This is a genomic window from Streptomyces sp. NPDC038280 (assembly GCF_055600045.1).
The window spans coordinates 111029-166525 of the sequence record NZ_JBVJYZ010000010.1 but is presented as its reverse complement, the minus strand read 5'-3'; the positions used below and the strand labels follow the sequence as shown (position 1 = coordinate 166525).

General features: G+C 71.9%; 52 protein-coding genes (2 of these 52 only partly in view). 30 read left to right on the top strand and 22 right to left on the bottom strand.

From position 1 onward, the window contains the following. Positions 1–763, bottom strand: partial view of a winged helix-turn-helix transcriptional regulator gene (locus tag ACZ7J0_RS21370; RefSeq protein ID WP_470889584.1) — the 5' portion only. It extends 116 nt beyond the left edge of the window; 763 of the gene's 879 nt are visible here — the first part of the coding sequence; the start codon lies at positions 761–763; its stop codon lies off the left edge, out of view. A gap of 111 nt (positions 764–874) precedes the next feature. On the opposite strand from ACZ7J0_RS21370, the gene ACZ7J0_RS21365 reads away from it, so the two are divergent. From ACZ7J0_RS21365 to ACZ7J0_RS21340, 6 genes are all read left to right on the top strand, one after another. Next, on the top strand, positions 875–1678 hold the full coding sequence (locus ACZ7J0_RS21365) for an ABC transporter permease (protein ID WP_470889582.1): 804 nt from the start codon (positions 875–877) through the stop codon (positions 1676–1678). Positions 1679–1680: 2 nt separating this feature from the next. Further along, positions 1681–2661: an ABC transporter ATP-binding protein gene (locus ACZ7J0_RS21360; RefSeq protein ID WP_470889580.1), complete on the top strand. Its 981-nt coding sequence runs from the start codon at positions 1681–1683 to the stop codon at positions 2659–2661. Further along, positions 2658–3479 carry an ABC transporter permease gene (locus ACZ7J0_RS21355; protein ID WP_470889578.1) on the top strand — a complete coding sequence of 274 codons (822 nt, stop codon included), beginning with the start codon at positions 2658–2660 and terminating at the stop codon, positions 3477–3479. Before ACZ7J0_RS21360 ends, ACZ7J0_RS21355 begins: the two co-directional genes overlap by 4 nt. A gap of 61 nt (positions 3480–3540) precedes the next feature. After that, entirely contained in the window at positions 3541–3825 is a 285-nt protein-coding gene (locus tag ACZ7J0_RS21350) for a type II toxin-antitoxin system Phd/YefM family antitoxin (protein ID WP_470889576.1), read from the top strand. Then, positions 3818–4222, top strand: a complete 405-nt coding sequence (locus ACZ7J0_RS21345) for a PIN domain-containing protein (RefSeq protein ID WP_470889574.1) — start codon at positions 3818–3820, stop codon at positions 4220–4222. Before ACZ7J0_RS21350 ends, ACZ7J0_RS21345 begins: the two co-directional genes overlap by 8 nt. 407 nt (positions 4223–4629) lie before the next feature. After that, positions 4630–6006 (top strand): PAS domain-containing protein, encoded by a 1377-nt coding sequence (locus tag ACZ7J0_RS21340; protein WP_470889572.1) that lies wholly within the window; start codon positions 4630–4632, stop codon positions 6004–6006. 67 nt (positions 6007–6073) lie between these two features. On the opposite strand, the gene ACZ7J0_RS21335 is transcribed toward ACZ7J0_RS21340, so the two are convergent. The 4 genes from ACZ7J0_RS21335 to ACZ7J0_RS21320 are packed head-to-tail and all read right to left on the bottom strand — an operon-like array spanning position 6074 to position 9643. After that, on the bottom strand, positions 6074–7297 hold the full coding sequence (locus tag ACZ7J0_RS21335) for an ABC transporter permease (protein WP_470889570.1): 1224 nt from the start codon (positions 7295–7297) through the stop codon (positions 6074–6076). Continuing rightward, positions 7297–8097, bottom strand: coding sequence for an ABC transporter ATP-binding protein (locus ACZ7J0_RS21330; RefSeq protein ID WP_470889568.1), 801 nt, complete (start codon positions 8095–8097; stop codon positions 7297–7299). The genes ACZ7J0_RS21335 and ACZ7J0_RS21330 overlap by 1 nt, the downstream gene beginning before the upstream one ends. Then, on the bottom strand, positions 8094–9152 hold the full coding sequence (locus ACZ7J0_RS21325; RefSeq protein ID WP_470889566.1) for a peptidoglycan-binding protein: 1059 nt from the start codon (positions 9150–9152) through the stop codon (positions 8094–8096). The genes ACZ7J0_RS21330 and ACZ7J0_RS21325 overlap by 4 nt, the downstream gene beginning before the upstream one ends. After that, complete coding sequence (locus tag ACZ7J0_RS21320) at positions 9149–9643, bottom strand: hypothetical protein (RefSeq protein ID WP_470889564.1); 495 nt, start codon at positions 9641–9643, stop codon at positions 9149–9151. Before ACZ7J0_RS21320 ends, ACZ7J0_RS21325 begins: the two co-directional genes overlap by 4 nt. An 89-nt stretch (positions 9644–9732) precedes the next feature. On the opposite strand from ACZ7J0_RS21320, the gene ACZ7J0_RS21315 reads away from it, so the two are divergent. Continuing rightward, entirely contained in the window at positions 9733–10392 is a 660-nt protein-coding gene (locus ACZ7J0_RS21315; RefSeq protein WP_469121631.1) for a response regulator transcription factor, read from the top strand. 55 nt (positions 10393–10447) lie between these two features. After that, the gene (locus tag ACZ7J0_RS21310) at positions 10448–11647 is read left to right on the top strand and encodes an ATP-binding protein (RefSeq protein WP_470889562.1); all 1200 of its coding nucleotides are present in this window, start codon (positions 10448–10450) and stop codon (positions 11645–11647) included. 88 nt (positions 11648–11735) lie between these two features. On the opposite strand, the gene ACZ7J0_RS21305 is transcribed toward ACZ7J0_RS21310, so the two are convergent. After that, complete coding sequence (locus tag ACZ7J0_RS21305) at positions 11736–12491, bottom strand: SIS domain-containing protein (RefSeq protein WP_470889560.1); 756 nt, start codon at positions 12489–12491, stop codon at positions 11736–11738. 230 nt (positions 12492–12721) lie between these two features. On the opposite strand from ACZ7J0_RS21305, the gene ACZ7J0_RS21300 reads away from it, so the two are divergent. From ACZ7J0_RS21300 to ACZ7J0_RS21290, 3 genes are all read left to right on the top strand, one after another. Further along, a complete protein-coding gene (locus ACZ7J0_RS21300) occupies positions 12722–13414 on the top strand; it encodes a metal-dependent transcriptional regulator (protein WP_470889558.1) in 693 nt (230 codons plus the stop codon). 494 nt (positions 13415–13908) lie between these two features. Continuing rightward, positions 13909–14772 carry an alpha/beta fold hydrolase gene (locus tag ACZ7J0_RS21295; protein WP_470889556.1) on the top strand — a complete coding sequence of 288 codons (864 nt, stop codon included), beginning with the start codon at positions 13909–13911 and terminating at the stop codon, positions 14770–14772. A gap of 85 nt (positions 14773–14857) precedes the next feature. Further along, the gene (locus tag ACZ7J0_RS21290; RefSeq protein ID WP_470889554.1) at positions 14858–15835 is read left to right on the top strand and encodes a hypothetical protein; all 978 of its coding nucleotides are present in this window, start codon (positions 14858–14860) and stop codon (positions 15833–15835) included. 25 nt (positions 15836–15860) lie between these two features. On the opposite strand, the gene ACZ7J0_RS21285 is transcribed toward ACZ7J0_RS21290, so the two are convergent. From ACZ7J0_RS21285 to ACZ7J0_RS21270, 4 genes are all read right to left on the bottom strand, one after another. Beyond that, complete coding sequence (locus ACZ7J0_RS21285) at positions 15861–16316, bottom strand: subtilase-type protease inhibitor (protein ID WP_470889552.1); 456 nt, start codon at positions 16314–16316, stop codon at positions 15861–15863. A 304-nt stretch (positions 16317–16620) separates the two neighbouring features. Further along, the gene (locus ACZ7J0_RS21280; RefSeq protein ID WP_470889550.1) at positions 16621–18258 is read right to left on the bottom strand and encodes a transporter; all 1638 of its coding nucleotides are present in this window, start codon (positions 18256–18258) and stop codon (positions 16621–16623) included. Beyond that, positions 18255–19094, bottom strand: coding sequence for an ABC transporter ATP-binding protein (locus ACZ7J0_RS21275; RefSeq protein ID WP_470889548.1), 840 nt, complete (start codon positions 19092–19094; stop codon positions 18255–18257). The genes ACZ7J0_RS21280 and ACZ7J0_RS21275 overlap by 4 nt, the downstream gene beginning before the upstream one ends. A gap of 42 nt (positions 19095–19136) precedes the next feature. After that, positions 19137–19823: a bifunctional DNA primase/polymerase gene (locus ACZ7J0_RS21270; protein WP_470889546.1), complete on the bottom strand. Its 687-nt coding sequence runs from the start codon at positions 19821–19823 to the stop codon at positions 19137–19139. Positions 19824–20173: 350 nt separating this feature from the next. Here ACZ7J0_RS21270 and ACZ7J0_RS21265 point away from each other — a divergent pair, with 350 nt between their 5' ends. From ACZ7J0_RS21265 to ACZ7J0_RS21240, 6 genes are all read left to right on the top strand, one after another. Next, positions 20174–21565 (top strand): transcriptional regulator, encoded by a 1392-nt coding sequence (locus ACZ7J0_RS21265; RefSeq protein WP_470889544.1) that lies wholly within the window; start codon positions 20174–20176, stop codon positions 21563–21565. Positions 21566–21712: 147 nt separating this feature from the next. Next, entirely contained in the window at positions 21713–22690 is a 978-nt protein-coding gene (locus tag ACZ7J0_RS21260) for an amidohydrolase family protein (RefSeq protein WP_470889542.1), read from the top strand. Beyond that, positions 22687–24273, top strand: coding sequence for a class I adenylate-forming enzyme family protein (locus ACZ7J0_RS21255; RefSeq protein WP_470889540.1), 1587 nt, complete (start codon positions 22687–22689; stop codon positions 24271–24273). The genes ACZ7J0_RS21260 and ACZ7J0_RS21255 overlap by 4 nt, the downstream gene beginning before the upstream one ends. 85 nt (positions 24274–24358) lie before the next feature. Continuing rightward, the gene (locus ACZ7J0_RS21250) at positions 24359–25570 is read left to right on the top strand and encodes an MFS transporter (RefSeq protein WP_470889538.1); all 1212 of its coding nucleotides are present in this window, start codon (positions 24359–24361) and stop codon (positions 25568–25570) included. Between the two features lie 138 nt (positions 25571–25708). Continuing rightward, positions 25709–26911 carry a 3-hydroxybenzoate 6-monooxygenase gene (locus ACZ7J0_RS21245; RefSeq protein WP_470889536.1) on the top strand — a complete coding sequence of 401 codons (1203 nt, stop codon included), beginning with the start codon at positions 25709–25711 and terminating at the stop codon, positions 26909–26911. 113 nt (positions 26912–27024) lie between these two features. Next, positions 27025–28491: a hypothetical protein gene (locus ACZ7J0_RS21240; protein WP_470889534.1), complete on the top strand. Its 1467-nt coding sequence runs from the start codon at positions 27025–27027 to the stop codon at positions 28489–28491. Between the two features lie 50 nt (positions 28492–28541). On the opposite strand, the gene ACZ7J0_RS21235 is transcribed toward ACZ7J0_RS21240, so the two are convergent. Continuing rightward, positions 28542–29822 (bottom strand): ABC transporter substrate-binding protein, encoded by a 1281-nt coding sequence (locus tag ACZ7J0_RS21235; RefSeq protein ID WP_470889532.1) that lies wholly within the window; start codon positions 29820–29822, stop codon positions 28542–28544. A 169-nt stretch (positions 29823–29991) separates the two neighbouring features. Here ACZ7J0_RS21235 and ACZ7J0_RS21230 point away from each other — a divergent pair, with 169 nt between their 5' ends. Together ACZ7J0_RS21230 and purU are read left to right on the top strand one after the other, a co-directional pair. Beyond that, the gene (locus ACZ7J0_RS21230; protein WP_470889753.1) at positions 29992–30438 is read left to right on the top strand and encodes an SCO4402 family protein; all 447 of its coding nucleotides are present in this window, start codon (positions 29992–29994) and stop codon (positions 30436–30438) included. A 46-nt stretch (positions 30439–30484) separates the two neighbouring features. Further along, a complete protein-coding gene (purU, locus tag ACZ7J0_RS21225; RefSeq protein ID WP_470889530.1) occupies positions 30485–31336 on the top strand; it encodes a formyltetrahydrofolate deformylase in 852 nt (283 codons plus the stop codon). Positions 31337–31432: 96 nt separating this feature from the next. On the opposite strand, the gene ACZ7J0_RS21220 is transcribed toward purU, so the two are convergent. Together ACZ7J0_RS21220 and ACZ7J0_RS21215 are read right to left on the bottom strand one after the other, a co-directional pair. Next, entirely contained in the window at positions 31433–32761 is a 1329-nt protein-coding gene (locus ACZ7J0_RS21220; protein ID WP_470889528.1) for an anti-sigma factor family protein, read from the bottom strand. Then, a complete protein-coding gene (locus ACZ7J0_RS21215) occupies positions 32758–33339 on the bottom strand; it encodes a sigma-70 family RNA polymerase sigma factor (RefSeq protein ID WP_470889526.1) in 582 nt (193 codons plus the stop codon). The genes ACZ7J0_RS21220 and ACZ7J0_RS21215 overlap by 4 nt, the downstream gene beginning before the upstream one ends. Positions 33340–33537: 198 nt before the next feature. Between ACZ7J0_RS21215 and ACZ7J0_RS21210 the strand changes: the two genes are divergently transcribed. Then, on the top strand, positions 33538–33921 hold the full coding sequence (locus tag ACZ7J0_RS21210) for an STAS domain-containing protein (protein ID WP_468712052.1): 384 nt from the start codon (positions 33538–33540) through the stop codon (positions 33919–33921). Positions 33922–33960: 39 nt separating this feature from the next. Next, a complete protein-coding gene (locus ACZ7J0_RS21205) occupies positions 33961–34479 on the top strand; it encodes an EF-hand domain-containing protein (protein ID WP_470889524.1) in 519 nt (172 codons plus the stop codon). Positions 34480–34500: 21 nt separating this feature from the next. Here ACZ7J0_RS21205 and ACZ7J0_RS21200 read toward each other — a convergent pair whose 3' ends face one another. Then, positions 34501–36000, bottom strand: a complete 1500-nt coding sequence (locus ACZ7J0_RS21200) for a class I adenylate-forming enzyme family protein (RefSeq protein ID WP_470889522.1) — start codon at positions 35998–36000, stop codon at positions 34501–34503. A 135-nt stretch (positions 36001–36135) separates the two neighbouring features. Between ACZ7J0_RS21200 and ACZ7J0_RS21195 the strand changes: the two genes are divergently transcribed. The 4 genes from ACZ7J0_RS21195 to ACZ7J0_RS21180 all read left to right on the top strand — a co-directional run bounded on the left by ACZ7J0_RS21195 (position 36136) and on the right by ACZ7J0_RS21180 (position 40225). After that, positions 36136–37326 carry an amidohydrolase family protein gene (locus ACZ7J0_RS21195; protein WP_470889520.1) on the top strand — a complete coding sequence of 397 codons (1191 nt, stop codon included), beginning with the start codon at positions 36136–36138 and terminating at the stop codon, positions 37324–37326. Beyond that, a complete protein-coding gene (locus tag ACZ7J0_RS21190) occupies positions 37326–38459 on the top strand; it encodes an acyl-CoA dehydrogenase family protein (protein ID WP_470889518.1) in 1134 nt (377 codons plus the stop codon). The genes ACZ7J0_RS21195 and ACZ7J0_RS21190 overlap by 1 nt, the downstream gene beginning before the upstream one ends. Before the next feature lie 7 nt (positions 38460–38466). Then, positions 38467–39342, top strand: coding sequence for an acyl-CoA dehydrogenase family protein (locus tag ACZ7J0_RS21185; protein WP_470889516.1), 876 nt, complete (start codon positions 38467–38469; stop codon positions 39340–39342). A 385-nt stretch (positions 39343–39727) separates the two neighbouring features. After that, positions 39728–40225, top strand: a complete 498-nt coding sequence (locus ACZ7J0_RS21180) for an ATP-binding protein (RefSeq protein WP_470889514.1) — start codon at positions 39728–39730, stop codon at positions 40223–40225. Positions 40226–40445: 220 nt separating this feature from the next. Here ACZ7J0_RS21180 and ACZ7J0_RS21175 read toward each other — a convergent pair whose 3' ends face one another. Further along, positions 40446–41372 (bottom strand): cyclase family protein, encoded by a 927-nt coding sequence (locus ACZ7J0_RS21175; RefSeq protein ID WP_470889512.1) that lies wholly within the window; start codon positions 41370–41372, stop codon positions 40446–40448. An 84-nt stretch (positions 41373–41456) separates the two neighbouring features. On the opposite strand from ACZ7J0_RS21175, the gene ACZ7J0_RS21170 reads away from it, so the two are divergent. From ACZ7J0_RS21170 to ACZ7J0_RS21155, 4 genes are all read left to right on the top strand, one after another. Further along, complete coding sequence (locus ACZ7J0_RS21170; protein WP_470889511.1) at positions 41457–42371, top strand: SDR family oxidoreductase; 915 nt, start codon at positions 41457–41459, stop codon at positions 42369–42371. Between the two features lie 88 nt (positions 42372–42459). Next, positions 42460–43596: an acyl-CoA dehydrogenase family protein gene (locus tag ACZ7J0_RS21165; protein ID WP_470889509.1), complete on the top strand. Its 1137-nt coding sequence runs from the start codon at positions 42460–42462 to the stop codon at positions 43594–43596. Further along, a complete protein-coding gene (locus ACZ7J0_RS21160; protein ID WP_470889507.1) occupies positions 43593–44642 on the top strand; it encodes a Zn-dependent alcohol dehydrogenase in 1050 nt (349 codons plus the stop codon). The genes ACZ7J0_RS21165 and ACZ7J0_RS21160 overlap by 4 nt, the downstream gene beginning before the upstream one ends. An 83-nt stretch (positions 44643–44725) precedes the next feature. After that, positions 44726–46000, top strand: coding sequence for an MFS transporter (locus ACZ7J0_RS21155; protein WP_470889505.1), 1275 nt, complete (start codon positions 44726–44728; stop codon positions 45998–46000). Here the strand turns inward: ACZ7J0_RS21155 and ACZ7J0_RS21150 are convergent. Beyond that, positions 45881–46915 (bottom strand): GlxA family transcriptional regulator, encoded by a 1035-nt coding sequence (locus ACZ7J0_RS21150; protein WP_470889503.1) that lies wholly within the window; start codon positions 46913–46915, stop codon positions 45881–45883. The two genes, ACZ7J0_RS21155 and ACZ7J0_RS21150, sit on opposite strands and share 120 nt — an antisense overlap. A gap of 72 nt (positions 46916–46987) precedes the next feature. On the opposite strand from ACZ7J0_RS21150, the gene ACZ7J0_RS21145 reads away from it, so the two are divergent. Further along, positions 46988–48289: an MFS transporter gene (locus ACZ7J0_RS21145; RefSeq protein ID WP_470889501.1), complete on the top strand. Its 1302-nt coding sequence runs from the start codon at positions 46988–46990 to the stop codon at positions 48287–48289. 103 nt (positions 48290–48392) lie between these two features. Here the strand turns inward: ACZ7J0_RS21145 and ACZ7J0_RS21140 are convergent, their stop codons facing one another. The 6 genes from ACZ7J0_RS21140 to ACZ7J0_RS21115 all read right to left on the bottom strand — a co-directional run. Next, entirely contained in the window at positions 48393–48977 is a 585-nt protein-coding gene (locus tag ACZ7J0_RS21140) for a flavin reductase family protein (protein WP_470889751.1), read from the bottom strand. A 78-nt stretch (positions 48978–49055) separates the two neighbouring features. Continuing rightward, positions 49056–49886, bottom strand: coding sequence for an enoyl-CoA hydratase/isomerase family protein (locus ACZ7J0_RS21135; RefSeq protein ID WP_470889499.1), 831 nt, complete (start codon positions 49884–49886; stop codon positions 49056–49058). A gap of 97 nt (positions 49887–49983) precedes the next feature. Further along, complete coding sequence (locus ACZ7J0_RS21130) at positions 49984–52206, bottom strand: acetate--CoA ligase family protein (RefSeq protein ID WP_470889497.1); 2223 nt, start codon at positions 52204–52206, stop codon at positions 49984–49986. Between the two features lie 251 nt (positions 52207–52457). After that, positions 52458–52826 carry a hypothetical protein gene (locus ACZ7J0_RS21125; RefSeq protein WP_470889495.1) on the bottom strand — a complete coding sequence of 123 codons (369 nt, stop codon included), beginning with the start codon at positions 52824–52826 and terminating at the stop codon, positions 52458–52460. A 28-nt stretch (positions 52827–52854) separates the two neighbouring features. Then, positions 52855–54390 carry a restriction endonuclease fold toxin-2 domain-containing protein gene (locus tag ACZ7J0_RS21120; RefSeq protein ID WP_470889493.1) on the bottom strand — a complete coding sequence of 512 codons (1536 nt, stop codon included), beginning with the start codon at positions 54388–54390 and terminating at the stop codon, positions 52855–52857. A gap of 239 nt (positions 54391–54629) precedes the next feature. Beyond that, positions 54630–55497 carry the 3' portion of a flavin-containing monooxygenase gene (locus ACZ7J0_RS21115; protein ID WP_470889491.1) on the bottom strand. Its footprint extends 266 nt past the window's final position, so only the last 868 of its 1134 coding nucleotides appear in the window; the start codon falls outside the window, past its right edge; it ends in the stop codon at positions 54630–54632.

Sequence of the window (55497 nt, the reverse complement as noted above, 5' to 3'; positions counted from 1 at the left end):
GCTTCAGCCGCAGCGCCTGACCGGCCCGGAACGTCGGCAGCCGCAGTGCCGCCGACAGCCTGCTGTCCATGTCGGAGAGCAGCGGGAAGGGGATGTCCTCCGCCTTCGCGAACGCGCGCTGCTCGTCCGGGCGCTGGGTGCTGAGGCCGCGCACGGCGATCCCGGCCGCGGTGAAGGTGGCGTACGCGTCGCGGAAGAGCCGGTTCTCCAGGGTGCAGCCGACCGTGCCGGGGATGTCGGACCAGTTCTCCGGCAGGGGGCTCGGCCGCCCGGTGGCCGGGTAGCAGAAGAGGACCGTGGCGGCCGCCTCCGGGTCCACGGGATCGAGGTCGGCGCCGGTGTGCGCGGGCAGCGTGAGCCGCGGCAGCCGGGTGCCGGGCAGGTCGTGGAGGCGGTGCGCCTCGGCGCTCTCCTCCCCGGCTGTGCCGGTGAGGGTGCCGTCCCCGAGCAGCCAGCGGTCGGCCCAGTCCTGCATGGACACGAGGACGGGCAGCAGGGCGCGGCCGATGTCGCTGAGCCGGTACTCGTACCGGACGGGCCCCCGTTGGTACGGGACCTTGTCCAGGACCCCGCTGTCGACCAGGTGGTTCAGCCGTTCGGTGAGCACCTTGCGGGAGATGTCGAGCTCGCGCTGGAGCTCGTCGAAGCGGTGCCGGCCGCGGGCGGTCTCGCGTACCAGCAGCAGGCTCCACCAGTCGCCGATGACGGCTGCGGCCTGGGCGATGGCACAGGCGGCGTCGCGCTCGGGTACTGCTCGGCCCATCGGCGTTCCTTTCCCTCGGTGCGGTCGGTCCATCTTGCGCCACGGGGTGAGTTCCCGATAGAAACTCAGTGTAAGTTCCTAAAGGAAACTCACTGACTCCGGGGGAGATCCGTGCCCACAGCCCGGGCAACCGCCTGGCGCACCTGGCAGATGACCCGCCGCGCCTACCCATGGACCTACGCCGTCGGCACCGTTCTGCCCGCCGCGCTCGCCATCGCCCTCGCCGGCCTCGCCCACCGCGCCATCGGCGGCGGCAGGGTCGGCGACGACTTCGCCGCGAGCAGCGGCACCAGCGCCTATCTCGCCTACATCGCCGTGGGCGCGACCGCCTTCCAGTTCACCGTCCGCCTCATCCTCTGGTCGGCCAAGGCACTCATCACCGAACAGCGCCAGGGCACCCTCGGCGCGCTGCTCATCGCCCCCGCCGGCCGCTTCCCCTACCTCCTCGGCTTCACGGCCTTCGCCGTCGTCAGCAGCCTCGTCGAATTCCTCGGCCTGGGCGTGGTGATCGCGCTGCTGGGCATCTCCGTCCCCGTCTCCTCGCCCCTCGGCGCGCTGGCCGGAGCCACCGCCCTCATCTGCGCCGTCTTCGCGCTCTCCGTCGGCCTCGGGGCCCTCATGATCGCGGCGGGCGAGGCCCACATCTCCCAGAACACCGTCTTCATGCTCCTCGGGCTGCTCTGCGGCTTCACCTTCCCCCGCGCCTATCTGCCCGAGCCCGCCCAGTGGCTCGCCGAGCTCTTCCCGGTGACCTCCGCCGTCGACGTACTGCACGGATCGCTCACCGGCGGCCAGAGCCTGCCGCAGCTGCTGCCGAGGCTCGGTGTCTGCGCCGCCCTGACCGCCGTATACCTGCTGGCCGGCCTGAAGCTGCTGCCCCGCGCCGAGGCCCGCGCCGTCGAAAGGACGTACTGACCATGAGCACACCCGGCATCGCCGTCCGCGCGCTGCGCAAGGAGTTCCCCGTACGCGACAAGGGAATCCTCGGACCCCGCACGCTCAAGCGGGCCGTCGACGGCCTTGATCTCGACATCCCGCCCGGCCGCGTCACCGGACTCCTCGGCCTCAACGGCGCCGGCAAGACCACCACCATCAAGATGCTGGCCACCCTCCTGCGCCCCACCTCCGGGACGATCCGCGTCGACGGCCTCGACACCGTCGCCGACGCCCGCGCCGTACGCCGCCGCATCAACCTCATCGCCGGCGGCGAGCGCATGGTCTACACCCGGATGACCGGACGCGAGAACCTCTGGTACTTCGGCCAGCTCTACGACGTCCCCAAGCCCGAGCTGCGCGCCCGCACCGAGGAACTCCTCGCGCTGGTGGGCCTGTCCGACGCCGCCGACACCATGGTCGAGCGGTACTCGCGCGGCATGACCCAGCGCCTCGCCATCGCCCGCGGCCTCATCAACCGGCCCGCCTATCTCCTCCTCGACGAGCCCACCCTCGGCCTCGACGCCCCCATCGCCCGTGATCTGCGCCGCGTCGTCGCCGACCTCGCGGCCGCCGGCACCGGCGTCCTGCTCACCTCCCACTACCTGGCGGAAGTCGAGGAACTCTGCGGTCATGTCTACGTGATCTCCGGGGGCCGGCACCTCGCGGAGGGCAGCCCCGCGGAGCTGAAGGCCGCCACGGGAAGCCACCGGACCGTACGCATCACGGTGACGAACCCCAGCGCGGCCGTCACCGGCACCGTCGCCCGCTTCGGCGCGACCACCCACCCCCTCGCCGACGGCGGCGAGTTGATCACCCTGCGCCACCCGGACAACATCGCGGGCCCGCTGGCCGCGGCGATCATCGAGGCGGGCGGCCAGATCGGCGGCCTGGAGATCGCCGAAGCCAGCCTCGAGGACGCGATCCTCACCCTCACGGACACCCCCGAGGCGGTGTCCGTATGAGCCACGCCCTGCGCGTCTTCAGGGCCGAGGCCCTCAAACAGCACCGCCGCCTCTTCGGCCAGCCGCTCGTCGTCTTCTCGATGCTGGTCTGGCCCGTTCTCCAACTGGCCACCACCTACTACACGTTGCGTCCGGTCGCCACCGCGTCCCCGGCCGCCGCGAACTGGCCGCCGGCCGCCGACCCCGAGCGCCTCCTGGCCTTCCTCGCCACCGGCACCCTCGCGTACGCCTTCTTCTTCTCCCTCGTCCAGTCCGCCTGGCACTTCTCCTTCGAACGGGCCACCGGCACCCTGGAGCTGCTCTTCCTCTCCCCGGCCGGCCGGCTCACCCTGATGATCGCCAACGGCGCGGGCGCACTCCTCCAGAACGCCTGGCTCCTGACCTGCTTCACCGCCGCCGCGCTCACCGGCTTCGGCTCCCTGTCCGTCGCCTCCTGGTGGATGCTCGCCGTCGTCTTCCTCGCCCTGCTGGTCCCGGCGGTCGCCTGGGGCGCGTTCCTCAACAGCGTGCTGGTCTTCTCCCGCGACTCGGCGTTCCTCTACACGATCCTCGACGAGCCCCTCTGGTTCGTCTCGGGCGTCCGCCTCCCCACCTTCGCGCTTCCCACGGCCGTCCAGATCGTCGGAGCGGCCTTCCCCCTCACCGGCAGCCTGCTGGCGGTGAGGGGCGCCCTCCTGGAGGGCCGCACCCTCGCCGACATGGCCCTGCCGCTCACCGGCCTGGGCGCGCTGAGTGCCCTGCTGCTCGCGGCGTCCGCCGTGATCCTTCGGCTGGGCGAGGCGCGGGTCCAGCGGACGGGCAGGCTGGGCTTCGCGTGAAGGGCGCCGGGGCGCCCTGTTCCGCGTAGCGCGGTGTGGTACGGCGTATTACGCTCACGCTATGAAGACCATCACTCAACGGGAGCTCGCCGCCCGCTCCAAAGCGGTCCTCGACGAGGTGGAGGCGGGCGAGACGTTCCACGTCACCCGCAATGGAATAGAGATCGCCGAGGTCCGCCCCCTCAGCACGCGACGGCGCTTCATTCCGGCCGAAGAACTGCAGCGCAAGTGGCGCGCCGCGCCACGCGTCGACCATGCCGCCATGCGCGAGGAAGCGGACGACTTCTTCGGCGACGACGACCGCGTCGGCCCCGAGGCGGATCCGTGGGAGCGCAACCGTGGCTGAGAGGCGTGACCGCGGCCTGCTCGACACGTGCGCCGTCATCGACCTGCCGGACATCGATCCCGCACGGCTGCCGAGGGAGATCGCGATCCCGTCGGTCGTCCTCGCCGAGCTGGCGCAGGGGGTGGCGATGGCGAAGGACCCCGTGGACTCCCTGGCGCGGGCCCAGCGGCTCGCCGACGCCGAGGCGGACTTCGACGCCATTCCGTTCACCCGCGAGGCCGCGCGGCGATACGGCGTGCTGGTCGCCCTCACGCTCCGGGCGCGCCGGGACCCGCGACCGCGCCGCATCGACCTCATGATCGCGGCCACTGCGGCGGCGGAGGGCCTGCCGCTCTACACGCGCAATCCGGACGACTTCAAGGGCCTTGAGCAGGGCGTCGAAATCGTCGCGGTCTGACCCGCCCGCGCCGGCGCCGGGCCCGGACACGCAGACGACCCGTGGGCCTTTGGTTCCTGCCGTACGAGACGGCGGGAAGCCGGCCGGACTTACCGGCGGCCCACGGGTCGGGTGACTGCGTGGATGTTCGGCAGATTGGCCTGCCGGGGTGCACAGAGTGCGACGGCAGGCGTCAGCCCGCAGTCACCTCACGAGTCCGAAAAACCATCATTTTTCCGGATCACCTCCCTTCGCGTGTACCCACAGACTAGGAAGGCCCGGCGCCAGGCTCAAGTGATTTAAAGAACCGAACCCTGTTTCCGTGGTGCAAAGATTTCGGCGAACCAGATGTGTCCTGGGTCACGTTCCAGTTGAATGACCCCGCGTGCAGTAGCACGCGTGACACACGTCCTGCAGGGGGTGCCGGGATGAGTGCTTCGTGGCGTGGAACGGCCCATGCCGTCGGGCCGGGCGAGCCGGACGGGGAGGGCTCCGAGCGGGAGGGGCCCGAGCGGGAGGCGCCGGGGTCCGATCTGCTGGCCGCGCTGCTCGACGGGATGGACGCGGCGCTCTGCGCGTTCGACGCCGACGGGACCGTCACCCACTGGAACCGCGAGGCCGAGCGGATCCTCGGCTGGAGCGCCGCGGAGGCCGTCGGGCGGAGCGGATTCGCCGGGTGGGCCGTGCGCAGCGCGGACGCCGAGGACGTGCAGGGACGGCTGATGGGGGCGATGCACGCGCCCGGACGGCAGGTGCACGAGTTCGCGCTGCTGCGCAAGGACGGCGGGCGGGTGCTCGTACGGACGCAGTCGGCGGGGGTGCGGGCGGCGGACGGGAAGCCCGCCGGGGTGTACTGCGCGTTCAGCGAGGTGCACGCCCAGATCGACCTGGAGCGGTCCATCGCGCTGAGCGAGGCGCTGTTCGCGGACGCGTCCTGGGGGGTCGTCCTCGTCGACGTGGACCTGCGCCCCACCGTGGTGAACGGGCACGCCGCCCGCGCACTCGGCGCCGGCCGGACCTCGCTGCTCGGCCGGCCCCTCGGGGAGTTCCTCGTCCAGGGCGTGGAGGAGCTTGAGTGCGCCCTGCAGTACGTACTGGCCGAAGGCGCGCCGCGTGACCCGGCCGAGGTGTGGGTGACGCTGCGGACGGGCGACGGTGAGCGGCGCCGGTGCTGGCGCAGCGGGTTTCTGCGGCTGGCGTCGCCGCTGGCGGAGGAGCCCGTGCCGCTCGGTGTGGGCTGGATGTTCCAGGACGTGACCGAGGCGAAGCTGGCCCAGCAGGAGGCGGACCGGTTGCGGTTCCGCTCCAGCCAGCTGCACCGGGCGGGGGTCGCGGCGGCGGAGTGCGAGGATCCGATGGAGGCGGCGACGTCGTACCTGGACTTCGCCCTGGCGGGATTCGCGGACCATGTGCTGGTGGACCTGTGCGCGGGTGAGCGGCTGGTCCGTGCCGCGGCGACGCCGACGGGCGCGCCGGGGCCGGTGACGCTGGTGTCCGGTGGCGGGATCCCGGCCCGCTACCGGTCGGGCCACCCGGCCGTGCAGGCCGTGGACCGTGTCGGCCCGGTCCGCGCGAGCGCGGGCGCCTCGTCCGCCCAGGCGGCGGAGGACTGGGCGGCCGCCCGTCAATGGCCCCGCGACGCGGTCCACGCCCTCTGCGTGGTGCTCCGCAGCCGCGCCCGGACCCTGGGGGTGCTGACCTTCCTCCGCTCCGCCTCCCGCCCCCCTTTCGAACGCCCGGACGCGTCCTACGCGGAAACGGTGGCGGTCAGGGTGGCGGCGAGCCTGGACCTGGCGGGGAAGTAGGGAAGCGGGGACGCGACGAGGGGAGCGGGGGCCGGCTCGCCGGCGGCCCCCGCCCCTTCTCCGGAGGTCATGCCGCCTGGAGCGCCAGCGTGGGGGACAGGCGGGACGCGCGGACCGCCGGGTAAAGGCCCGCCACCGTGCCGATCAGGAGTGTCGCCCCGAAGCCGCCGCCCACCGCCCACGGCGGGACCACCCACGGCAGCCCGCCCGTGGACGCGTACACGCCCGTCGCCGCGCCGCCGAGGGCCACGCCCGCCAGGCCACCGAGGCCCGACAGCATCAGGGATTCGGTGACGAACTGGATCCGGATCTGACCCCGTGTCGCCCCCAACGACCTGCGCAGCCCGATCTCATGGCGCCGCTCCAGGACCGAGATGATCATGGTGTTGGCCACGCCGACCCCGCCCACCAGCAGCGCGATCCCGCCCAGCCCCAGCAGCAGCGACGAGAACGCCCCCTCCGTCGCCGCCTTCGCCTTGAGCGCCGACGACGGGTCGCCGACCGCCACGTTCTGCGGGTTCTGCGGGTCGATCGTCGGGGCGAGGAGCTTCTGGACGGTGCGTACGGACGCGTCCGTGGACCGCTCGTACACCGTCGTGGGGTGCCCGTCGAAGCCCAGCAGTTTCTGCGCCCCCTCCCAGCCCACCAGCGCCGAGCGCTCGATGTCCGGTGCCAGTGGCAGCGGGGCCAGGATGCCGACAACGGTGAAGTACCGGCCGCCGATCCACACCTGCTGTCCCGGCCTGGTGATGCCGAGCCGCTCGGCCGCCACGTCACCGAGGACCACCGCCGGGTAGCGGCCGTTCGCGCCGTTCAGCCAGGTGCCCGCCGCCGCCTCGCCCCGCAGGACCTTCAACAGGTCCTCCGTGGCCGCCTTCACGGCGATCCCGCCGGTCTCCCCCTCGGGGATCTTCTCGGAGCGCCGTACGGAGTGCTTGAGGTCGCCGGTCGCGCCGACCTCCTCGACCCCCTTGATCCGGCCCACCATGCCGGGGGCGTCCTTGGGGAGCTTGACCTCCTGGCCGCTGAACATCCCCTCACCCGGCTTCGCCACCAGCATGTTCGTCCCGAGCGCGTCGAGCTGACGCAGCAACTGCGCCTGGCTGGAGGCCGAGATGCCCACGACCGCGATCATCGTGGCGATACCGATGGCGATCCCCAGCGCGGACAGGACGACCCGCACGGGCCGGCTGCGCAGCCCGGCCGAGCCGACATGGACGATGTCGCGCGGCCCGAGCCGGGCCGCCCTCAGGTGAGTGCGTCGGGTACGTCGCGTACGCGTACGAGCCATCAGACCGCGACCCCCGTAGTCCCTGGCCCGAGCCCCGCGACGTCCGTCCTGAGCCCCGCGGCCCCGGGCCCCGCCCCGGAGGCCCCCGCGCCCCCTTCCGAAGACCCGCCGCCCCCGCTCCGGAGGTCCGCCACCACCTGCCCGTCGCGGATCCTCACCTGCCGCGGCAGGCTCCCCGCGATCTCCGTGTCGTGCGTGATGACCGCGATCGTCGCGCCTTCCGCGTGGAGATCGTGCAGCAGCCCCATCACCGCCTCCCCGGACGCCGAGTCCAGCGCCCCGGTCGGCTCGTCCGCCAGCAGCAGGTCGGGGCTGCCGACCACCGCCCGGGCGATGGCGACGCGCTGTTTCTGCCCGCCGGACAGTTCGTGCGGGCGGTGCTTCATCCGGTCCGCGAGACCGACCCGGGCGAGTGCCTCCGCGGCCATCGCCCGCCGCCGCGCCCTCGGCAGACCCGAGTACAGCAGCCCCTCGGCGACGTTCTCCAACGCGCCGACGCCGGGCACCAGATGGAACGCCTGGAAGACGAAGCCGATGTGACGGGAGCGCAGCGCGGAGAGCCTGCGGTCCGTCAGAGAGGCCACGTCGTGGCCCGCGATCTCCACCGTCCCGGCGCTGGGCCGGTCGAGGGTGCCGACGATGTGCAGCAGAGTGGACTTGCCGGAGCCGGACGGACCCACGATGCCGAGCAACTCGCCTTCTCCGACGGTGAGATCGACGCCGTCGAGGGCGCGGACGCCGCCCGCGTACTCCTTGGTGACCCCGCGGAGCCGTACGACCGTAGTGCTGGGGGTACTCATGCGGACGGCACCCCGACCTTCATGCCCTCGCGCAGTCCGGAGCCGCTGATCTCGACCCGGCCCTGCCCGAACATGCCGAGCTCCACCTTCACGTCACGCGCCGTGCCGTTCTCCACGACCTGGACGCCGAAGCCGCCGCCGGGCAGGGCGAGCAGTGCGTTGACCGGCACGGACAGGACGTTCTTCCGGATCTCGCCGGTGAGGTTCACGGTGACGGGGGACTGGTCGAACCCCTCGACCTTGTCGGGATCGTCGAAGGCGACGGTGATGTCGATCTTGGGGGTCTTGTCCTGCGGGTCGCTGCCCGCCGACGCGGTCTTCCCCACCGAGGACACCTTCCCCGGCACGTCGGTGCCTTCCGGCAGCTGTACGGAGACACGGGTGCCGACTTTGGCCAACGCCCCGTCGGCGACAGGGATCTTGAAGCGCACGATCCGCTCCGAACCGGTGACGGTGAGCACCGGCCTGCCCGGTGCCACCGGATCACCCGTCGCGGCGCCCGCCTCCTTGATCCGTACGGCGCTGCCCGCGAAGGCGATCTGGTCGGGGCCGATCGTCCCGGTCTGCTTGAGGTCGTGGGACTTCTGCCAGCGCTTGACGGCGGCGGCCGTCTTCGCGCTGTACTCGTCGTCGACGGTGAAGCCGGTGAAGCCGAGGGCGGCCAGGTTCTCCTCGACCTGGCGGACGTCCTTGCCCTTGTCGCCGGTCTTGAGGGTCCGGTACATGGGCTCGGCGCCGTACATGAGCCGGACGGGCCTGCCGTCCACCTCGTACAGCCGCTCGTCCCGCTCGACGACCGACCCGCCGCCCGCGATCCAGTTGAGCGTCCCCGCGGGGCCCGCGTTGATCTTCCGCTCGCCGAGGTGGCCGAGGGTGCCGTCCTGCTGGGTGCTGTTGCTGAGGTCGCCGCGGGTCACGGGCGCGGTCGCGCGGGGGAGCCCCGAGTCCTCCTCGACCCGCTGTTCCCCGGGGGCGGTGAGCGCGGTGACGGCGGCCCCGCCGCCCGCGACCGCGACGATCGCCACCAGGGCGACCACGAGCCTGCGCCGGGTCATCGCGACACGCTCTCGCACGCCTTGTTGGCCTGGTCGAACTTCTGCTTCGCGGCCCCCTCGGGTATCGGCTGGGCCGCCGTCATGCCGCCGCCCTCGAACTTCGGGTCGGGCATGTTGAAGCCGTTCTTGCGCATGCACTGCGCGTACTTGATCATCTTGTCCTTGTCGGCCTGCGTCAGGCCCTTTCCGGCGCCCGGGCCGGCCTTGCTCTGGCAGGCCTTGAAGGCCTTCTCCATCTTCTCCTTGGACATGCCGTCACCGCCGATGGTGAGCCCGACGCCCTTCTCGCCGGGCTTGGGCTCGGGCACGTCGAGCCCCTGCTCCCGCAGGCACTTGCGGTGTTCGAAGGCCTGGTCGGCCTGCTTGCCCTCGTCGCTCAGGGTCTCCTTGCCTCCGGCGGTCTTCTCGCCGCCGCAGGCGGTGGTGAGGAGGGAGAGGGCCGCCACGGCGGTCGCGGCCACGATCCTGAGGTGTCGCTGTCGAGTCGTCATGAGCGGGAGCGTGCCGCCAGGGGGTGTTTCGCTTCTCTCAGCGGATTCGCTTACACCGGCGAAAGCCCCCCTTCGTATACACAGGGCCCATGCGCGTACTGGTGGTGGAGGACGAGGCGTTTCTCGCCGAGATGATCGCCGAGGGGCTGCGCCGCGACGCGCTCGCCGTGGATGTCGCGGCCGACGGCCTCGAGGCGTTGCGGAAGATGCAGTTCGGGGCGTACGACGTCCTCGTCCTGGACCGTGACCTGCCCGGGATGCACGGCGACGACGTGTGCCGCCGGGTGGTCGAGCAGCGGCTGATGACCCGGGTGCTGATGCTGACGGCGGCCGGGACGGTACGGGACCGGGTGGAGGGCCTCGGCCTCGGCGCCGACGACTATCTGGCCAAGCCGTTCGCGTACGACGAGCTGCTCGCCCGGGTCCTGGCCCTGGGCCGGCGCGCCCGGCCCGCGCTGCCGCCCGTGCTGGAGCGGGCCGGGATCGTGCTGGACACCGCCCGCCGCCAGGCCAGCCGCGACGGCCGGCACCTGCATCTTTCCCGCAAGGAGTTCGCCGTGCTGGAGGCGCTGCTGCGGGCCGAGGGGGCGGTGGTCAGCGGTGAGGACCTGATCGAGCAGGTGTGGGAGGAGCACACCAGCTACCGCACCAACGCGGTGCGGGTGGCGCTGAGCAAGCTGCGCGGCAAGCTCGGGGAGCCGCCGGTGGTGGAGACGGTGCCCGGCGAGGGTTACCGGATCGCGTCATGAGGCGAGCCGAGCCGGCAAATAGCGCGGCAGAGGTGGTGGCGCTGTGCGCCGGGTGATGACGAGCGAACGGGGGCGGCTGACGGCGCTGTACGGCGGGCTGCTGGTCCTGGCGGGCGGGCTGCTGATGGGGCTGGTGTATCTGCTGGTGAAGCAGGGGCTGTACTCGACGATCAGCCTGGCCGTGACCACGGCGGTGCCGGCCAAGCGACTGGAGGACCTGCCCTCCGCCACCCCCGGCTGGCAGTACGCCACTCCCGCGAGCCCCGGGCCGCTGCCGCCCGGGGTGGTCAGGCGCGACGCGCTCGCGGTGAGCAGGACGGTGAGCGACGCGGTGGAGAGCGCCGCGCTGGACCGGCTGCTGATGGTCTCGGTGATCGGCCTCGCCGTCTACGCGGTGGTGTCCGTCGCGCTCGCCTGGTGGATGGCGGGCCGGGTGCTCCGCCCCGTCGCCGTGATCACCGAGACGGCCCGCAGGCTCTCCGGCGAGAACCTCCACGAGAGGATCGCGCTCGACGGACCGCCCGGCGAGCTGAAGCGGCTCGCGGACACCTTCGACGGGATGCTGGGCCGGATGGAACAGCTGGTCTCCGCACAGCAGCGGTTCGCCGCCAACGCCGCCCACGAGCTGCGCACGCCGGTGGCCGTGCAGCGGGCGGCCGCCGAGATCGGCCTCGCGGGCACACCCGACCAGGAGCGGGTGGCCCGGATCCGGAACAAGCTGATCGACGTCGCCGACGACAGCGAACGGATCATCGACGGGCTGCTGCTGCTGGCCGCGTCCGATCAGGGGCTGCGGGAGAGGCGGCCGGTGGCGGTGCACGAGGTCGCGAGGGCGGCCGCCGAAGCCCTGGAGGGCGAGGCGGAGGAACGCGGCGTGAGCGTCTCGGTCCACGTGGGGCCCCTGACGGTCGCCGGGGACGCGGTCCTTCTGGACCGGCTCGTCCACAATCTCGTCGCGAACGCGATCCGACACAACGTCCCGGACGGCCGTGTCGAGATCCGTACGGGCCCGGGCGGCATCGAGGTCACGAACACCGGTCCGGTGATTCCGCCGGACACGGTTCCGCTGCTCTTCGAGCCGTTCCGGCGCCTGACGGCCCGCACGCACGGCCCCGGCGAGGGGGCCGGTCTGGGCCTGTCGATCGTCGACTCGATCGCCCGCGCGCACGACGCGACGACGACGGCGATGCCCAATGGGGACGGCGGCGGCCTGACGATCCGGGTGCGCTTCCCGTACGGCCCCGGAGCTCAGTGAGGGACGGGCCGGCAGGGGCCCGACGGGCGTTCGGCGAGGGACCGGCGCTCGCTGGCCGACGGAGGGGCGCTCGGTGAGGGGGGAGCGCTCAGTGGCGGAAGAAGATCCGGTCCCGGTACTCGGTCATCACGCGGCCGTTCCACTCGTGCCCGCCGTCCACGTTCCCCGACCTGAGCAGCGGCGGCTCGATCCCGCGCGCCACCATCTCCTCGGCCGCGGCCGCCATCGTCGCCTGCATCAGGGCGCTGGTGACCACGGTGGACGCCGGCGCGAACGGCGCCTCGATGCCCTCATGGGTGAGCTCCGCGTCGCCGATCGCGATCTTGGAGTCGAGCACGATGTCGCAGTGGTCCTTGAGGTACGTCCCCGAGACGTGCCGGGACCGGGTCTCCGTCGCGTACGCCACCGAGGTGACGCCGATGACGGTCAGACCCAGCGCCCGCGCGTTCATCGCCATCTCGACGGGCAGGGCGTTGCGCCCGGAGAGGGAGATGATGATCAGGACGTCGCCGGCGGTGGCCGGCGACGAGTCGAGGACCGCGCCCGCCAGGCCGTCGACCCGCTCCAGCGCGGAGCCGAGGGTCGCGGGCATGACGTCGACGCCGACCACCCCGGGCACGGCGAGCAGGTTCATCAGGGCGAGACCGCCCGCCCGGTAGACGACGTCCTGGGCGGCCAGCGAGGAGTGCCCGGCGCCGAAGGCGAAGAGACGGCCCCCCGAGGCGACGGCGTCGGCGATGGCGGCCCCCGCGGCGGCGATCCCGTCGGACTCCTCGTCCCGCACGCGCTGGAGCAGGCCGATCGCGGCGTCGAAGAACTGATCGGCCAGCTTGCTCTCGCTCATGGCCTGGAGCTCCTTCTCCTCGGTCTCTCCAGTGTCGCGGATCACGTTGCGGTCTGGACCATTGCTCTGTCAATACCGGCTGACCCGGTCCGGGGGCGTCTTCACGGGCCCTCACGGCGCCCGGGCCCATCGGCGAGCACACGGCGAGGCACGGTTGTCAGCGCCATGCGTCAGAATTGAGGCAGGGCCATCGCACGACGATTTTCATGTCACAGCATCGAGGGGCACGTATGTCCGGACTGATCGACACCACGGAGATGTATCTCCGCACCATCCTCGAGCTCGAAGAAGAAGGTGTGGTCCCCATGCGCGCCCGGATCGCCGAGCGGCTCGACCAGAGCGGCCCGACGGTGAGCCAGACGGTGGCGCGGATGGAACGCGACGGTCTGGTGACGGTCGCGGGGGACCGCCACCTGGAGTTCACCGACGAGGGCCGCAGGCTGGCCACCCGCGTGATGCGCAAGCACCGGCTGGCCGAGTGCCTGCTGGTCGATGTGATCGGCCTGGAGTGGGAGCAGGTCCACGCCGAGGCGTGCCGCTGGGAGCACGTGATGAGCGAGGCGGTGGAGCGGCGCGTGCTGGAGCTGCTGCGCCACCCGACGGAGTCGCCGTACGGCAATCCGATCCCGGGCCTGGAGGAGCTGGGCGAGAAGGCGGAGGCCCAGTCGTTCCTGGACGACAACATGGTGAGCCTGGCGGACCTGGACGCGGGCCCGGAGGGCAAGACCGTGGTGGTCCGCCGGATCGGCGAGCCGATCCAGACGGACGCCCAGCTGATGTACACGCTGCGGCGCGCGGGCGTGCAGCCCGGTTCCGTGGTGAGCGTGACGGAGTCGCCCGGCGGTGTCCTGGTCGGCAGCAGCGGCGAGGCCGCGGAGCTGGGGGCCGATGTGGCTTCCCACGTCTTCGTCGCCAAGCGCTGACGGCGGTAGGTGGGTACTGGCTCCCACGTCGCCGCCCCGGTGCGGGCCGCACCCGCACAGGGCGGAGGCCTGGTACCGCAGAAGTCGCGGTTTCGGCCGTAATGGCAGCGGCCGGGCGTATCGCGTGCCACGCTGGTCCAAGACTTGCCAGCCGGGTCCGCCTGCGGGGAGGGAGCGGTGCGATGCGCCCGTCGTACGGACAGCGGTCCACGCGCAGGTACGCAGATGTGGAGGGCCCCGGCGCCCATGGGCGCCGGGGCCTGTCCTCCCCCGCGCCGACCCGGAGCCCCGAGCTCCCAGGGTCGGCTCCTTCGGACCGTTTTCCCCGAGCGGTCCGCCTCCCGCTGAAGATCTCCCCTCGGCGATGGGCGTCAATCCTTGAGCGCGGTCACTCGAACGAGCGGTGTTATGCGTCGAGACCCTATTTTCGAATGGGAGTTCGATAGTCTGACGACGCTGTACGACGCGGACGGAAGAGGGGGTGCCAGGGGCACATGGTGCGACGTATCGACGTGACCGGAACCGATGGCGTACGCCTGGCTGCCTGGGAGTTCGCCGAGCCGCCCAAGGGGTACGGCGAGGGGGACGGGCCCTCCGGCGTCTTACTGCTCCACGGGCTCATGGGCCGCGCCTCCCACTGGGCGCCCACCGCCCGCTGGCTGGCCGAGCGCCATCGCGCGGTCGCCCTCGACCAGCGGGGCCACGGCCGCAGCGACAAGCCGGTCGAAGGCCCCTACACCCGCGAGGCGTACGTGGCCGACGCGGCGGCCGCCGTCGAGCAGCTCGGCCTCGGCCCGGTGACGCTCATCGGCCACTCGATGGGCGCCCTCACGGCCTGGCAGCTCGCCGCCGAGCGTCCGGACCTCGTCCGCGCCCTGATCATCTGCGACATGCGGGCCTCGGCGCTGGGCGCCGCGTCCCAGCGGGAGTGGGAGGACTGGTTCCGGTCATGGCCGCTCCCGTTCGCCACGCTCTCCGACGTCCGCAAGTGGTTCGGCGAGGACGACCCCTGGGTGGAGCGGCCCAATCCGGCGCGTGGCGCCTTCTTCGCCGAGGTCATGGCCGAGCGCTCGGACGGCTGGCGCCCGGTCTTCTCCCGCGCCCAGATGCTGAAGTCCCGCGAGACCTGGGTGCACGACGCCCACTGGGAGTCACTGGCCCAAGTCCCCTGTCCGACCCTGGTGGTGCGCGGTCTGGACGGCGAGCTGGGCAGGGCTGAGGCCCAGGAAATGGTCCGGGTCCTGCCCCACGGCCAGTACGCGGAGGTGCCGGACGCCGGCCACCTCGTCCACTACGACCGCCCGGACGCCTGGCGCACGGCGATCGAGCCGTTCCTGGACGGCGTCCTGACGCCCTGATCACGGTCACTGGGCGTCGACGGTACGGAGGAAGCCGGCCCAGGCGGCGGGGGTGAGGGTGAGGGAGCGCAACTCACTTGGCAGGGTGCCGTCCTGGGTTCCCGCCTCCGGACATTCGCTCCGTCATGCGGGCGTTCACTTCGACGCCGTACGGATCCCCGGTGATGTCGTACGGCATCCGCGTCTGAACAGCGACGCGAAGATCTTGATCGTCCACGTCCAGGGGCTCCCCGAAGGCGCCGACACCAAGCCGCTCGGCGAGCACGCCGCCGACCTGGGCGTGAAGCCCCGGGCGTACCAGCGGGCGAAGGAAGCGCTGGTGGCGTGCGGATTCCTTCACGAATGGAAGTGGCAGACCGCGCGGGGGCGTTGGCTCACCGGCCAGCTGCTCGCGAACGTCCCCCTCACGAGTGAAGAGGCGAACCGGCTGAGGAGCGGAGTACCCCTCGATCCGTCACCACCCGAGTCTCCGACTGTCGGCAAACGGGCGGTCGGCAAAACGGCGGGCCGGAAAGTCGGCGGTTCCCCTCCGGAAGATGAAGACGGTGAGAAGAACACTCCCCACCCACCTCCCGAAGAACCGGCCCCGGAACCGGTCACGGCCCCGGCCGCTCCCGTGGAACCGGAAGTGGCCGAGGCCGAGAGGGTGTTGCTGACGCTGCGGCACAGCCACCGGGAGCTCCTGCTGGGTTTCCGCGAGGTCCGGGGTCTTGCCGAGCTGGCTGCCGAGTGGCTGAGAGCGGGGGTCAGTGCCGCCGATCTGCGGCACGCCCTGACCTCCTCGCTGCCACGCGACGGGGTCCGTTCGGCGGTGGGCTTCCTGCGGCACCGCCTGATCCAGAAGCTGCCCGTCGCCCCGCCGCGTCCGGCGGGGCCCGCTCCGGGAGCTCTGGTCGCCTGCGAGGGACCCGGTGACGATCACGTCTTCCGGCCTGTCGGCGACGAGACGTACTGCCCTCGCTGCCGTTCGCAGGCTGCCGGTCGTGAGGCCGGCCGTCCGGCCGAGCGCCTGGCCAGGGCGTCCTGGCGGTCACTCGTGGCGGAAGCCGCGGTGACCACTTAGGGCGCCGGGGGGACCACTCGGGGCGTCAGAACGAGAAGACCGTGCCACCCGCCATGGTGCCCACCATCTCGCACGGGTTGCCGTACGTGGCCGTCCAGCGGACCCGCTTGCCCTGCCACACGCCGTCGCTGGTGACCGTGACCGGGTCCCAGATGCGCGTGCAGCGGACGTTGCTCGGTCCCGCGGTCAGCTGGGTGAAGCTGCCGTCCACCGCGGCCAGTTCCGCGCAGGCCGACTCGGGCGACGGGTGGGTGCCGCTCGGGGTGGGGGCGCAGTTCAGAGTCACCGCTCGCTCGACCGTGGCCGTCGAGGCCTTCTCGCCCTTGGCGATGGTGAGGACGAGCGCCGAGGGGGCGTAGAGGGAGGCCGGCCGCTGCACGGGCTCGGCGTGTGCGATGCCCGCGGTGGCCGTGCTGAGGAGCGCGAGGCCGGTCACGGTGGCGGCAGTAGTGGCGCCGATTGTGTTGCGGAGGTAACGCACGAGTTTTTCCCTTTCGAGTGTGGGTGCGATTGCGGACAGGAGTCTTGCTGGAGCGGAGGGTGATCGCACATCGGGCGCCGGTTTCCGGCCGCATACGTTCCGGATGCCCGACCGACTGGTCGTTCGGGCAGTTGGGAGGCGGCCTCAGGTGCCAGGGAGGGGCGTCCAGTATGTGGACTCTCCGCCTTGGTTCAATCTCGTACGAGCTGCTGACCTGCGGGTATTCAGAACTGATTGTGTGTTGGAAAAGTGAAGATGGGCTCCGGACGACCGGAAACCCACGCCCCTCAGCCGTCTGTCGGGCTCAACCCTTGCTCACCGCAGTCAGGATTTCCGGCAACCTCGCCGACACCTGCGGCGCCGCGAACCGCAGTCCCGCCCAGGCGATGACGGTGCCGTACGCCGTGCCCGTCGGCAGGAGCACCCAGAGCCACGCCTCCAGGTCCGCCGCGTGCAGCCAGACCGTCACGGCGATCACCGGCGCGCACAGCAACCCCGCCGCGACCAACCCGCCCATGATGGAGATCCAGGCCAGTCCGGCCTGTCCCGGTGCCACGTTCTTGTAGCCGCTGTCCTGCGGGATCGAGTACGGGAAGCGCGCCGATGCCACCGCCCCCGTGGCCAGCGTCGCGCCGAGCAGCGCCAGGGCGACGCCGAGCGCGTCCGGCAGGGACCGCCAGTCGCCGAGGACCGCGGCCGTGGTGACCATGACCAGTGCCGTGAAGGGCAGGGTGATCACCAGCAGCGCGAGAGCCCGCGCCCGCAGCTCGACGTACGCGTCCCGCGGTGTGGAGATCGTCTGCGCCACCATCCAGAAGGCCGAAGTGTCCTGGCCGAACTGGTTGTACATCAGGATGCCGAGCATTCCGGAGGCGAAGCAGCCGAGGTAGACGGAGCCGGAGCCCTGAAGGGCGTTGAAGAGCGGGACGATCAACCCGATCGCGAGCGAGGCGACCCAGGCCGCCTTGGTCTTCGGATCGCGCCACGCGTAGCGCAGACTTCGGTGCATCACCGTGCCCGTACGGCCCTCGGGCAGCAGCCGACCGAAGCCGGACGCCGACTCCTCGCGCGCCGGCCCGGTGGCCTGGAGGGTCGAGCCGTCCGGCGCGGTCATGAGCTTGACGAGGCTGCGCTGCCATACGTACAGCGACAGTCCCAACGCGGCGACGGTGAGCAGGAGCTGGGTGGCAGCGGTGATGTACGCGCCCTCGTTCGCCGCGCGCACCGCGCCGACGGCGGACGCCGGCGGGATCCATTGCACGACGTCCGCCACCGGGTCCAGGGCCGCCAGGCCGGCCCCGTCACCCCGGCCGAGCCGCTGTGCGCCGAAGTTGACGACCTGGATCCCCACCGCGACGATCAGGCCGCTCAGAACGGCGAGGTCGCGGCCCTTGCGGGAGGTGAGCAGCCGGATGTTGGCCGCCGCGACGGCCCTCGCCAACGCCACGCAGACCAGCAGGACCAGCGGTACGGCCAGGACCGCGACCGCCACGGCGAGAGCGCCGTGTGCCAGGGCGACCGCCGCGCCCACCGCCGCGCCCAGGGTGAACAGCGGGCCGACGCCGACCAGGGACGACACCAGCAACGCGCGTACCAGCTGTCCCGGCCGCAACGGCAGCATCACCAGGCGTGTGGGGTCCAGCGTCTCGTCGCCGCTGGGGAAGAACAGCGGCATCACCGCCCAGCCGACCGCGAGCACTGCGGCCAGCAGCACGGCGAGCGCGCCGGCGTGCGCGTTGCCGCGCAGCAGGACCAGTCCGAGGAGCAGCCCGGCGGCGGCGAGCAGGGTGAGGACGACGGACGTGACGTACGCGGCGGTGCGGCTGGAGGACTGGCGCAGACCGTTGCGCAGCAGCGACAGCTTCAGCCGGACGAAGACGGGGGTGAGGGAGGCCGTGGTGGAGGAGGCGGGAGTCTGGTGGGAGGCGGTCCGGAGACTCATCGCGCCGGACCTCCCAGCCAGTCGAGGGACTCGCCCGCGTCGCGGCCCTGCGCGCCGACGAGTTCGAGGAACGCGCTCTGCAGGGACGGGGCCGATCCGCGTACGTGTTCCAGCGAGCCCTGTGCGCGGATCTGCCCGGCGGCCATGACCGCGACCCAGTCGCACAGCGACTCCACCAGCTCCATCACATGGCTCGAGAAGACGACGGTCGCGCCGGAGGCGGTGTAGCGCTCCAGGACGCCCCGGATGGTCTGTGCGGAGACCGGGTCGACCCCTTCGAACGGCTCGTCGAGGAAGAGCACCTGGGGGTTGTGCAGCAGAGCCGCCGCGAGGCCGATCTTCTTGCGCATGCCGGTGGAGTAGTCCACGACGAGCTTGTGCTGCGCCCCGGACAGGTCGAGTACGTCCAGGAGCTGGGCGGCCCGCTTGTCGACCTCGGCGCCGGGCAGCCCCCGCAGCCGCCCGGTGTACGCGAGGAGTTCGCGGCCCGACAGCCGGTCGAAGAGCCGCAGCCCCTCGGGGAGGACGCCGATCCTGGACTTCACGGCGACGGGGTCGCGCCAGACGTCGTGTCCGCCGACCTCCACCGTGCCCTGGTCCGGCCGGAGCAGACCGGTCACCATCGACAGGGTGGTGGTCTTGCCCGCGCCGTTCGGCCCGACGAGGCCGATGAACTTGCCCGAGGGCAGGACGAGATCGATACCCGCCACGGCGATCTGTGGCCCGAACCGCTTCCAGAGCCCTTCGACGCGAACGGCGGGCGGCGTCGTTCCCGACGCTTCGCCCGCCTGTTCCGTAGCCTCTTCCGCTGCTTTGCCAACTGTCCCGTCAGGCATGCGCTCAGCCCTTCGATCGTCCCCGTTCGCCCGGGGGCAACCTTACGGTCGGCGAGCGCGCGCCGCCGCTGCCTCGCGTCCGCAGGCGTAGGCCAGGGGGCTGATCAGCTCCTCCGCGTCCGGCAGCCACCGGTTGGCGGGGGTCGGGCGGCGGGCCCACTGCACGGCGCCGTGGCCGCCGACCCGGGTCGGCGGCGCCGCGACGTAGTGTCCTTCGCCGCGACCGACCAGATCGATGGCGCTGGCGCTCCAGCCGAGCTTGCGGACCAGGTCGGGGACCTTGGCGGCCGCGCCCGGCAGCACGAAGAACAGCATCCGGCGGTCAGGGGTGCAGGTGACCGGGCCCAGGGTGAGGTCCATCCGCTCCATCCTGGCGAGCGCCAGGAACCCGGCCGACTCGGGCACGTCGAGCGCGTCGAAGGTCCGTCCGGTCGGCAGCAGGATCGACGCCTTGGGGGTCTTGCCCCACAGCCGGCGGGCCGCCACGGCGCTGCCGGTGGCCTGCGTCGCCCAGTCCGGCCTGGCCGGGTGGGCGCCGGGGGCGGGGCAGGCGTCCGCGCCGCACGAGCACTTCTCCGCCCCGTCCACCGCCTCCAGCCAGGTGCCGGGGAACACGTCCCAGTGCCGCTCTTCCGCGTACCGCACGGCGCTGTCCAGCAGCTGTTCACCTCGCTGCTTGGGGATCTGTGCGGCTTCCGTGACTCCGATGGTCTCTTCCACGAACAACACAACTCCCGCCACCACCCCGGGTTACGGGCGCGGCGCGCCGGGGGTCGGTGCATCGATCCTGCATGTGGGGCGCATGGGTGCACGGGCGGGGGCGCGCGTGCGGGTGGGGAGCGGTGGGCGGGTAGCCAGAACCGGTGAGGCGTCGATGCGGCCGCCGCGTCGTTGATCATCCGTACCGCCAGAACGACCGGAACCACCGGAACCACCGGAACCACCCGTAGTGCCCGATGTCTTATGAAGTTTCTGGATCGGGCGAACTTTCGGCATTGGTGCGTACACATCTGCATTGACCGCATATTCGCCGGGCAGTGATCACGCCAGTGATCGCTCACCGGCCTCAGGGGGTAGTCATGGCAGCCAGGCCTCTCGTCGCCCGTCAGCCCAATGAACGGCTGCAGGCGCTCATTCAGGAAGCCGGGTGCTCCAACGCCGGGCTCGCCCGGCGGGTCAACATGGTCGGCGCGGAGCGCGGCCTCGATCTGCGGTACGACAAGACATCGGTGGCCCGTTGGCTGCGCGGACAGCAGCCGCGCGGCCGGGCGCCGGGCATCATCGCGGAGGCGCTCGGGCGGAAGCTGGGGCGTACGGTCACGATCGACGAGATCGGGATGGCCAACGGCAAGAACCTCGCGTCGGGTGTGGGACTGCAGTTCTCGCCGACCGTGCTGGGCGCGATCGAGCAGGTCTGCGAGTTGTGGCGCAGTGACGTGGGCCGGCGGGACTTCCTGTCGGGTTCGACGGTCGCCGCGTCGGCGCTCGTGGAGCCGAGCCGGGACTGGCTGATCACGGGCGCGGACGCGCAGGTGGCGCGCTCGGCCGGGTCGGCCGGGGCGCGGGTGGGCGTCTCGGACGTGGAGGCGGTGCTCGCGATGACGCAGGCGCTGGTCGATCTCGACCATCGCTTCGGCAGCGGGCATGTGCGTCCGGTGGTCGTGCACTACCTCAACAGTGTGGTGTCGGGGCTGCTTTCGGGGTCCTACCGGGAGTCGGTGGGGCGGCGGCTGTTCGCGGCGGTGGCGCGGCTGACGGAGCTGGCCGGATACATGGCGGTGGACACCGGTCAGCCGGGTCTCGCCCAGCGGTACTACATCCAGGCGCTGCGGCTCGCGCAGGCGGCGGGGGACCGGGGGTACGGCGGATACGTGCTGGCGGCGTCGATGAGTCATCTCGCGGCGCAGCTCGGGAACCCGCGGGAGATCGCGCAGTTGGCGAGGGCGGCGCAGGAGGGGGCCCGGGGGCAGGTGACGCCGCGTGCGGAGGCGATGTTCCTGGCGGCGGAGGCGCGGGGGCACGCGCTGCTGGGTGACGCGCGGACCTGTCAGGAGGTGGCGGGGCGGGCGCTGGCGACGCTGGACCGGGCCGATCCGGACGCGGGGGACGACCCGGTGTGGATCGCCCACTTCGACCACGCGTACCTCTCGGACGAACTGGCGCACTGCCACCGGGATCTGGGGCAGCCCGACGCGGCGGCCCGGGCGGCCGCGGACTCGCTCGACGGGCATCCCGAGACGCGGGCCAGGCGGAGGGCGATCGGTCTGATCCTGCTGGCTTCGGCGCAGGTGCAGCAGCGGGAGGTGGAGCAGGCGTGCCACACCGGCACGAGGGCGCTGGAGCTGCTCGGCACGCTGCGGTCGATGCGGGGTGCGGAGTATCTGGAGGATCTCCAGTCGCGGTTGGAGCCGTACGGGAGGGAGCCGTCGGTGCGCGAGTTCTCGGCGCGTCTGGAGATCCAGGCGGCGTAGGGGTGGGGGGCCGTCAACGGCCCCCCATACTTGACAAATTGTTGAATCGATCATTGCTGTCGCTTACAACTATCAGCAACCTGGGCGCGCCTCGGAAATGGAAGTTCGTTTCCGAAATCCGTACCGGCTTGGCTGATAGGACACACAATGAGCGCTCGCCCCTGGTTGATCGACATCCACCACCACGCCATGCCCGAGGCCTTCGCGCGGGCGCTGCCGAGCGGTGTGCCGCTGCCCGGTGTCGACTACCCGGCCTGGACCGCCGAGCGCAGCCTCGAAATCATGGACGACAACGCCATCGAGGCGTCCGTCCTGTCCATCACCGCGCCCGGCATCCACTTCGGCGACGCCGAAGCCACGCGGCGCGTCGCGCGCGAGGTCAACGAGTCGTTCGCCGAGATCGTCCGCGAACGGCCCACCCGCTTCGGCGCGTTCGCCGTCCTGCCGCTGCCCGACGCCGCCGCGTCGAAGGAAGAACTCGCCTACGCCCTCGACGAGCTGAAGCTCGACGGCGTCGGCCTTTTCTCCAGCTACGGCGACCGCTACCTCGGCGACCCCGAGTTCGAGCCGGTCCTCGCCGAGCTCGCCGAGCGCGGGGTCCCCGTGCACGTCCACCCGATGAGCCCGCCCGCCAAGGACGTCCGCTCCTTCGACCTGCCGCCCTCGCTCTACGACTTCGTCTTCGAGACCACCCGTACTGTCGCCAGCCTGCTCTTCAACGGCGTCCTCGACCGGCTCCCGGACCTGAAGCTGATCCTGTCCCACGCCGGCGGCACCGTGCCCTTCCTGGCCAAGCGCCTCACCTACGGGCCCACCATCGGCGCCCACCTCAAGGACCGCCAGCCCGCCGACCTCATCGGATCGCTGCGCCGGCTGTACTACGACACGGCGATGTCGGCGAACGAGTTCGCGCTGCCGACCCTGGACCGGCTCGTCGACCCGAGCCGCATCCTCTTCGGCACCGACTTCCCCTTCATGAAGCAGCCCGAGGTGGCCGAGTCCCGGGCGGGCATCGAGGCGCACACCGGCTGGACCGGCGACCAGCGCGCGCTGGTCGAGCGCGGGAACGCGCTGCGGCTCTTCCCCGCCCTCGCCCAGCGGCTGTCCGAGAGGGCCGGCGCGTGAGCGGCGACGAGCGCACCGGTCTGTGGCTGGGCAGCCTCCTCGACGAGGCCGCGGTCCGGCGTCCCGACGGGATCGTCGTGATCGACCACCGGCTCGACGCCCTGCCCGACGCGCGCCGCAAGATGTCCGTGGCCGAACTCGCCGGGTACGTCGCCGACATGTCCGCCCGGCTGTGGGCGGCGGGCGTGCGCCCCGGTGACCACGTCGCGCTGCACAAGTCGGCCAACTTCGACCTCTACATCCTGGCCTGCGCGGCCGCCCGCCTCGGTGCCGTACCCGCGATGCTGTCGCCCGCGCTCGACCGCGACACCGTCGCCGTACTGCTGCGCCGCCTCGGCCGCCCGCACCTGCTGACCGACACGGCCAAGCTCACCGGCGACCTGACCGGACTCGACCTCGCGGACCTCGCCGGCACGGTGATCGTCCCGGCCGGACGGCACCCCGGCGCCGTGTCCCTGGCGGGCCTCGCCGGCGCGCCCGCCGTCGACGCCGTGCGCACCGGGCCCGAGAGCCCGGCGCTGATGACCCACACGTCGGGCACCACCGGCATCCCCAAGCTCGTGGTGCACACGGCCCGCTCCCTGCTCGGCCGGCTGCGCCCGCAGGAACGCCTCGCCTCCGCCATCCGCGAGGACGAACGCGCCCTGATCCACGTCTCGTTCGTGCACTCGAGGCTGTTCCTGGCGCTCGCCGTCCTGCTGCCGCGCGGCAACCCCGCCATCGTGCTGCGCGAGGGCGACCCGGAGCACGTCGCCGCGCTCTGCGCCAGGACCGAGCCCGGCCTCCTGGAGACCCACCCCAACAGCTTCATGGAGTGGGAGCACCTGGCCGACGATCCGCGCAAACCCTTCGCGACGGTCAAGTACTTCAGCTCCACCTTCGACGCCATCCACCCCGGCACGATCCAGCGGCTCCTCGCCGCCTCCGAGCGGCGCTTCCCGCTCTTCTACCAGCTGTACGGGCAGAGCGAGTGCGGGCCCGTCGCCGGGCGCCCCTACACCCGTCACGGCGCCGCGGACATCGACGGCCGCTGCCTGGGCCGGCCGCTGCCGGGGACCTCGCGGATCCGCGTGGTCGCCCGCGACGGCGTCGAGCCGGGACCGGACACCCCGGGCCACATCGAGGTACGCACCCCCGGCCGGGCCCTGACCTACCACGGCGAGGACGAGCGCTACCGGCGGCAGGTCGACGGCGAGTGGTGGCGGATGGGCGACGTCGGCTACCTCAGCCCCAGGGGCTGCGTGCATCTCCTGGACCGCGAAGTCGATCTGATCCCGTCCCTGCGCTCGACGCTGGAGGCCGAGGACGCCGTCCTCGCCCGGCTGCCCGAACTGACCGAGCTGGTCTTCGTCCCCGGCGCCAGGAAGGAGCCGGTGCCGGTGCTCTGCACCCGCGACGACCTTCCGCTGGACCTCGACCGGTGGCGCGCCGCCGTCGACGGCCTGCCCGCGGACCTGGCCCCGCCCGTACAGCTGCGGCTCGCGGACCTGCCCCGTACGGCGACCTCGAAGATCCGGCGCCTGGAGCTGGCCGCACGGCTCGCCTCCGGCGAGGGCGAGCCGTCCCCCGCGGCCGTCGCCTGACCGGGTCGCCGCGTCCACCCCGCCCCACCGCGGGACGCCCCCGGGGCGCGGCGCCCCCCACCTCACCGAAGAAAGGCAATCCGGCATGACCGGCAACACAGCATCCACCGGTACGAAGAACGGCAGCGCCGTGGCGGGAACGGGCGGTACGCCCAGAGGCGGCGTACGCCTGGCCGTCGCATGGGCGACCAACTTCATGATCGGGCTGGCGCTCTACATGGTCACGCCGCTGATGCCGAGCATCGGCGACGACTACGGCCTGACCCCCAACGGCATGGGCCTCATGGCCACCAGCTTCTCCGTCGCCTACTTCCTCGCCGCGCTGCTCCTCGGCAGCCTCGCCGGCCGCATCGGACAGCGCCGCATGCTGGTCCTCGCCATGGCCGTCTTCGCTCTCGCCAACCTGGGCACCGCCCTGGCCCCCGACTACACCTGGGTCGTCATCACCCGGGTCGTCTCCGGCGCGGCGGCCGGCGCGGCCAGCCCCACGCTGTACGCCCTCACCAGCCTGATGGCCCCGCCGGAGCGGCGCGCCCGCTGGATGGCCGTGACCGTCTCCGGGCTGCTCTCCGCGCTCTGGGCCGGCGCCCCGATCGGCGCCGCGCTCGTCGACCACGTCGGCTGGCGGGCCATCTTCGGCGCGATGGGTGTCATCGCCGTCGTCCTGGTCGCGGTGAACCTGAAGGCCTGGCCCGCCGTCGTCCCCGCACCCGAGGGCGCCGAGGAGGGCGCCTTCTCCAAGGGCTTCGCGATCGTCGCCGTCTCCGTGTGCGGGCTGTGGGCCGCCGCCGTCTACGGCCTCTACACCTTCCTCGGTGTCGCACTCGACACGTCCCCGATGGACGGCGCCACCCCGTGGCTGCTCGGCTGCTACGGCGTCGGCGCCATCGCCGGCATCTTCCTCGGCGGCCGCTGGGCCGACACCAAGGGCGCCGGGCGCACCCTGACCGCCGCGCTTCTCGGGCTCTCCCTGCTGGAGTTCGTCGTCGCGCTGGCGTTCGGCGCCGAGACCTCGGTCGGCGTCGGCCTGGCGCTGCTCGTCTTCGCCTTCGCCGCGTTCGCCGCCTTTCCGGCCCAGCAGAGCCGCCTCGTCCAGCTCTTCCCGCAGCAGGTCAGTGCCGTACTGGCGTGGAACAGCGCCGCGCTGTTCCTCGGCATTTCGGTCGCCGCGGGCATCGGCGGGGCCGTGATCAGCGCCTTCTCCTTCCCGTGGCTGCTGGCCGGCTGCGGAGTCGTCGGCCTGATCGCCGTCGTGGTCAGCCGCATCGGTACCCCGCGCGCGGTCCGGGCCGACTGAGCCCGACCGCACCGCACATGAGCGGAGGCGCTGCCGTCCCGGCGCCCCCGCCCACCGCCGGCCCGCTGCTCGGGCCGGCTTCCCGTGCGACGGCGCGCCATGCCGTCGCCCACCAGGTTCGAAGGGACGCAGCAGAACATGTCGAAGATAATCGTCGCCGGCGGAGGGATCGGCGGACTGGCAGCGGCGGTGGGCCTCGCCGGACGCGGCCACCGGGTGACCGTCCTCGAACGCCGCGAGGAGTTCTCCGAATACGGCGCCGGCATTCAACTGGGCCCCAACGCCTTCCACGCCCTCGACCGCCTCGGCGTCGGCGACGCCGTCCGCGCCCGAGCCGTCTTCATCGACGCGCTCCAGCTCATGGACGGCACCACGGGCGAACGCGTGGTCCGGCTCCCGCTGACCGCGGCGTACCGGGAGCGGTTCGGCAATCCGTACGCGGTCGTGCACCGGGGCGACCTCTACCAGCCGCTGCTGGACGCCGCCCGGGCCTGCGACCGGATCGAGCTGCGCACCGGCAGCGGTGTCGTCGGCTACGAACAGGACCGCGAGCGCGCCTGGGCGGTCACCGACGACGGCGCCCGCCACGGCGGAGCCGCCGTCATCGGCGCCGACGGCATCCGCTCGGCGGTCCGCCGCCGGATGACCGGCGACGGCGAGCCGCGCGTCTCGGGACACACCATCTACCGGTCGGTGATCCCCATGGAGAAGGTCCCCACGGAGCTGCGGACCAACGCGGTCACCCTCTGGGCCGGGCCCAAGTGGCACTTCGTCCACTACGCCATCGACGGCGGCCGCTCCCTCAACCTCGCGGCGACCCGCGACGACGGCGCCACCGAGGCGGTCGTGGCCCGGCCGGCCGCCCGCGACCACGTCCTCGGCGAGTTCGCGGGGATGAGCGAGCGGGCCCGGGCGCTCCTGGAGCTCGGCGAGTCGTGGCGTTCGTGGGTGCTGTGCGACCGGGACCCCATTGAGGACTGGTCCGACGGCAGGGTCGCGCTGCTCGGCGACGCCGCGCACCCGATGCTCCAATACGCCGCCCAGGGCGCCTGCATGGCGCTGGAGGACGCCGTCGTCCTCGGCGAGATCCTCGACTGCGATCACACGGTGCCGCAGCGCCTGGAGAAGTACGTCGCCGAGCGGCGCGAGCGGACGGCCCGCACCCAGCACCTCGCCCGTGAGCTGGGGCGTCAGCTCTACCACCCGGCCGGCGCGGAGGCGGTGGCGCGCAACGCGATGCTGTCGGCGATGTCCGACGACGATCTCCACGACGCGGTGGAGTGGCTGCACGGATCCGGCGGCGTGCGCCGGCTCGCGAGCGCGGGGCACCGGCAGGAGTGATAACTGCGTCCTTCCGGGGGTTCTTGTTACCGGGGTCACACGCGTGTGCGGAGCCCTGGACGCACCCGGTAGCGTGAGCCGACGATTCCGTAGGTTGATGGGTAGGAGTCCCGGTGACGCAAAGCGGACAGGGCCAGGAGCCGCAGCTTCCGGCGGTGCGGCCCGCGCGCGAAGGTGTCGTGCTGCCGTCCGACGGCAGCGAGCCCTGGGTGGCCGGTGGCGCGGGTGACCGGGCCGCGCCGGCCGGCGGCCTGCCCTGGGGCGGCGCGTGGGGCCCGGGAGAGCAGCAGGGACCGCCCGCGGCGCAGCCCCCGGCTCAGCAGCCCGCACAGCCCCCGGCCCAGCCCTACGGAGCGCAGCCGCTGCCGCCGGAGACCGTTCCCGGCGTGACGGGGGCCGAGGCGACGCAGTACCTCCCGCCGGTGCCGTCCGGTCCGTACGGGGCGGGCGCGTCGCCGCTGCCTCCGCAGGCACCCCCGTTCCTGCCGGCGCCGTCGGGCGCGGAGGCGACCCAGTACCTGCCGCCGGTCGGCCCCGGCGCGATGCCGCCGGCCGCGGGCCCGATGCCGGGTCCGATGCCGGGCGGCATCCCGGAGGAACGGCCCACGGAATCCACCCAGTTCCTGGGCACGGGTCCGCTCGTGCCGCCCGCCGCCTCGAGCGCCGACTCCGAAGCCACCCAGTACATAGCGCCCATACCGGCACAGGGCATCCCCACTCCGCCGCCCGGAGCGCCGTACGGCATCCGGCCCGGCACGCCCGACGAGCGTCAGCCCCCGGCCGAGTTCGACAGCCTCTTCCGCAGCGACTCGACCCAGCAGATGCCGCAACCGGCGCCGCAGCAGCCGCAGTTCCGGCAGCCGCCGCCCGCGTACCAGCAGCAGTCGCCGCAGCAGCAGTACCAGCGCGCGCCCTACGAGCCGCCCTACGACTCCGAGCCCGACGAGGGCCGCCGCAGGTCGCCCGTAGCCCTGATCGCCGCCGTCGTCATCGGCTGCACGGTCGTGGGCCTCGGCGCCGGCGCCCTGCTCAGCGGCGGCGACGACAAGGACAAGGACGCCGGCCAGACCGTGGCGTCCAGCTCCCAGGCGCCGTCCGACGACCCCACGAAGAAGGCCGTCGACCCGGCCGAGCAGCAGGCGAAGGAGCTCGACAAGCTCCTCGCCGACAGCAACAACAGCCGTGCGGCGGTGATCCGTTCGGTGGAGAACATCAAGAAGTGCGACAACCTCGACCAGGCGGCCGACGATCTGCGGGGCGCGGCCGCGCAGCGCCGCAGCCTGGTCACCCGGCTCGAAGGCATCACGGTCGACAAGCTCCCGCAGAACGCGGAGCTGACGGCCGCGCTCACCAAGGCCTGGCAGGCGTCGGCCTCCGCCGACGACCACTACGCCGCCTGGGCGGGCCAGGTGAAGGGCAAGAAGGGCTGCAAGGACGGCAAGGCGCGCATCACGCCGCAGACGGGTCTGGCCACCAAGGCGAGTGGTGAGGCGACTGCGGCGAAGAAGGACGCGTCGACGCGGTGGAACGCGATCGCCGAGCAGTACGGCCTGACCAAGCGCGGCTCCACGCAGCTGTAGCGGCGGGGTTGTAAGGCGGGGCCGTAGGACGCGGCTGCGGGACGCCGCCGCTACGGCGTTCCGCCCATCGTCTCGGCGACGTCGACGAAGCCCGGCTTCTGCGCCACCAGTTGGCCCTGGCGCACGACTTGGAACGTCACCTCGTGGTTGACGAGCCGCGGCATCCCGGCGGCGCCGAGCATGTCCTCGTAGCGCCAGCGCAGCGGTGGGGTGAGGCCGCCGGTGTCGACCCGGACGCCCTTGTCGAGGGCGCGGGAGACCTTGGCGGGGGTGACGGTCTCGGTGTCGAGCGACTCGACGACCCGCTTGAACACCGTGTACGCGATCCATGTGGTCTGCACCCCGGCGTCGGCCGGGTCGATCCGGTTGTCGCCGAAGGCGTGCTTGCGGATCACCTTGCGCATCGGCTCCCAGCGCACGTCCCCCGCGTCGGGGTACCAACCGGTGACGTACGCCCCCTCGTAGAGGCTGTTCGCCCCGCCCGTGCGGTCCACGAGCTGCTGGCCGACGCTGCCGAGGACCGAGGAGACCCGGACCTTGCGACCGTCCGAGGGCAGCCGGCGGAAGGAGTCGAAGAAGTTCTGGGTGCGCTCGCCCAGGACGGCGGTGACGCAGCCGTCCTCGTCACCGGCCCGGCTGCGGGCCCGGCGTGCCTGCTCGATGTACTCGTCGGCGTCCTCGACGGCCGGGATGTCGACGGCGGTGCGGTGACTGCCCTGGCGCAGGCCCGAGTTGAGGAGGTCGGGCATCTTGTCGCCGGTGACGGTGTCGGGCCGGACGAGCGAGACCCGGCGGCACTGGTCGGCCAGCTGCATGCCGTGCCCGGCGATCAGGGCGGCCTGGCCGCCGTTGACGGGGTAGGAGAGGTAGCTGGTGAACTCCTCGTCGGTGGTGCCGTAACCGCCGATGTAGGGGATGCCGGCGACCTCCAGGGGTGCCATGAAGGCGCGGCCGTTCTGGCTGTACGAGCCGACGACTGCGGCGACCTTCTCCCTCACCGCCCGCCGGGCGCAGGCGGCCGCGCCGACGGAGGTGTTTCCCTCGTTGCAGGTGAGGATGCGCAGCTCATGGCCGTCGATGCCGCCGTTGGCGTTCACCCAGCGCGCGTATGCCTGGGCCATCGCGGGCATACCCGGCATATTGGTTGCTTTCGTGCCATCGGGGGCCCAGGTCATCACGGTCACGGACTCCCTGGAGCCCCCCGTGGCCCCAGGGAGTGCGCCGCAGCCGGTGAGGAGAGCCGCGCCGGCCGCCATCGCCGCCGTACACGCGAGCAGTGAGGTCACGGCCTTGGAGGTATGAGGGCTGGAGGGGCGTCGCCTACCGGTCATGGGCATGCACAATTCCGCCCCACGGGTAACGCAGCGGTGAGCGCGGTTCAACGGTGGGTGACAGGAAGGTGAATTGCGGGGGCTGGTCAGCAGGTGCGAGGGGGGAACGTACGATCGAAACGTGTCCAGTTCGGTGAACTCTTCCCGTCGCGGCCGTCGCTCCTCCACCATGGGCGGCATGCCGCTCAACGACATGCCGTGGTGGCGCTGGCGCAGCAACGTGCGCTCGGCGCTGCACATGCTTTCCGATCCCGTCTTCCACCAGGACACCTGGCTGGCGGGCCACGAGGGGTACGGCGACGTGACCGACGCCGTCTACCGCCTGGTGGAGGACACCTGGCTCGACAACTGGTCGGCCGAGAAGTACGTCGGGACGATCTTCCGCGACTCCGGCGAGGCCGCGCTCGTCGACGTCGCCGTGCTGCGAGTGCTCCGGATCATGCACCAGGTCGGCCCGGACGCCCCGGTCTCCGCGTACATGGAGCACCACGGCTGGCCGGAGGCGGTACGGGCGGCCCGCGAGGCGCATGTGCGGCTGGCCGCGAGCGACGGGGACGACCCGGACGCGCCCCCGCGTTCCCTGGACGTCCTGCGGATCATGACGAGGTCCGCCTGACGGACCGACGTCCGCCGGGCCCGGCCGGATATGGCATCCTGCGAGGATGACCGACCAGTACGTCCTCACGCTTTCCAGCCCTGACAAACAGGGCATTGTGCACGCCGTGTCGAGCTATCTGTTCATCACGGGATGCAACATCGAGGACAGTCAGCAGTTCGGAGACCGGGACACCGGTCTGTTCTTCATGCGCGTCCACTTCTCGGCCGAGGCGCCGGTGACCGTGGAGAAGCTGCGCGCCAGCTTCGCCGCCGTCGGCGACTCCTTCCAGATGGACTGGCAGATCCACCGGGCCGACGAGCGGATGCGCGTCGTGCTGATGGTGTCGAAGTTCGGGCACTGCCTGAACGATCTTCTCTTCCGCCACCGGATCGGCGCGCTGCCGGTCGAGATCGTGGCCGTGGTGTCCAACCACACCGACTTCGCCGAGCTCGTCGCCTCGTACGACGTGCCCTTCCACCACATCCCGGTCACCAAGGACACCAAGGCGCAGGCCGAGGCCGAGCTGCTCGACCTGGTCCGGGCGGAGAACGTGGAACTGGTCGTCCTGGCCCGCTACATGCAGGTGCTCTCGGACGATCTGTGCAAGCAGCTCAGCGGCCGGATCATCAACATCCACCACTCCTTCCTGCCGAGCTTCAAGGGCGCCAAGCCCTACCACCAGGCGCACGCCCGCGGCGTGAAGCTGATCGGCGCGACCGCGCACTATGTGACGGCCGACCTCGACGAGGGCCCGATCATCGAGCAGGAGGTCGAGCGGGTGGGCCATGACGTCACCCCGGACCAGCTGGTCGCGATCGGCCGGGACGTGGAGTGCCAGGCGCTCGCGCGCGCGGTGAAGTGGCACGCGGAGCGCCGCATCCTGCTCAACGGCCGCCGCACGGTCGTCTTCACCTAGGTCGTGTCCGGAAGGTATGGCCGTCCGCCCGAAGGGCGTCGCACGCCAGGCAAGACTTTCCGGACACGACCTAAGCCCCTCCGGCGAACCGGTGGCCTACAGCCTGCTGAGGGACGCGGCCGCGAACAGGACGTCCCTGATCGCCTCCCGGTCGCCGTCCTGGCCGGCGGCCGCCTCCTCCGGGGAGACATGGCCGGCCACGAGCTGACAGAACTCCACGCCGTCCATCGCCACCTGGGCCACCGCCCGGTCCGGTGAGCCCAGCGCGGCCGGCGAGTCCAGAGCGATGTACCAGTGGCCGCCGCCCGAGCCCTCGACCTCCAGATGGAGCGAGCGGCCCGGGGCGCCCGCGGCCACCAGGTGCCGGGCGGGAGCCGCGAGTCCGCTGCGGCGGCGGTCGGCGAGCGCGGCGGGAAGCAGCCGCGCGGCCAGGTCGATCATGCCGTGCAGATGCGCGCCGCTCGGCGGGTCGTACGGATAGTCCACCGCGGCCGCGATGTCGTCCGCGTGCAGCCAGCACTCGAAGGCCCGGTCGAGCAGCGAGTCCCGCAGCGGCAGGGCGAAGTCCCCGTAGGACACCGACAGTTCGGCGACCCCGCGGCCCGCGAAGGAGACCGTGCGGATCAGGGTGTGGCTCTGGTCCCGCCAGGGTCCGCGGACGGTTCTGGTGGGCGGGAAGTGGGCGTCGCGCCAGTACGCCTCGGTGCGCTCGGTCGGCGAGTGCGTCGCGTGGGCCGAGGGCGATGTCGAGCCCGGCCCCGAGCTCAGGGGGTCGTCCAGGCCGAGCGACGTGGCGACCAGGCCGTCCACGGTCATCAGATGCCCTATGACGCCGGCGACCGTGGTGCGGCGGCTCACCTGCCGCTCGCCCTCGAACCACTTCAGCCGGACCGGGGCGTGCCACTCGGAGTCGCCGATGTCCCGGAGCAGCGCGTCGAGCCGCGCGGTCTCCGCGTCGTACGGCGTGGCCCAGTCGGGCACGGGGATCCGGGCGGGACGGCGGACCAGGCAGTTCTCCAGGACACGGGAGCGCAGCAGCGGATCGAGGTCCAGATCCCGCTCGGAGTGCAGCAGTCCGACGGCGTCGCGCAGCCGCAGGGCTTCGTCGGCGCACGGGGCGCACTCGGTGAGGTGCTCCTCGACGGCGCGGGTCTCCTCGGGGGAACAGGCGGACAGCGCCCAGGCCCCGAGCAGCGATTTCAGGACACCGTGCGACACGTGCGGGACCTCCGACGAGGGCTCCTGGAGGTCATGGGGCTTCTGCGGTTCCGCCGGACGCGGGGGCGCGGCGGCCGGCGGACCCGACAGGTCCGCGTGGTCGTCGGCCGCGTGCCGGGGCGCCGGTATGCGCGGGGCGCCGCGGAACTCGTCGGGTCCCTGGTCGTCGTCCGGGCCGCCATGGCCGCCGTTCAGCGGGCCGGTCATAGGTTGCGTCCGTAACCGGGCGGCGAGGAGCCCTCCAGGGGGCGGGTGTTCGCGGTGGACAGCAGCTGGAGACCCAGCCGCAGACGCCGGCGGGCCTCGTCCTCGGTGACGCCCAGGTCGGCCGCTGTCTGGCGGTAGTCGCGGCGCTGGAAGTACGCCAGTTCCAGAGCGGCCCGCAGCGGCGCCGGCATGGAGGTCACGATGTAGTCGGCGCGGGCCGCGACGGACGCCCGGCGCACCTTCTGCTCGAGCTCCTCGGCCGAGCCCTCGCCGGTCTGCTCGTACGCCGCCGCCTCGGTCTCCCGCAGGCGCTGCACCGCGTGCCGGTGAGTGAGCTTGGCCACCCAGGAGCGCAGGTTGCCCTGCTTGGGGTCGTAGGTGTCGGGGTGTTCCCAGATGTGGCCGAACACCTCACGGGTCACCTGGTCCGCCGCCGCGTCGTCCTCGAGGACCCGGTGGGCCAGGCTGTGGACCAGGGAGGCGTACCGGTCGTAGAGCTCGCCGAGCGCGGCCGCCTCACCGCGCGCCAACCGCTGCTGCATCCTGCGGTCCCAGCGCGGCGGTGTGTCCTTCGCCATACGACGTCCTCCCGGCCCGAGTCCCTTCGAATGTAGTGGGCGGTACCGCCCAAGGCCCGCTCTTTGCGGCAAGTACGCCCCGCGGCCCTTCCTCGATGGTAAGGAACGCGTCACTCCGGGCCGAGTTGGTTTCATCCAGGCGGGACGGGGCAGCGGGGTGGGAACAACTCCCTCCGTTTCCCAGGAAAGGCCGGACGCGTGACGCTCAACGTCGTCGAATCCGAGCAGGGCGCATGGACCGTCGTGCGTATGCGGGGTGAGCTGGATCTCGTGACCTCCCCCATGGTCCGCAAGCATGTGCACGACGCGGTGGCCGTCGGACGCCACGACGTGGTGCTCGATCTGTCGGGCGTGGTGTTCTGCGACTCGAGCGGTATCGGCATGCTGATCGCCAGCCGCCGCCTGATGCGCTCCTGCCAGGGCCGCCTGCGACTCATCCTCCCGGCCCGAGGCGCGATCGAGGGCTCGCACGTGAACCGGGTGCTGTCCGCCCTCGGTGTGCGCCGCCTCTTCGACGTGTACCCGGACCTGGACGCGGCCACCGACGAGGACGGCGACGAGCTGCAGGCCCTGTCCGCGTAACAGGGGCGCGATCCGCGCCCGAGGCCTTACCCTCCCCGCATGGACAGCGCAGAGTACGAGCGCAGGATCGCCCATCGGTTCGCGACCTTCGACCAGGACGGCAACGGCTGGATCGACCGCCAGGACTTCAGCGCGGCGGCCGCCGCCGTCCTCGCCGCGTTCGGGACGCCCGCCCGCAGCGACAGGGGGCAGGCGCTGCACAGTGGCGCGGAGGCGTTCTGGCAGGGCATGGCGGGGATCGCCGATGTCGACGGGGACCAGAAGGTCACCCGCCCGGAGTTCATCACGGGCGCGGTCAAGCGACTGCGGGACAACCCCGAGCGGTTCGCGGAGATCGCCCGTCCGTTCCTCCACGCGGTGATCGCCGTCGCCGACGAGCGGGGCGACGGGATGAGCCTCGACGCGGCGCGGCGGGTGCTGGAGGCCCTGGGCGTGGAACCCGCCGTCGCGCCCCGGGTGGTGACCGCCCTCGACGCGGACGGCGACGGCCGGATCACCGAGGGCGAGGTCCTGTCCGCGTTCGCGGCGTACTACGTGACGCCCCTGCCCGACGCGTAGAACCCGGTCCGTAAGGGCCCCTCACCTCCCGAACCGCTCGCGCAGTTTGTACTTGAGCACCTTGCGCAGGGTCTCGTTGCGCGGCAGCGCGTCGACGACCTCGAGCTGTTCGGGGAGCTTGTGCACGGAGAGTCCCTCGTCGCGCAGATGTGCGGTGAGGGACTCCAGCGTCAGCGGCGCGGCGTCCGGGGGCTGTTCGACCACGGCGCACACCCTCTCCCCCCGCTCGGCGTCGGGCAGTCCGATCACCGCGACGTCCCCCACGCCCGGGTGGCGGTGGAGCATGTCCTCTATCTCCTTGGCCGAGATGTTCTCGCCCTTGCGGATGATGATGTCCTTGATCCGTCCGGTGAGGACGAGATGACCGCTGCCGGTCAGATGTCCCACGTCTCCGGTGATCAGGAAGCCGTCCGCGTCGAAGGCCTCGGCGCTCTGGACGGGGTCGAGATAGCCCCGGCAGACGGCCTCGCCGCGCAGCCGGACCTCGCCGTCGACGATCCGGATCTCCATCCCCTCGGGGGGCCGCCCCTCCGTGGTCGCCAGGTTCTCCACGGTGTCGTCGGGATCTCCCATGGTGATCATCGGGACCTCGGTCATGCCGTAGCCGTGGGTGAGTTGGCAGCCCATCTCCCGTACGACCGCGTGGTAGAGCTCCGGCGGTTTGGGCGCCCCACCGCCGGCCAGCAGCCGCAGCGTCGGGATGATCTTCTCGCCGGGCTGCTTGCGCTGCTCGGCCAGGAACATCGAGTAGAAGGCCGTGGAGCCGCCGGCCACCGTCACCCCGTGCTTGCGGTACGTCTCCAGGGCGTCGGGCAGCGCGAACTGTTCGAACATCACCGCGGGGAAGCCGTAGAGGAGCAGCATCACCGTGTAGTCGGGGCCGGCGATGTGGGCGTACGGAAAGGCCATCGAGCCGATGTCGTCGGGGGTCAGGCGCAGCGCGTGCGCGAGGCAGGAGCCGCCCGCGATCAGTGAGCGGTCGGTGTGCAGAACGCCCTTGGGGTCCGATGTGGTGCCCGAGGTCCAGTAGATCCAGCGCACGTCGGTGCCCTCGGCGGGCGGCGGCGGCAGGACGGCCGGGTCGCCGTCGGGGAGCGAGTCGTACGCCTCGAAGACGCCCCGGGCGCCGAGCCGGTGGGCCATCGCCGTGTGGTCGAAGCCGCGCCACCGGCCCGGTACGGCGAAGAACTCGGCGTGGGACTCCCGCAGGGCGAAGCCCACTTCCCGGTCCCGGTAGAAGGGGATGACGGGTGACTGGACCGCTCCGAGGCGGGCGAGGGCGAAGGACAGCAGGGCCGTCTCGATCCGGGTGGGCAGCTGCCAGGCGACGACGGTGCCGGGTCGCACTCCCATGGCGTACAGGCCGGCGGCCACCCGCTCGCTCCGGTCGCGGAGCTCGCCGAAGGTGAGGACGCGGTCGTCCTGGAGGAGGAGGGGCCGGTCGGGGGTGAGCGCGGCGCGGCGTTCGACGAGCTCCCAGAGCGTGCGGGAGGCGCCCAGGGCGTGTGCGGTGTCGGTCACGACGATCCCCTCGTAGCCGATGCGAGCTGACGGTTAGTCAGATGGTGCGGAGAGCGTAGGGCCCCGCTCCTTGTCGGTCCAGGGGTGCGGGGCTAGCCTGCTATCTGACGGGTCATCAGATATGCGGAGGGGATCATGACAGAACTGCCGCGGATCATCAGCGTCGACGACCATGTGATCGAGCCGGCCCACCTCTTCGAGACCTGGCTGCCCGCCAAGTACCGGGACCGGGGGCCCAAGCCCCTCACGGCGGGCATCGGCGAGCTCGCCTACGTCGGCGGGAAGTACCAGATCACCATGGACCCCGACGGACCGCCGACGGACTGGTGGATCTACGAGGACCTGAAGTTCCCGTACAAGCGCAACATCGCCGCCGTCGGCTTCGACCGCGATGACATGACCCTCGAAGGCATCACCCGCGACGAGATGCGCCGGGGCTGCTGGGACCCGGTCGCCCGCCTCAAGGACATGGACCTCAACCACGTCGAGGCGTCCCTCTGCTTCCCCACCTTCCCCCGCTTCTGCGGCCAGACCTTCGCCGAGGCCCACGACAAGGAGGTGGCCCTCGCCTGCGTCCGCGCCTACAACGACTGGATGGTCGAGGAATGGTGCGGTGACAGCGGCGGCCGGCTCATCCCGCTCTGCATCATCCCGCTGTGGGACATCGACCTCGCCGTGGCCGAGATCCGGCGCAACGCCGCCCGCGGCGTCAGGGCCGTGACGTTCTCCGAGATCCCCACCTACCTGGGACTGCCGTCGATCCACTCCGGCTACTGGGACCCCTTCTTCGCCATCTGCCAGGAGACCGGCACGGTCGTCAACATGCACATCGGCTCCAGCTCCCAGATGCCGGCCGCCTCGCCCGACGCGCCGCCTGCCGTCCAGGCCAGCCTCAGCTTCAACAACGCCATGGCCTCGATGATGGACTTCCTCTTCAGCGGGGTCCTGGTGAAGTTCCCCCGGCTCAAGCTCGCCTACAGCGAGGGCCAGATGGGCTGGATCCCGTACGCCCTCGAACGCGCCGACGACGTGTGGCAGGAACACCGCGCCTGGGGCGGCGTGCGCGATCTGATCCCCGAGCCGCCGTCCACGTACTACTACCGGCAGATGTTCTGCTGCTTCTTCCGCGACAAGCACGGCATCGCGTCGCTCGACGTCGTCGGCCGCGACAACGCCACCTTCGAGACCGACTACCCCCACGTCGACTCCACCTTCCCGCACACCAAGGAAGTCGCCCTCGACCACGTCAAGGGCCTCGACGACGAGACCGTCCACAAGCTCATGCGCGGCAACGCCATCCGGATGCTGGGCCTGGACCTCGTCTGATGGACCTCTCGTACACGGAGGAGGAGGACGCCTTCCGGGCGCGTCTGAGGGCGTGGCTCGCGGACGTGCTGCCCACGTTGCCACCCCGGCCCGACCCGCTCGACTGGCCCGGCCGGCGCGCGTACGACACCGCCTGGCAGCGAATGCTGTACGACGCGGGCTACGGCGACGTCCACTGGGACGCGCCCCCCACCCAGCGGCTGATCTTCCTGGAGGAGACTGAGCAGGCCGGAGCGCCCTACGTCGGCGCCAACTTCGTCGGACTGCTCCACGCGGGCCCCACCATCGCCGCCGAGGGCACCGAGGCGCAGAGGGAGCGCTGGCTCACTCCCGTCCTGCGCGGCGACGAGGTCTGGTGCCAGGGCTTCAGCGAACCGGACGCCGGCTCCGACCTGGCCTCCTTGCGGACGAGGGCCGTACGGGACGGCGATCACTACGTGGTCAGCGGCTCCAAGATCTGGACCTCGCACGCCGAGGTCGCCGACTGGTGCGAACTGCTCGTCCGCACCGACCCGTCGGCTTCCAAGCACCGCGGCATCACCTGGCTGGCGATGCCCATGGACGCGCCGGGGATCACCGTACGGCCGCTGCGGACCCTCGCCGGATCGACGGAGTTCGCCGAGGTCTTCCTCGACGAGGTCCGGGTGCCCGTGGAGAACAGGGTCGGTCAGGAGAACGACGGCTGGCGCGTCACCATGGTGACCCTGTCGTACGAGCGGGGCACCGCCTTCGTCGGCGAGGTCGTCGCCTGCCGCCGCGTCCTCGGCGACCTCGCGCGCGCCGCCCTGAAGAACGGCCGCTGGGACGACCCGGCGCTGCGGCGCGTCCTCGGCAGGCTGAACGCCGAGTTCCGCGCGCTCTGGCGGCTCATCCAGTGGAACGTCAGCGAGGCCGAGGCCACCGGAGGCGTCCCCGGCGTCGGCGGCTCCGTCTTCAAGCTCCGCTACTCGCACGCCCGCCAGGAGCTGTACGACACGGCGGCCCGGGTGCTCGGCGCCGACGCGCTCGATCTGTCGCGCGACTGGACCCTGGACCGGCTGTCCTCGCTCTCGTACACCATCGCCGCGGGCACCTCCCAGATCCAGCGGAACATCGTCGCCGAGCGGATCCTCGGCCTGCCGAAGGGGCGGTGAGCACCCGGTGCGCTTCCAGCCGACGGACGACCAGCGGGCCCTGCGCGCGGGGGTACGGGAACTGCTCGACCGGCGCTTCGACCGCGAGGCGCTCCGGGCGGCGGTCGACTCGGGAACCCTGGACCGGGTTTTGTGGCGGGAGCTCGGTGAGGCCGGGTTCTTCGCGCTGCGGCTGCCGGAGGAGGAGGGCGGCGTCGGGCTCGGACCGGTCGAGGCGGTCCTGGTCTTCGAGGAGGCCGGACGGGCGCTGCTGCCGGGTCCGCTGATCGCCACGCACCTGGCGGCGGGGACCGTGCCGGGAGCCGCGGAGGGCGAGACGGTGGTGACCGCCGCCGACCAGTGCCTCGTGGAATGGCTCGACGAGGCGGACGCGATCGTGGGTGGCGTGCGCGACGCCGTACCCATCCGCTCGGTGGACCCACTCACGCCCCTGCACCGGCTGCCCGCCCCAGGAGGGACCCCGGCGGACCCGATGACTGGTCTCCTGACCGCCGCCGAGCAACTGGGCAGCGCCGGCCGCACCACCGGGATGGCCGTGGCGTACGCCCGTGAACGGGAGCAGTTCGGGCAGCCCATCGGCGCCTTCCAGGCGGTCAAACACCTGTGCGCGCAGATGCTGGTACGGGTGGAGGTGGCCCGCGCCGCGGTCTACGCGGCGGCCGTCACCGGCGACACCGCGGACATCGCCGGAGCCAAGCTGCTGGCCGACGAGGCGGCCGTGCGCGGCGCCCGCGACTGCCTCCAGGTGTACGGAGGCATGGGCTTCACCTGGGAGGCAGACGTCCATCTCCACCTCAAGCGCGCCTGGGTGAGGGCCGAGCGGTGGCTCCCCGCGACGGCAGCCGAGGAGATCATGGCCGCAGCCTTGGCCGAAGCGTTGTAGGGAGTAACAGAGCGTCGATATCGGGTTGTGTCCTTCGAGGGGTCGTCACGGGCCGGAGTCGGGGCCCGCCTCCGGTACGCTCCGTGGGATGCGAGTGGTTCTGAGGCTGGGTCGTCCCGGTGTTGCCCCTGCGGCGGCCCCGGACCCGGGAATGTCCGCCGTTCGCAGCCCCCACAGGCGCGGTGGGCGCTGTGCGCCCACCTGTTCGACTACCCGCAGCGCGCGTCGCACAGTATGGACTACACGTACTCCTTCGCGCTGGAATATGCCCGAAGCGCTTGTTGCGGTGACTGTACGTCAACCATGCTGTCTCACAAGGGAATCACATTCCGTGATGGCTGTGAGGCGCGAGGCGATGTGTCCGCCGGTTCGGATGGTGTGAGCGGTGCAGGTGCTTCAGGTTCAGTTGGAGGTCGGGCCCGATCCCGCGGAGGTCGGGCGGGCGCGGAGATGGGCCCGTTCACGGCTCGCCGGTTCGGGAATAGGGGATGACGAGCCGCTGGCCGAGACGCTGGTCCTGATCATCTCCGAGCTCGTCACCAACGCGGTCGTGCACACGGGCTGTCCGGCCGTCCTGAGGATGCTCTTCGGTGCGGGGGCGGCCGAGGCCGGGACCGTGCGGGTGGAAGTCGCCGACGCCAGCGCCCGCCCGCCGATGCCGCGCCACGCCGACGGTGACGACACCAACGGCCGGGGTCTGGAGCTGGTCGACGGCCTCGCCGACCGGTGGGGATGGCAGGCCGAAGGCGCCGGAAAGAGCATCTGGTGCGAAGTGGACCGGTGTGCGCCGCCCGTGACAGCCGTGGTGCGTGAGCCCGGAGCGTGCGGACTGCGCCACTACCCCGTGGACGAACCGGCGCACGCCGTCACACATAGCGCTTAACGGTTAAATCTCCGCCGTACTGTTGACGGGCCGTTGCTCTCTGATCACCCTTGAGTGAGCGATTCGTTGCGAGGGGACGCCGAGGGTTCTGCCCTCGACGAGTGCGGGTCGTGGCCCGGCGTCGGATCAAGGGCTAGTACGCCGGAGCCGGGTGGCGGCCGCCGTGCCGTGCTCGGGGTGCGCATGAGCGCGCCGCCACCCGCCGACGCTCCGCCCGCGCCTACAGCACCGCGACCGGCGCGACCGGGGTTCCCGTACCGCCCACGAACGGCTCGGGCATGGCGGAGAGCAGGAAGGTGTACCGCTTCTCCTGTGCACAGGCTGTGGACAGGCCCTCCAGATTCCAGTTCTGGCCCTGGAGCATCCCCATCTCGACGAGATCGAGGGCGTGGACCGGCAGCCAGAGGTTCTCGATCTCCGGCGGGAAGATCTCGAACGTGAGGGTGTCGTTCGCGACGGCGGCGACATCGCGGGCATGGAACCACTCCGGGGTGCGCACGGAGAGCCCGGGCGACGGATAGGCGTACGCGTGCTTGTCCCCCGACAGATACTGCTGGATCTGGCCCGTGCGTACGAGGACGATGTCCCCGGACCGGACCGTCACCCCGCCGAAGTCGGCCGCCTCGTCCAGGTCTTCGGGGGTCACGGCGTGATCCCCCGGCAGCCGGTCGACCCCCTTCGCGCGCGCGACGTCGAGCAGGACACCCCGGCTCACGATGTGGCGCGCCTTCTCGATGCCGCTGAACTCGCTGCGGCCGTGGGGGGTGATGGAGGTGGCGGGGCGTCCGTTGTAGATCTTCCCCGAGTGGGAGACATGGGTCAGCGCGTCCCAGTGGGTGCCGGCCTGGAGACCCAAGGTCACGGCGTCGTCGCTGGTGGCGACCGTGCCCGGGCCGAAGATCTCCTGATTGACCTGGACCATCACATGGAGCGGATTCACCCGGCCGGGGATCATTCCCGTCTGGACGCCGTCCTGCTTGAGGTCGAGCGCGAGCGGCACGCGCAGACCGCTGCGGACGGTGGCGGCGGCCGCGCGGACGACCTCGTCGGTGATCAGGTTGAGCGTGCCGATCTCGTCGTCGGCGCCCCAACGGCCCCAGTTGTTCAGCCGTTTGGCGATGTCGTGGAACTCGGCGGGAAGTGACATCGGTCCTCCGAGGGGCTTGTCTTCCAGTATCTGACGGGGCATAGAATCTAACGGGTCGTCAGAAACCGCGGGAAGGGGCCGGACGTGGGGAACTTCTTGGCAGGCAAGGTCGTCGCCGTGACGGGAGCGGGGCGCGGCATCGGCCGGGCGGTCGCCCTCGCCTGCGCGGCCGAGGGAGCCAGGGTCGTCGTCAACGACTACGGCGTCTCGATCGAGGGAGGTGAGCCGACGTCGGACGTCGCGGTGTCCGTCGTCAAGGAGATCGAGGCGGCCGGTGGATCGGCCGTGGCCGTCGCCGACGACATCTCCACGATGGCGGGCGGCCAGCGGATCGTGGACGTCGCGCTCGCGGAGTACGGGCGGATCGACGGGGTCGTGTGCGTGGCGGGCATCCTGCGCGAACGCATGCTCTTCAACATGTCCGAGGAGGAGTGGGACCCGGTCGTCGCGACGCATCTGAAGGGGACGTTCACGGTCTTCCGGGCGGCGTCGGCGGTGATGCGGAAGCAGGGCACGGGGACGCTGATCGGCTTCACCAGCGGCAACCACCAGGGGTCCGTGGCGCAGGCCAACTACTCGGCGGCCAAGGGCGGGATCATCTCGCTGGTCCGCAGCGCGGCGCTCGGCCTCCACAAGTACGGCGTCACCGCGAACGCGGTCGCGCCGGTCGCCCGGACCCGGATGTCCGCGAACGTCCCGATGGAACTGAAGGAGATCGGCGAGCCGGAGGACGTGGCGGCGCTGGTGGTCTACCTCCTCTCCGATCGTGCCCGCGAGGAACGGATCACCGGCCAGGTCTACACGATCGCGGGCCCCAAGATCGCGGTCTGGGCCCAGCCGAGAGAACTCCGGGCCGGCTACGCGGAGTCCGGCGCTTGGACCCCGGAGCGCATCGCGGACTTCCTCCCGGGAACGGTGGGCACGGACCCGATGCCGCTGCTGACGCGCCTGGAGGAAATGGCGAGGGCGGCGGCGTCGGGCGAAAGGCCGAACGGGTAGGGGGCGCGGCGGCACCACCCGGCCCCGCAGGGTTTCGGGAAGGGCCGGGGTGGGGGAAAGAACCCCGCCCCCACCACAGGAGGCATTCGTGGACTTTGAGTTCGGGGTCGAGGACGAGGTCTTTCGGGGGGAAGCCCGCGACTGGCTGCGGGCGCGCCCGGCCGGAGGGTGGGAGCCGCGGGAGTGGGAGCGGGAGCTCGGGGCGCATGGGTGGGTCGGGATCGGATGGGCGTCGGGGGCGTACGGAAGCCGGCGGGCCACGCTGACCCAGCAGGTCGTGTGGGCCGAGGAGTACGCCCGCGCCGACGCTCCCGCCCGCGTCGGCCACATCGGCGAGAACCTGCTCGCGCCGACGCTGCTGGCGTACGGCACGAAGGAGCAGCAGGACCGCTTCCTGCCCGGCATCGCACGGGGCGAGGAGCTCTGGTGCCAGGGGTACAGCGAGCCCGGCGCCGGGTCCGACCTGGCCTCCCTGCGGACCAAGGCCGTCCGCGAGGGGACCACGTACCGCGTCACCGGTCAGAAGATCTGGACCTCCCTCGCCCAGGACGCCGACTGGTGCTTCGTCCTCGCGAGGACCACGGAGGGGTCCCGCAGGCACGACGGCCTGTCGTTCCTCCTCGTCCCCATGGACCAGCCCGGCCACGTCGACGTGCGGCCCATCCGCCAGATGTCCGGAACGAGCGAGTTCAACGAGGTGTTCTTCGACGGGGCGGCCGCCCATGACGTCGTCGGGGGCGAGGGCAACGGCTGGCACGTAGCGATGGGGTTGCTCGCCCTGGAGCGCGGGGTGTCGACCCTCGCCCAGCAGATCGGTTTCCAGGCGGAGCTCGCGGAAGTGGCGCGCGCCGCCGTGGAGTCCGGCGCCGTCCACGACCCCGTACTCAAGGACCGTCTCGTACGGCAGTGGGCGGAGCTGCGCACCATGCGGTGGAACGCGCTGCGGACGCTGGGGAGCACGGACGACCCCGGCGCGCCCAGTGTGGCCAAGCTGCTGTGGGGCCGCTGGCACCAGCGGCTCGGCGAGCTCGCCGTCCAGGTGCGGGGCGCCACCGCCGCCACCGGCCCCGGCCCGTGGTCGAGGGCGTACGAACTCGACGCGTCGCAAAGGCTGTTCCTCTTCACCCGCGCCGACACCATCTACGGCGGCTCGGACGAGATCCAGCGCACCATCATCGCCGAGCGGGTGCTCGGTCTGCCGAGGGAACCGAAGGAGCGAGGATGAGAGGCGTGGTGTTCGACGGGAAGCAGGCCCAGGTCGTCGACGATCTGGAGGTCCGCGACCCGGGGCCCGGCGAAGTCCTCGTCGCGATCGCCGCGGCGGGGCTGTGCCACAGCGATCTGTCGGTGATCGACGGCACGATCCCCTTCCCGCCGCCGGTCGTGCTGGGGCACGAGGGCGCGGGTGTCGTCGAGGCCGTCGGCGCGGGTGTCACCCATGTCGTGGCGGGTGACCACGTGGCGCTGTCCACGCTCGCCAACTGCGGCGCCTGCGCGGACTGCGACCGGGGGCGGCCCACGATGTGCCGCAAGGCGATCGGGATGCCGGGGCAGCCGTTCTCCAGGGCCGGAAGCCCGCTGTTCCAGTTCGCGTCCAACTCGGCCTTCGCGGAGCGGACCGTCGTGAAGGCCGTCCAGGCGGTGAAGATCCCCGACGACATCCCGCTCACCTCCGCCGCGCTGATCGGCTGCGGGGTGCTCACGGGCGTCGGGGCCGTACTCAACCGGGCCAGGGTCGACCGCGGCGACACCGTCGTCGTCATCGGCACGGGCGGCATCGGGCTCAACGTCCTGCAGGGCGCCCGGATCGCCGGCGCCTCCGTGATCGTCGCCGTCGACACGAACCCGGGGAAGGAGGCGGTGGCCAGGCAGTTCGGCGCCACGCACTTCCTGGCGTCCGCGGACGACGTGCGCGGGGTCCTGCCGACCGGCGCCGACCACGTCTTCGAGTGCGTGGGCCACACCGGCCTGATCCGGCAGGCGATCGACCTGCTCGACCGGCGGGGCCAGGCGATCCTGCTGGGCATGGCCGCGCCGACGGCGGAGGCGGTCTTCCTGCCCGCCGCGATGTTCCTGGACAAGTCCATCCTGGGCTGCCGGTACGGCAGTTCCCGTCCCCAGCACGACATCAGGCTGTACGCGCAGCTGTACCGGGACGGCCGGCTGCTCCTCGACGAACTGGTCACCGAGACCTATCCGGTCGAGGACTTCGCGAAGGCGGCGGACGACGCGCACCACGGGCGGGTGGCCCGCGGGGTGCTGACCTTCTGAGGCGCTCCGGAGCACTCCAGGGCGCTCCCGGCCGGGAAAAAGGGGTTGGGCGCCGGCACCGTCGTCCCGTTACGTTCATGGCCATGTCCTACCGAGAAGTCGTCACCCGGCCCGTTCTCGTCTGGGCCGCCGTCGGCGTCGGGGCGCGGATGCCCGTCGCTATGGCGCCCCTGGCCCTTGTCTTCCTGGTGCGCGAACGGCCCGGTGGATACACCCTCGGCGCCGTCCTCGCCGCCGTCTATGTCGTCGGCGAGATCCTCGGCGCTCCGGTCCTCGGTACGCGGATGCGGGCGGAGCGGGCCCGCCCGCAGCTCGCGGCCGGGCTCACCGGCGGAGCGCTGGCCTTCGCCGGGCTCGGACTGGCGCAGGGCGCCCACCCGGTGGTGCTGGGCGTGCTCGCCTTCGTGGCGGGGTGCGCGCCGTCCGCGGCGCCCGGGGGCCTGCGGGCGCTCCTCACCGGCATGGTCCCGGAGAAGGCCGTCACCCAGGCGATGAGCCTGGAGTCCGTCCTCACCTTCGGTATCTGGGCCGCCGCGCCCGCGCTCGCCACCGGCTTGGCGCTCGGCGTCGACGCTTCCGTACCGCTGGTGCTCGCGGGCGCGCTGATGGCGGTGTCCGTCGCCGGACTGTGGGCGCTGCCCGCCGGCTGGAAGACCGAGGAGCCGGACGGGAGCGGCACGTCGACGGCGCGGATCCTGGCCCGCGCCTGGCCGGTGTACGTCACGGGCGCGGCGAGCCTCACGCTGCTCGCGCTCGCCGAACTGATCCTCCCCGCACTCCTGGAGCAGCGGTCCATCGGGATCGGGTGGGCGGGGCCGCTGCTCGCCGGGTTCTCGATCGGCTCGGCGGTGGGAGCGTTCGTGTACGGCCTGCGGAGCTGGCCGGGCCGGCTCCCCACCCAGAGCCTGGTGCTGCTGCTCGGGGTCGCGGCGGGCATCGCGCTGGTCGCCGTACTGCCGTGGACCGGGCTGATCGCCGCCGGGCTGCTGGCGGCCGGGCTGCTCCAGTCTCCCGCGATGCTCGCCCGGAACCTGACGCTGCGCGAGGTGCTGCCGCCCAGTGCCCTGGCCGCCGGGTATTCGGTGATGTACGCGGCGGTCGGCGCCGGTTACGCGGCGAGCGGGAGCCTCGCGGGGGCGCTGCTGCGCTGGGTGGCGCCGTCGACGGCGATCCTGGCGGGCGTGGGACTCACGCTGCTGCTGACCGTGACGGGGGCGGTGGGCGAGCGCCGGATGCGCTCAGCGCGCCGCGCCCTGAGCATCGGGGCTGCCGTGACCGCTGGGGGCGGCGTGGGTGCCGGTGCCGGCGCGGAAGGTGCGGCGGTAGACGGTCGGCGGGACGCCGAGCGCGGCCTGTAGGTGCTGCCGCATCGACTGGGCTGTGCCGAAGCCGGCGTCCTGGGCCACCTGGTCGATGCCGAGGTCGGTGGACTCCAGCAGATGGCGGGCCCGTTCGACGCGCTGCTGGGTGAGCCACTGTCCCGGGCTGATTCCCACCTCCTCGCGGAACCGGCGGGTGAAGGTGCGGACGCTCATCGCCTCCTGGTCGGCCAGGTCGCGCAGCTGGATCGGCTCGTGAAGATGCGCGAGGGCCCAGGCCCGGGCCGTGGTCGTGGTGGCGTTGCCGGGCTCGGGGAAGGGGCGCTCGATGTACTGGGCCTGTCCGCCGTCCCGGTGCGGGGGGACGACGGTCCGGCGGGCGACCTCGTTGGCGACGGCCGAGCCGTGGTCGCGGCGCACGAGGTGGAGGCAGAGGTCGATGCCCGCGGCGACGCCCGCCGAGGTGAGGACGTCGCCGTCGTCGACGAAGAGGACGCCCGCGTCGACCTGGATCCTGGGGAACAGCCGCTGGAAGTGCTCGGCCGCCGACCAGTGCGTGGTGGCGGGCCGGCCGTCGAGGAACCCGGCGGCGGCGAGGACGTATCCGCCGGTGCAGATGGAGACGAGCCGGGTGCCGGGCCGGATGTGGGCGAGGGCGGCGGCCAGTTCGGGGGTGAGACGGCCCTCGTCGTAGACCGGTCCCAGTTCGTAGGAGGCCGGGACGATGACGGTGTCGGCCGAGGCGAGCGCCTCGGGCCCGTGCTCGACCTGGATGGCGAAGTCGGCGTCGGTACGGACCGGGCCGACGGCGGTCGCGCACGTGATGATCTCGTACAGGGTCCGGCCGTCGGCGTCCTTGGCGCGGCCGAAGATGCGGTGCGGGATCCCGAGCTCGAAGGGGAGCAGCCCGGGGAGCGCGAGGACGACGATGCGGTGCTTCCGGAAACCGGCCATGGCCCGATCGTATCGAAAGCTGTCATTCGGGCCAGTGGTCCGGCGTGCTGATCTTCGACGATTCTGTGTGACGTGACCCAGACAACCTCTCGCCCCGAGTCGTCCCAGCGGCCCCTGCAGACGCCGCGCCGCATCCACCGCGCGTGGTTCGTGGCGGCCGTCGCCTTCGTCACGATCATCGGCGCCGCGGCCTTCCGCTCGCTGCCGGGCCTGCTGATCGACCCGCTGCACGGCGAGTTCGGCTGGTCGCGCGGCACGATCGGCCTCGCGGTCTCCGTGAACCTCGCGCTGTACGGCCTGACGGCGCCGTTCGCCGCGGCGCTCATGGACCGCTTCGGCATCCGCAAGGTCGTCGCGGTCGCGCTCACGGTCATCGCGGTCGGCTCCGGACTGACCGTGTTCATGTCCTCCAGCTGGCAGCTCATCCTCTATTGGGGCCTGCTGGTCGGTCTCGGCAGCGGCTCGATGGCGCTGGCCTTCGCGGCCACCGTCACCAACCGCTGGTTCACCGAGCGCCGGGGGCTCGTCACCGGCATCCTGACGGCCGCGTCCGCGTCCGGGCAGCTGATCTTCCTGCCGCTGCTGTCCTGGCTGGTGGAGCACCACGGCTGGCGCCCCGCGTCGATCACCGTCGCGCTGTCGGCGCTCGCGGTCGTCCCGTTCGTCTGGCTGCTGCTGCGGGACCACCCGGCGGACGTGGGACAGGCGGCTTACGGGGCAACGGAGTTCGTCGAGAAGCCCGCGCCGGTCACGGGAGCGGCGCGACGCACGCTGACGGTGCTGTTCTCCGCGGCCCGCACCGGCCCCTTCTGGCTGCTGGCCGGCACCTTCGCGATCTGCGGCGCCTCGACGAACGGCCTGGTGCAGACCCACTTCGTCCCCGCGGCGCACGACCACGGCATGCCCATCACGGCGGCGGCGTCGCTGCTCGCGGTGATCGGCGTCTTCGACGTCGTCGGCACGATCGCGTCGGGCTGGTTCACCGACCGCTTCGAGGCGCGCCGCCTCCTCGCCGTCTACTACGCGCTGCGCGGCATCTCGCTGCTCTTCCTGCCGATGCTCCTCGCCCCGTCCGTGCACCCGCCGATGGTCTTCTTCATCGTCTTCTACGGCCTGGACTGGGTGGCCACGGTCCCGCCGACGATCGCCCTGTGCCGCGAGCACTACGGTGACGACTCGGCGATCGTCTTCGGCTGGGTCCTCGCCTCCCACCAGGTGGGCGCGGCGGTGGTGGCCTTCGCGGGCGGCCTGGCGCGGGACCTCTTCGGCTCGTACGACGTGGTCTGGTACGCCTCGGGGGCCCTGTGCGCGGCGGCGGCCCTGATGGCCCTGGTGATCCGCAGGCGCCCGGCGCCCGTGGCGATGGCCGTCTGACCTCCCCGAGTCTCCGTCGCAGGGCCCGTGCGCCGAGCCTCCGTCGCCGGGCCGTGCGCCGATTCCCCAGCGCCGGGCCGTGCGCCGATTCTCCGGCGCCGGCCTACGCGGTGAAGCGGCCGAAGCGACCCCGGTGGAAGAGCAGGGGCGCGCCTTCATCCCCGGCGCCCAGGGCCTCCACCCTGCCCACCACGATCAGGTGGTCCCCGCCCGTGTGGACCGTGCGGATCGCGCAGTCGATCCAGGCCGGGACGGAGTCCAGGCGGGGGGAGCCGGTCACGGGCGCCGGCCCGTAGGGGACCCCCGCGAACTTGTCCGCGCCGCTCACCGCGAAGCCCCGGCACAGCTCGCCCTGGTCCGCCCCGAGGATGTTCACGCAGAACGCCCCGGCGCGGGCGATCCTCGGCCAGGTCGTCGAGGTGCGGGCCACCATGAAGGCGACCAGGGGTGGGTCCAGGGAGAGCGAGGCGAAGGACTGGCAGGCGAAGCCGGCCGGGTCGCCGTTCTCGTCGAGGGCGGTGATCACGGTGACGCCGCTCGCGAAGTGTCCGAGTACCCGACGGAATTCGGCCGGATCGACGGGCAGCCGCTCGTCGTCACGGACCGCCCGGAGATCCGGGCGGGGGAGCGGCTCGACGGCGGTACGTGCCCCGACGGAGCTGAGGTATCGGACGGCGGTGGCCGCCATCCCGGCGTGTCCCATCACATCACCCATTGAAGCTGACGGTTCGTCAGATGGGAAGGTGTGCGGCCCACCCGGTCCGGGTCATCGCCCCTGGTACCTCGGCGCGCGGCGCTCCACGAAGCTCGCCACGCCCTCGTTCGCGTCCCGCGTCGTCATATTGATCTCCTGCGCGGCGGCCTCCGCCGCGAAAGCGGTGGCCCGGTCCGTGTCCAGCGACGCGTTCACCAGCTGCTTGGTCAGCGCGAGCGCCCGTGTCGGTCCCTGCGCCAGCCGCTCGGCCCACTCCCGCGCGGTCTTCTCCAGCTCCGGCGCCGGGACCACCCGGTTGACCAGCCCCATCCGCTGCGCCTCCGCCGCCGGCAGCGCGTCGCCGAAGAACATCAGCTCCTTGGCGCGCTGGGGGCCGACGAGCCGCGGCAGCAGATACGCCCCGCCCCCGTCCGGCACAAGACCGCGCCGCGCGAACACCTCGATGAACCGCGCGCCCTCCGCGGCGAGGACGAGATCGCAGGCGAAGGCCAGATGCGCGCCGATACCGGCCGCGGTCCCGTTCACCGCCGCGATCACCGGCTTCTCACAGTCGAGGACCGCGGCGACGAGCCGCTGCGCGCCGAGCCGGATCGTCCGCGCCACATCGCCCGCGACCCGCTCGCCCCCGGCGGACGGCGCGCCGCCGCCCCGCAGATCGGCGCCGGCGCAGAAGCCCTTGCCGGTGGCGGTCAGGACGACGGCGCGTACGTCCGGGTCCGCGGAGGCCTCCGCGAGCAGCGAGATGATCCTTTCCCGCTGGTCCCAGGTGACGGCGTTCATGGCCTCGGGGCGGTTGAGCGTGATCCACGAGACGCCGTTGTCAGTGGTGTGCAGTACCAATGACTCAGCGAATTCCAGGGACTCTTCGGGGGAGGACGTCATGGGGGAGCAGCTCCACTTCCTGTGGTGCGTACGGGCAGCGGGATCGCCGGGATCAGCGCGGTCGGCAGGGCCGGCGGGGGTGGCTGAGGCAGCGGCGTCAGCGGCAGACCGCCAGGGCGTCCAGGGCCACCGCGCCCTGGCCGCGCGGCAGCACCATCAGCGGGTTGATGTCCAGCTCCGACAGCTCGTCGCCCAGTTCCAGCGCCATCCGCTGCACCCGCAGCACCACTTCCACCAGCGCGTCCACGTCCGCGGGGGGCGCTCCCCGGACGCCGTCCAGCAGGGCCCGCCCGCGCAGTTCGCCGAGCATCGCGCGCGCCTGACCCTCGCCGAAGGGAGGCACCCGTACCGCGGCGTCGTTCAGGACCTCCACCAGGACTCCGCCGAGGCCCACCGTCACCGTCGGTCCGAAGAGCGCGTCCTGGGTGACGCCGACGACCATCTCGACGCCCCGCTCCACCATCTGGCAGACCAGGATGCCGTCGAGATCGATGTTCTCGTAGCGGGCGATGTCGGCCAGTTCGCGGTAGGCGTCGCGGACCTGGCTCGCCGACGTCAGGCCGATCTTGACGAGGCCCAGCTCGGTCTTGTGGGCCAGCCGCGCGCCCGACGCCTTCATCACCACCGGGTAGCCGACGAGGCCGGCCGCCCGGACCGCCGCGGCCGCGCTGGTCACCAGCTGCTCGCGCGGTACGCGAATGCCGTACGCCCGCAGGAGCTGCTTCGCCGCGTGTTCGCTCAGACGGTGGCCCGGGCGCATCAGCGCCTGCGCCTTGCGGAAGGACGGCGAGAGGGTGCGCGGCGCCTCGTCGAAGGGCGAGCGGTAGGCGGTGGTGAACCGGCTGTGGTCGAGGTAGGCCTTGACGGCGGTGACGCAGTTGCCGAAGGTGCGGAAGGTGGCGACCCGGGACGAGCCCAGCAGTGTCGTCCGGTAAGCCTCCTCGGTGCCCACGGGCGAGCCCCACACCACGCACACCAGCTTGTCCGTGGTCTCCGCCGCGTCCACCAGGTCCTGTGCCAGCTTGTCGCTCATCGGCGGGAAGGGGCCGGTGATCGGGCAGATCAGTACGCCGACCTCCGGATCGGCGAGGATCGCGTCGATGATCTTCCGGCCGCGCCAGTCGCCGACGGGGTGGCCGCCGTTGTCCACCGGGTTGGCCACGTTCAGGTACTCGGGTATCCACTGGTGGAGTTCTGTCTGCTTGGCCGTGCTCAGGGTCGGCAGGCGCAGTCCGGCGGCCGTCGCCAGGTCCGAGAAGTGCGCGCCCGTGCCGCCCGAGATCGAATACACCACGACGCCCTCGGCGGCGGGCCTGCGGGCCCGGGCCAGCAGGGCGGCGGTGTCCTGGAGTTCGTCGAGGCCGTCCACGCGGATCACGCCGAACTGCCGCATCGCGGCGTCGACGACCTGGTCCGCGCCGGTGAGCTTGCCGGTGTGTGAGGCGGCCATGCGGGCGCCGGTCTCGGTGCGGCCGACCTTCACGGCGACGACCGGCACCCCCCGGCGCGCGGCGCGGTCGGCGGCGAGCAGGAAGGACCGGCCGTCCTTGAGTCCCTCGACGTAGCAGGCGATGGCCCCGACCTCGGGGCGCTCGGCGAAGTACGAGATGAAGTCGGCGGTCTCCAGATCGGCTTCGTTGCCGGTCGGCGCCCAGTGGGAGAGCCGTACGCCCAGCTCCTGCATGGTGAAGACCGGGCGCCCCTGGTGGCCGGACTGGGTGATCAGGGCGATCGCCGGGCCCTCCAGGTCGTCGCGGAACCGCTCGAAGGCGTTGAGGTTGGTGTTCGGGCCGAGCAGGCGCAGGCCCGAGCGCTGGACCGCGGTGGCCAGGTGGGCCTGCGCGAGGGCTCCGGCGTCGCCGGTCTCGGCGAAGCCCGAGGCGAAGGCGACGGCGAACTTGACCTTGGCCTCGGCCAGTTCGCCGATGAGGGGGAGGGGATCGGCGACGAGGAGCACGGCCAGATCGACGGGCTCGGGCAGCTCGGCGACGGAGGGCACGCAGTCGATGCCGAAGACGGACGTCCGGGTCGGGTGCACCGGATGCACCCGCGCGCCGACGCGGTCGGCCCAGGCGATGAGCTGCCGGGTGATGCCGGTGTTGGGCCGCCCCTCGGTGTCGGAGGCCCCGACGACGGCGACGGACTCGGGCCGGAAGAACCGGTCGAGATCGGGAACGGAGGCGTAGAGCGGGCGCCCGCTGACATCCAGGTCGCCCTCGGTCGCGGCGGTGCCGTGGACAGCGGTGCCGGTCTGCTCCCCGCAGGCCACGACGCGCGCGCGGAGATCGGTGGTGAAGGTGCCGTGGGTTGATCCAAGCATCGTTCCGCCCCGCTCCTGCTCGTTCGGTCAACTGAACTGACGCATAGTCAGATTACAGACCTGACGGCATGTCAGGAACAGGTGCGGGGGCACTTCTCTGCCGGCGGGCGTCCTCCAGTGGGTCGGGGCGCCCCGACCGCCCCCTCGGTCGTGGGCGCGCCGACCGTCCGGCAGGGGCCCGACCGCCCGCTCGGTCGCGGGCGCGCCGACCGTTCGGCCGGGGGTGCCCGCTTCCGTGCCGCGGGACCGGCTCAGCCTTCGGCGGCGGTCACCAGCTCTTCCTTCGTAGTCGCCCCGTCCACCGGCACGTCGAAGCTGTACCCCTCGTCGCAGAAGATGAGCTCGATGTCCTTCGGGACGAGCGTGCGGTACCAGAGGGCGAACTCGGCGACCAGGCCGATGTGACCGTCCAGGTAGACGCACCGGCCGTCGACGTGCGTGTGACCCTCGACGGTCTCGCCGTCGCGCTCCAGCTCCCATTCGACGTCGCGCACCCGCACGTCCTCGGGCAGCTCCCTCCGCCGCACGGACGCGTCCGGCCATGTGGCCGACAGTGAGGCGATGAGGGCGTCCTGGCTGACGCTCCACTCCTCGCTGTCGAATACGACCAGATAGTTCATCTCGCCACTCCCTCGCGGATCCACTTCTTCACGGCTTGACGTCAACCTGCCCCGGGATGCCGTACTTGCGCATCTTCTCCTGGAAGTAGGCCACGGCCCGTGGGTCATTGGTGACGATCCGCAACTTCTTCACCGGCGTGTTCGTGTCCTTGAGCACGGCAGCGTACCGACGGAACTCGTCGTCGACATCGGCGTCGACCTTCTGCCGGATGAAGTCGGGCGCTTTGGAACCCTTGATGAAGGGGCTCCTGTCCGGGTTGTCCACCAGCTTGGCGTCGATCAGATCGCCGGTGTTCGAGTCGAAGCCGTCCGCCCAGACCTTCTCGCCGCCGCCTTCCACCTGGTATTCGGTGTCGCCGGCATGCTTCCGCTGATAGGCGCGCTGCTTGGGATTTCCGTAGTTGGCGCCACGCGTCTTCAGCTTGAGCTTGTACTTGGTAATGCAGTCGTTGTTGTGGACGAGGGCCGAGCCGGCCCCGACGCCCACGTAGTACGTGTGGATCCCGTCGACGGTCAGGTCGTGGGTCGTCAGGCGCTTGGCGAACCGCTGGACGACGCCGACCTGTACCGACGTGCCGGCGGACGTGCGCAGCAGCGCGCCGGGCCGGATGTCACCCGCGTCCACCCAGCGCCCCAGGTCCACCGCCCAGAACGGGTGGGTGTCGGTCGCCGTGACGACGGCGGGGCCTTCGGGGGTGAGGACCGTCAGCCGGGTGAAGTCCTTGTCGTCGTGGGTGGTGAAGGTGCGGGTCACGGTACGGAGCGTGGTGAGCCCGCTCGCCGGGTCGGTGGCGACGACCTGGTCGCCCAGGCGTACCGACTCGATCGGCACGCTCAGCCCGCCGGCGACGAGCACCCGGGTGCCCGGCGGGAAGCTGTGGCTGACCGGGCAGGTGGTCGGCTTGTCGTCGGGCTTCTTCTCGTCCGGCTTCTTCGGCTTCTCCGCGTCGAGTTTCTTCTTCGCGTCCTCGAGTTTCTTCTCGGCGTCCTTGACCTTCTTACGGTTCTTGATCAGACCCGTCAGACCGTCATAGAGCTTCCCGCCGTGCTTCTTGAGCTTCCCGATCAGCTCGGCGGCCTTCTTCCACTTCCACGGCGCCCCGTACTTCGCCGCGAGCTTCCCAACCGCACCGCCGATCAGACTGGTCAAAATGTTGATCAAAGTCTCGGTGCAGGCGCCCATGTCGCCCTTGGTGATGCAGTCGAAGGCATCCTTGATCCCGAGCTCCTCGGCCAGGATCTTCGCCAGCTCCTTGGCCGCTTCCTTCGCCTTGTCCGAGTCCGACTTCTCGGCCTTCTGCGCGTCCTCGAGCTCCTTGACGGCCTTCTCGTAATCAAGCTGCGCCTGCGTCTTGGGCTGCCCGTTGTTGTCCGACGCCGGCTTGCCCGAACCCGGACCGTCCGCCTGCGTCGTCCCGTCCCCACCACCGCCGCCGCAGTCACCACCGCCACTGATCCGGCACACCTGCGCGCTGATCTTCTCCGTCAGCTCCGCACCGATCCCCGTCGCCACAAGAGCGCCGACGATGGCCACCACGACCATGACAAGGCCCAGGTACTCCAACGCACCCTGACCCCGCTGCGACTTCCGCAACCCCAACAACCGGGCATCGGTGCGGTAACCGCTCGTGCGCCACCGCCGACGGGCCCAACGCGCAATAGTCTCAGGCGACATGAGCCCGACCCTAGAACGGGCGGACCGGCTTTGTCGTGGGCCTGAGGACCCATCGGTGGGCCCAACTGCGTTTCAGAACAGTCGAGTTCTGGACACCCCGACCGCCCGCCGCACCCGGTCGTCCGCGGCTACCTCGCCAGTGCCTTGGCGATCCGGCGGGCGTCGATCGCCATCTCGCGGAACATGCCGCTGATCGGGTTCGTGAAGCCGGTGAAGTACAGGCCGGGCGCCTGGGGCGGGGTACGGCCGCCGTGGACCACCGGGCGGCCGCGGCCGTCGAGGACGTCGAGGTGGCCGACGAGGTCCTCGAGGGCGCGGGTGTAGCCGGTCGCGGCGATGACCGTGTCCGGGGTGAGGCGGGTGCCGTCCGCCAGGACCACCTTGCCGTCGTCGAAGGACTCGACCGCGGCGACCACCTCGACCTTCCCAGCCCTCACCGCGTCGATCAGACCGACGTCCTGGACCGGGATCGCGCCCTGGCGGACCCGGGAGTACAGGCCCGTGTCCGGGCGGGGGAGGCCGTGGGCCGACAGGTCGGGGATCGCGAGCCGGGACATCAGGCCGCCCAGCCGGTCCACGAGGCGGACGGGAAGCCGCCGCACCAGGATCCCGGTGCGCTGGGCCGGCCACCCGGCCGTGGAGCGGCGCACGATGTGGGGCACCGTACGGACCGCGAGACGCACCCGGGCCGCGCCGCCCTCGGCCAGGTCGGCGGCGATCTCGGCGCCGGTGTTGCCGGCGCCGACGACGAGGACGTCCTTGCCCGCGTAGGGGGCCGGGTTGCGGTAGGTGCCCGCGTGCAGCAGCTCACCCCCGTACGCGTCGAGACCGGGCCAGTCGGGCAGCCGCGGGGTGTGGTTGTAGCCGGTGGCCACCACGACCGCGCGCCCGGTGAGCCGGCGCCCGCCGGTGGCGTGCAGCACCCAGTCCCCGTCGGCCGGCTCGATCCTGGAGACCGCGACCCCCGTCACGATCTCCAGCTCGTGCACCTCGGCG

Coding starts and splice junctions, on each gene's coding strand:
- ACZ7J0_RS21360 (WP_470889580.1), top strand. CDS start 1,681: ATGAGCACACCCGGCATCGCCGTCCGCGCGCTGCGCAAGGAGTTCCCC.
- ACZ7J0_RS21355 (WP_470889578.1), top strand. CDS start 2,658: ATGAGCCACGCCCTGCGCGTCTTCAGGGCCGAGGCCCTCAAACAGCAC.
- ACZ7J0_RS21350 (WP_470889576.1), top strand. CDS start 3,541: ATGAAGACCATCACTCAACGGGAGCTCGCCGCCCGCTCCAAAGCGGTC.
- ACZ7J0_RS21340 (WP_470889572.1), top strand. CDS start 4,630: ATGAGTGCTTCGTGGCGTGGAACGGCCCATGCCGTCGGGCCGGGCGAG.
- ACZ7J0_RS21335 (WP_470889570.1), bottom strand. CDS start 7,297: ATGGCTCGTACGCGTACGCGACGTACCCGACGCACTCACCTGAGGGCG.
- ACZ7J0_RS21330 (WP_470889568.1), bottom strand. CDS start 8,097: ATGAGTACCCCCAGCACTACGGTCGTACGGCTCCGCGGGGTCACCAAG.
- ACZ7J0_RS21325 (WP_470889566.1), bottom strand. CDS start 9,152: ATGACCCGGCGCAGGCTCGTGGTCGCCCTGGTGGCGATCGTCGCGGTC.
- ACZ7J0_RS21320 (WP_470889564.1), bottom strand. CDS start 9,643: ATGACGACTCGACAGCGACACCTCAGGATCGTGGCCGCGACCGCCGTG.
- ACZ7J0_RS21315 (WP_469121631.1), top strand. CDS start 9,733: ATGCGCGTACTGGTGGTGGAGGACGAGGCGTTTCTCGCCGAGATGATC.
- ACZ7J0_RS21310 (WP_470889562.1), top strand. CDS start 10,448: ATGACGAGCGAACGGGGGCGGCTGACGGCGCTGTACGGCGGGCTGCTG.
- ACZ7J0_RS21305 (WP_470889560.1), bottom strand. CDS start 12,491: ATGAGCGAGAGCAAGCTGGCCGATCAGTTCTTCGACGCCGCGATCGGC.
- ACZ7J0_RS21300 (WP_470889558.1), top strand. CDS start 12,722: ATGTCCGGACTGATCGACACCACGGAGATGTATCTCCGCACCATCCTC.
- ACZ7J0_RS21295 (WP_470889556.1), top strand. CDS start 13,909: ATGGTGCGACGTATCGACGTGACCGGAACCGATGGCGTACGCCTGGCT.
- ACZ7J0_RS21280 (WP_470889550.1), bottom strand. CDS start 18,258: ATGAGTCTCCGGACCGCCTCCCACCAGACTCCCGCCTCCTCCACCACG.
- ACZ7J0_RS21275 (WP_470889548.1), bottom strand. CDS start 19,094: ATGCCTGACGGGACAGTTGGCAAAGCAGCGGAAGAGGCTACGGAACAG.
- ACZ7J0_RS21265 (WP_470889544.1), top strand. CDS start 20,174: ATGGCAGCCAGGCCTCTCGTCGCCCGTCAGCCCAATGAACGGCTGCAG.
- ACZ7J0_RS21260 (WP_470889542.1), top strand. CDS start 21,713: ATGAGCGCTCGCCCCTGGTTGATCGACATCCACCACCACGCCATGCCC.
- ACZ7J0_RS21250 (WP_470889538.1), top strand. CDS start 24,359: ATGACCGGCAACACAGCATCCACCGGTACGAAGAACGGCAGCGCCGTG.
- ACZ7J0_RS21245 (WP_470889536.1), top strand. CDS start 25,709: ATGTCGAAGATAATCGTCGCCGGCGGAGGGATCGGCGGACTGGCAGCG.
- ACZ7J0_RS21235 (WP_470889532.1), bottom strand. CDS start 29,822: ATGACCGGTAGGCGACGCCCCTCCAGCCCTCATACCTCCAAGGCCGTG.
- ACZ7J0_RS21230 (WP_470889753.1), top strand. CDS start 29,992: ATGGGCGGCATGCCGCTCAACGACATGCCGTGGTGGCGCTGGCGCAGC.
- purU (WP_470889530.1), top strand. CDS start 30,485: ATGACCGACCAGTACGTCCTCACGCTTTCCAGCCCTGACAAACAGGGC.
- ACZ7J0_RS21220 (WP_470889528.1), bottom strand. CDS start 32,761: ATGACCGGCCCGCTGAACGGCGGCCATGGCGGCCCGGACGACGACCAG.
- ACZ7J0_RS21215 (WP_470889526.1), bottom strand. CDS start 33,339: ATGGCGAAGGACACACCGCCGCGCTGGGACCGCAGGATGCAGCAGCGG.
- ACZ7J0_RS21205 (WP_470889524.1), top strand. CDS start 33,961: ATGGACAGCGCAGAGTACGAGCGCAGGATCGCCCATCGGTTCGCGACC.
- ACZ7J0_RS21195 (WP_470889520.1), top strand. CDS start 36,136: ATGACAGAACTGCCGCGGATCATCAGCGTCGACGACCATGTGATCGAG.
- ACZ7J0_RS21190 (WP_470889518.1), top strand. CDS start 37,326: ATGGACCTCTCGTACACGGAGGAGGAGGACGCCTTCCGGGCGCGTCTG.
- ACZ7J0_RS21175 (WP_470889512.1), bottom strand. CDS start 41,372: ATGTCACTTCCCGCCGAGTTCCACGACATCGCCAAACGGCTGAACAAC.
- ACZ7J0_RS21160 (WP_470889507.1), top strand. CDS start 43,593: ATGAGAGGCGTGGTGTTCGACGGGAAGCAGGCCCAGGTCGTCGACGAT.
- ACZ7J0_RS21155 (WP_470889505.1), top strand. CDS start 44,726: ATGTCCTACCGAGAAGTCGTCACCCGGCCCGTTCTCGTCTGGGCCGCC.
- ACZ7J0_RS21150 (WP_470889503.1), bottom strand. CDS start 46,915: ATGGCCGGTTTCCGGAAGCACCGCATCGTCGTCCTCGCGCTCCCCGGG.
- ACZ7J0_RS21140 (WP_470889751.1), bottom strand. CDS start 48,977: ATGGCGGCCACCGCCGTCCGATACCTCAGCTCCGTCGGGGCACGTACC.
- ACZ7J0_RS21135 (WP_470889499.1), bottom strand. CDS start 49,886: ATGACGTCCTCCCCCGAAGAGTCCCTGGAATTCGCTGAGTCATTGGTA.
- ACZ7J0_RS21130 (WP_470889497.1), bottom strand. CDS start 52,206: ATGCTTGGATCAACCCACGGCACCTTCACCACCGATCTCCGCGCGCGC.
- ACZ7J0_RS21125 (WP_470889495.1), bottom strand. CDS start 52,826: ATGAACTATCTGGTCGTATTCGACAGCGAGGAGTGGAGCGTCAGCCAG.